Source organism: Mycobacterium sp. UNC410CL29Cvi84, from assembly GCF_000686745.1.
GTDB classification, from domain to species: Bacteria; Actinomycetota; Actinomycetes; order Mycobacteriales; family Mycobacteriaceae; genus Mycobacterium; species Mycobacterium mucogenicum_B.
The window spans coordinates 57,672-115,179 of the sequence record NZ_JMLM01000002.1; the positions used below are offsets into that span (position 1 = coordinate 57,672).

Annotated in this window: 57 protein-coding genes (2 of these 57 only partly in view); 33 read left to right on the forward strand and 24 right to left on the reverse strand. The window is 62.9% G+C overall.

The annotated features are described in order from the left end of the window. From BR47_RS0103885 to BR47_RS0103905, 5 genes are all read right to left on the reverse strand, one after another. Positions 1-128, reverse strand: the 5' end (the start) of a protein-coding gene (locus tag BR47_RS0103885) for a long-chain-fatty-acid--CoA ligase (RefSeq protein ID WP_029118642.1). The gene continues 1,369 nt to the left of window position 1, outside the view; only the first 128 of its 1,497 coding nucleotides appear in the window; its start codon is at positions 126-128; its stop codon lies off the left edge, out of view. A 23-nt stretch (positions 129-151) separates the two neighbouring features. After that, positions 152-574, reverse strand: a complete 423-nt coding sequence (locus BR47_RS0103890) for a MaoC/PaaZ C-terminal domain-containing protein (RefSeq protein WP_029118643.1) — start codon at positions 572-574, stop codon at positions 152-154. Then, positions 571-1,017 carry a hypothetical protein gene (locus BR47_RS0103895; RefSeq protein ID WP_029118644.1) on the reverse strand — a complete coding sequence of 149 codons (447 nt, stop codon included), beginning with the start codon at positions 1,015-1,017 and terminating at the stop codon, positions 571-573. Before BR47_RS0103895 ends, BR47_RS0103890 begins: the two co-directional genes overlap by 4 nt. An 8-nt stretch (positions 1,018-1,025) precedes the next feature. Next, complete coding sequence (locus tag BR47_RS0103900; RefSeq protein ID WP_029118645.1) at positions 1,026-2,183, reverse strand: acyl-CoA dehydrogenase family protein; 1,158 nt, start codon at positions 2,181-2,183, stop codon at positions 1,026-1,028. Between the two features lie 120 nt (positions 2,184-2,303). Continuing rightward, positions 2,304-3,446, reverse strand: a complete 1,143-nt coding sequence (locus BR47_RS0103905; protein ID WP_029118646.1) for an acyl-CoA dehydrogenase family protein — start codon at positions 3,444-3,446, stop codon at positions 2,304-2,306. A gap of 404 nt (positions 3,447-3,850) precedes the next feature. Between BR47_RS0103905 and BR47_RS0103910 the strand changes: the two genes are divergently transcribed. The 4 genes from BR47_RS0103910 to BR47_RS0103925 all read left to right on the forward strand — a co-directional run bounded on the left by BR47_RS0103910 (position 3,851) and on the right by BR47_RS0103925 (position 7,874). Beyond that, positions 3,851-4,321, forward strand: a complete 471-nt coding sequence (locus BR47_RS0103910) for a DUF4334 domain-containing protein (protein ID WP_029118647.1) — start codon at positions 3,851-3,853, stop codon at positions 4,319-4,321. Between the two features lie 148 nt (positions 4,322-4,469). After that, entirely contained in the window at positions 4,470-5,582 is a 1,113-nt protein-coding gene (locus BR47_RS0103915; protein ID WP_029118648.1) for an NDMA-dependent alcohol dehydrogenase, read from the forward strand. 117 nt (positions 5,583-5,699) lie between these two features. Then, complete coding sequence (locus BR47_RS0103920; protein WP_029118649.1) at positions 5,700-7,082, forward strand: WS/DGAT/MGAT family O-acyltransferase; 1,383 nt, start codon at positions 5,700-5,702, stop codon at positions 7,080-7,082. Positions 7,083-7,208: 126 nt separating this feature from the next. After that, positions 7,209-7,874, forward strand: coding sequence for a TetR/AcrR family transcriptional regulator (locus BR47_RS0103925; RefSeq protein WP_029118650.1), 666 nt, complete (start codon positions 7,209-7,211; stop codon positions 7,872-7,874). Positions 7,875-7,955: 81 nt separating this feature from the next. On the opposite strand, the gene BR47_RS0103930 is transcribed toward BR47_RS0103925, so the two are convergent. Then, positions 7,956-9,377: a wax ester/triacylglycerol synthase family O-acyltransferase gene (locus BR47_RS0103930; protein ID WP_177127338.1), complete on the reverse strand. Its 1,422-nt coding sequence runs from the start codon at positions 9,375-9,377 to the stop codon at positions 7,956-7,958. Positions 9,378-9,796: 419 nt separating this feature from the next. Here BR47_RS0103930 and BR47_RS29625 point away from each other — a divergent pair, with 419 nt between their 5' ends. The 14 genes from BR47_RS29625 to BR47_RS0104000 all read left to right on the forward strand — a co-directional run bounded on the left by BR47_RS29625 (position 9,797) and on the right by BR47_RS0104000 (position 24,772). Next, positions 9,797-11,584, forward strand: a complete 1,788-nt coding sequence (locus BR47_RS29625) for an AMP-dependent synthetase/ligase (protein WP_051634592.1) — start codon at positions 9,797-9,799, stop codon at positions 11,582-11,584. Beyond that, complete coding sequence (locus BR47_RS29630; RefSeq protein ID WP_051634593.1) at positions 11,581-12,864, forward strand: PucR family transcriptional regulator; 1,284 nt, start codon at positions 11,581-11,583, stop codon at positions 12,862-12,864. The genes BR47_RS29625 and BR47_RS29630 overlap by 4 nt, the downstream gene beginning before the upstream one ends. A gap of 438 nt (positions 12,865-13,302) precedes the next feature. Next, positions 13,303-14,055 (forward strand): MlaE family ABC transporter permease, encoded by a 753-nt coding sequence (locus tag BR47_RS0103945; RefSeq protein ID WP_036426750.1) that lies wholly within the window; start codon positions 13,303-13,305, stop codon positions 14,053-14,055. A 9-nt stretch (positions 14,056-14,064) separates the two neighbouring features. Beyond that, on the forward strand, positions 14,065-14,919 hold the full coding sequence (locus BR47_RS0103950) for an ABC transporter permease (protein WP_029118653.1): 855 nt from the start codon (positions 14,065-14,067) through the stop codon (positions 14,917-14,919). Positions 14,920-14,923: 4 nt separating this feature from the next. Beyond that, positions 14,924-16,360, forward strand: a complete 1,437-nt coding sequence (locus BR47_RS0103955; protein ID WP_029118654.1) for an MCE family protein — start codon at positions 14,924-14,926, stop codon at positions 16,358-16,360. Between the two features lie 30 nt (positions 16,361-16,390). After that, entirely contained in the window at positions 16,391-17,416 is a 1,026-nt protein-coding gene (locus BR47_RS0103960) for a virulence factor Mce family protein (protein WP_029118655.1), read from the forward strand. Continuing rightward, entirely contained in the window at positions 17,413-18,750 is a 1,338-nt protein-coding gene (locus BR47_RS0103965; RefSeq protein WP_036426689.1) for an MCE family protein, read from the forward strand. The genes BR47_RS0103960 and BR47_RS0103965 overlap by 4 nt, the downstream gene beginning before the upstream one ends. Then, entirely contained in the window at positions 18,747-20,054 is a 1,308-nt protein-coding gene (locus BR47_RS0103970) for an MCE family protein (protein WP_051634594.1), read from the forward strand. The genes BR47_RS0103965 and BR47_RS0103970 overlap by 4 nt, the downstream gene beginning before the upstream one ends. Then, on the forward strand, positions 20,051-21,211 hold the full coding sequence (locus BR47_RS0103975) for an MCE family protein (protein WP_036426690.1): 1,161 nt from the start codon (positions 20,051-20,053) through the stop codon (positions 21,209-21,211). Before BR47_RS0103970 ends, BR47_RS0103975 begins: the two co-directional genes overlap by 4 nt. After that, positions 21,212-22,654: an MCE family protein gene (locus BR47_RS0103980; protein WP_029118659.1), complete on the forward strand. Its 1,443-nt coding sequence runs from the start codon at positions 21,212-21,214 to the stop codon at positions 22,652-22,654. Further along, on the forward strand, positions 22,621-23,283 hold the full coding sequence (locus BR47_RS0103985; protein WP_029118927.1) for an Rv1363c family protein: 663 nt from the start codon (positions 22,621-22,623) through the stop codon (positions 23,281-23,283). Before BR47_RS0103980 ends, BR47_RS0103985 begins: the two co-directional genes overlap by 34 nt. Next, a complete protein-coding gene (locus BR47_RS0103990; RefSeq protein ID WP_029118660.1) occupies positions 23,280-23,756 on the forward strand; it encodes an Rv1363c family protein in 477 nt (158 codons plus the stop codon). The genes BR47_RS0103985 and BR47_RS0103990 overlap by 4 nt, the downstream gene beginning before the upstream one ends. 11 nt (positions 23,757-23,767) lie before the next feature. Beyond that, entirely contained in the window at positions 23,768-24,121 is a 354-nt protein-coding gene (locus BR47_RS0103995) for a DUF732 domain-containing protein (protein ID WP_051634636.1), read from the forward strand. Positions 24,122-24,136: 15 nt separating this feature from the next. Further along, complete coding sequence (locus BR47_RS0104000) at positions 24,137-24,772, forward strand: CAP domain-containing protein (RefSeq protein ID WP_029118662.1); 636 nt, start codon at positions 24,137-24,139, stop codon at positions 24,770-24,772. 140 nt (positions 24,773-24,912) lie between these two features. On the opposite strand, the gene BR47_RS31905 is transcribed toward BR47_RS0104000, so the two are convergent. Together BR47_RS31905 and BR47_RS31910 are read right to left on the reverse strand one after the other, a co-directional pair. Next, the gene (locus BR47_RS31905) at positions 24,913-26,325 is read right to left on the reverse strand and encodes an FAD-binding oxidoreductase (protein WP_081831190.1); all 1,413 of its coding nucleotides are present in this window, start codon (positions 26,323-26,325) and stop codon (positions 24,913-24,915) included. 58 nt (positions 26,326-26,383) lie between these two features. Beyond that, the gene (locus BR47_RS31910; protein WP_141772182.1) at positions 26,384-27,376 is read right to left on the reverse strand and encodes an alpha/beta fold hydrolase; all 993 of its coding nucleotides are present in this window, start codon (positions 27,374-27,376) and stop codon (positions 26,384-26,386) included. A gap of 307 nt (positions 27,377-27,683) precedes the next feature. On the opposite strand from BR47_RS31910, the gene BR47_RS29645 reads away from it, so the two are divergent. The 6 genes from BR47_RS29645 (at position 27,684) to BR47_RS29660 (ending at position 33,105) form a co-directional block, all read left to right on the forward strand. Beyond that, positions 27,684-28,733 carry a phosphotransferase family protein gene (locus tag BR47_RS29645; protein WP_051634597.1) on the forward strand — a complete coding sequence of 350 codons (1,050 nt, stop codon included), beginning with the start codon at positions 27,684-27,686 and terminating at the stop codon, positions 28,731-28,733. Continuing rightward, a complete protein-coding gene (locus tag BR47_RS0104020) occupies positions 28,730-29,773 on the forward strand; it encodes a TIGR03857 family LLM class F420-dependent oxidoreductase (RefSeq protein WP_029118663.1) in 1,044 nt (347 codons plus the stop codon). Before BR47_RS29645 ends, BR47_RS0104020 begins: the two co-directional genes overlap by 4 nt. Positions 29,774-29,862: 89 nt before the next feature. Next, positions 29,863-30,810 (forward strand): alpha/beta fold hydrolase, encoded by a 948-nt coding sequence (locus BR47_RS29650; RefSeq protein WP_051634598.1) that lies wholly within the window; start codon positions 29,863-29,865, stop codon positions 30,808-30,810. Between the two features lie 42 nt (positions 30,811-30,852). Continuing rightward, on the forward strand, positions 30,853-31,278 hold the full coding sequence (locus tag BR47_RS0104030) for a DoxX family protein (protein WP_029118664.1): 426 nt from the start codon (positions 30,853-30,855) through the stop codon (positions 31,276-31,278). After that, positions 31,271-32,206 (forward strand): SCO6745 family protein, encoded by a 936-nt coding sequence (locus tag BR47_RS29655; RefSeq protein ID WP_177127337.1) that lies wholly within the window; start codon positions 31,271-31,273, stop codon positions 32,204-32,206. The genes BR47_RS0104030 and BR47_RS29655 overlap by 8 nt, the downstream gene beginning before the upstream one ends. Then, positions 32,185-33,105 (forward strand): SCO6745 family protein, encoded by a 921-nt coding sequence (locus tag BR47_RS29660; RefSeq protein ID WP_051634599.1) that lies wholly within the window; start codon positions 32,185-32,187, stop codon positions 33,103-33,105. The genes BR47_RS29655 and BR47_RS29660 overlap by 22 nt, the downstream gene beginning before the upstream one ends. Before the next feature lie 152 nt (positions 33,106-33,257). On the opposite strand, the gene BR47_RS0104045 is transcribed toward BR47_RS29660, so the two are convergent. The 14 genes from BR47_RS0104045 to BR47_RS0104115 all read right to left on the reverse strand — a co-directional run bounded on the left by BR47_RS0104045 (position 33,258) and on the right by BR47_RS0104115 (position 46,426). Beyond that, positions 33,258-33,764, reverse strand: coding sequence for an Rv2253/PknI dimerization domain-containing protein (locus BR47_RS0104045; RefSeq protein ID WP_155987056.1), 507 nt, complete (start codon positions 33,762-33,764; stop codon positions 33,258-33,260). A 29-nt stretch (positions 33,765-33,793) separates the two neighbouring features. After that, positions 33,794-34,123 (reverse strand): type II toxin-antitoxin system Phd/YefM family antitoxin, encoded by a 330-nt coding sequence (locus tag BR47_RS33670; protein WP_141772180.1) that lies wholly within the window; start codon positions 34,121-34,123, stop codon positions 33,794-33,796. A 117-nt stretch (positions 34,124-34,240) separates the two neighbouring features. Next, positions 34,241-35,506, reverse strand: a complete 1,266-nt coding sequence (locus BR47_RS0104060; protein ID WP_051634600.1) for a hypothetical protein — start codon at positions 35,504-35,506, stop codon at positions 34,241-34,243. Then, entirely contained in the window at positions 35,503-36,168 is a 666-nt protein-coding gene (locus tag BR47_RS0104065) for an Abi-alpha family protein (RefSeq protein WP_029118668.1), read from the reverse strand. The genes BR47_RS0104060 and BR47_RS0104065 overlap by 4 nt, the downstream gene beginning before the upstream one ends. An 11-nt stretch (positions 36,169-36,179) precedes the next feature. Continuing rightward, positions 36,180-36,797: a DUF3298 domain-containing protein gene (locus tag BR47_RS0104070; protein WP_090562493.1), complete on the reverse strand. Its 618-nt coding sequence runs from the start codon at positions 36,795-36,797 to the stop codon at positions 36,180-36,182. A 181-nt stretch (positions 36,798-36,978) separates the two neighbouring features. After that, positions 36,979-37,620: an Rv1363c family protein gene (locus tag BR47_RS0104075; protein ID WP_036426694.1), complete on the reverse strand. Its 642-nt coding sequence runs from the start codon at positions 37,618-37,620 to the stop codon at positions 36,979-36,981. A 29-nt stretch (positions 37,621-37,649) separates the two neighbouring features. Beyond that, positions 37,650-38,918 carry an MlaD family protein gene (locus BR47_RS0104080; protein ID WP_036426696.1) on the reverse strand — a complete coding sequence of 423 codons (1,269 nt, stop codon included), beginning with the start codon at positions 38,916-38,918 and terminating at the stop codon, positions 37,650-37,652. Beyond that, complete coding sequence (locus BR47_RS0104085; RefSeq protein WP_231506643.1) at positions 38,915-39,928, reverse strand: MlaD family protein; 1,014 nt, start codon at positions 39,926-39,928, stop codon at positions 38,915-38,917. The genes BR47_RS0104080 and BR47_RS0104085 overlap by 4 nt, the downstream gene beginning before the upstream one ends. A 92-nt stretch (positions 39,929-40,020) precedes the next feature. Next, positions 40,021-41,124: an MCE family protein gene (locus tag BR47_RS0104090; RefSeq protein ID WP_051634602.1), complete on the reverse strand. Its 1,104-nt coding sequence runs from the start codon at positions 41,122-41,124 to the stop codon at positions 40,021-40,023. Then, on the reverse strand, positions 41,121-42,155 hold the full coding sequence (locus BR47_RS0104095) for an MCE family protein (protein ID WP_029118674.1): 1,035 nt from the start codon (positions 42,153-42,155) through the stop codon (positions 41,121-41,123). The genes BR47_RS0104090 and BR47_RS0104095 overlap by 4 nt, the downstream gene beginning before the upstream one ends. A gap of 9 nt (positions 42,156-42,164) precedes the next feature. After that, complete coding sequence (locus BR47_RS0104100) at positions 42,165-43,205, reverse strand: MCE family protein (protein WP_029118675.1); 1,041 nt, start codon at positions 43,203-43,205, stop codon at positions 42,165-42,167. Next, a complete protein-coding gene (locus BR47_RS0104105) occupies positions 43,202-44,713 on the reverse strand; it encodes an MCE family protein (RefSeq protein ID WP_029118676.1) in 1,512 nt (503 codons plus the stop codon). The genes BR47_RS0104100 and BR47_RS0104105 overlap by 4 nt, the downstream gene beginning before the upstream one ends. Before the next feature lie 4 nt (positions 44,714-44,717). Then, positions 44,718-45,575, reverse strand: coding sequence for an ABC transporter permease (locus tag BR47_RS0104110; RefSeq protein ID WP_029118677.1), 858 nt, complete (start codon positions 45,573-45,575; stop codon positions 44,718-44,720). After that, entirely contained in the window at positions 45,572-46,426 is an 855-nt protein-coding gene (locus tag BR47_RS0104115; RefSeq protein ID WP_029118678.1) for an MlaE family ABC transporter permease, read from the reverse strand. Before BR47_RS0104115 ends, BR47_RS0104110 begins: the two co-directional genes overlap by 4 nt. Before the next feature lie 334 nt (positions 46,427-46,760). Between BR47_RS0104115 and BR47_RS0104120 the strand changes: the two genes are divergently transcribed. After that, positions 46,761-47,441 (forward strand): TetR/AcrR family transcriptional regulator, encoded by a 681-nt coding sequence (locus BR47_RS0104120; protein ID WP_029118679.1) that lies wholly within the window; start codon positions 46,761-46,763, stop codon positions 47,439-47,441. Between the two features lie 39 nt (positions 47,442-47,480). Here BR47_RS0104120 and BR47_RS0104125 read toward each other — a convergent pair whose 3' ends face one another. Continuing rightward, complete coding sequence (locus tag BR47_RS0104125; protein WP_029118680.1) at positions 47,481-49,313, reverse strand: acyl-CoA dehydrogenase; 1,833 nt, start codon at positions 49,311-49,313, stop codon at positions 47,481-47,483. Next, on the reverse strand, positions 49,310-50,431 hold the full coding sequence (locus tag BR47_RS29665; RefSeq protein WP_231506645.1) for an NAD(P)-dependent alcohol dehydrogenase: 1,122 nt from the start codon (positions 50,429-50,431) through the stop codon (positions 49,310-49,312). The genes BR47_RS0104125 and BR47_RS29665 overlap by 4 nt, the downstream gene beginning before the upstream one ends. A 142-nt stretch (positions 50,432-50,573) precedes the next feature. On the opposite strand from BR47_RS29665, the gene BR47_RS0104135 reads away from it, so the two are divergent. The 8 genes from BR47_RS0104135 to BR47_RS0104170 form a co-directional block, all read left to right on the forward strand. After that, positions 50,574-50,768 (forward strand): ferredoxin, encoded by a 195-nt coding sequence (locus BR47_RS0104135; protein WP_029118681.1) that lies wholly within the window; start codon positions 50,574-50,576, stop codon positions 50,766-50,768. Next, on the forward strand, positions 50,768-52,225 hold the full coding sequence (locus BR47_RS0104140) for an aldehyde dehydrogenase (RefSeq protein ID WP_029118682.1): 1,458 nt from the start codon (positions 50,768-50,770) through the stop codon (positions 52,223-52,225). The genes BR47_RS0104135 and BR47_RS0104140 overlap by 1 nt, the downstream gene beginning before the upstream one ends. Positions 52,226-52,304: 79 nt before the next feature. Beyond that, positions 52,305-53,204 carry an alpha/beta hydrolase gene (locus BR47_RS29670; protein WP_197035042.1) on the forward strand — a complete coding sequence of 300 codons (900 nt, stop codon included), beginning with the start codon at positions 52,305-52,307 and terminating at the stop codon, positions 53,202-53,204. 126 nt (positions 53,205-53,330) lie between these two features. After that, positions 53,331-54,974 carry an AMP-dependent synthetase/ligase gene (locus BR47_RS0104150; protein WP_029118683.1) on the forward strand — a complete coding sequence of 548 codons (1,644 nt, stop codon included), beginning with the start codon at positions 53,331-53,333 and terminating at the stop codon, positions 54,972-54,974. Continuing rightward, positions 54,971-55,765 carry a crotonase/enoyl-CoA hydratase family protein gene (locus BR47_RS0104155; RefSeq protein WP_029118684.1) on the forward strand — a complete coding sequence of 265 codons (795 nt, stop codon included), beginning with the start codon at positions 54,971-54,973 and terminating at the stop codon, positions 55,763-55,765. The genes BR47_RS0104150 and BR47_RS0104155 overlap by 4 nt, the downstream gene beginning before the upstream one ends. Beyond that, positions 55,762-56,925, forward strand: a complete 1,164-nt coding sequence (locus BR47_RS0104160; RefSeq protein WP_029118685.1) for a thiolase family protein — start codon at positions 55,762-55,764, stop codon at positions 56,923-56,925. The genes BR47_RS0104155 and BR47_RS0104160 overlap by 4 nt, the downstream gene beginning before the upstream one ends. Beyond that, positions 56,925-57,326, forward strand: coding sequence for a Zn-ribbon domain-containing OB-fold protein (locus tag BR47_RS29675; protein ID WP_036426698.1), 402 nt, complete (start codon positions 56,925-56,927; stop codon positions 57,324-57,326). The genes BR47_RS0104160 and BR47_RS29675 overlap by 1 nt, the downstream gene beginning before the upstream one ends. Then, a protein-coding gene (locus BR47_RS0104170) for a cytochrome P450 (protein ID WP_029118686.1) crosses the window boundary here: on the forward strand, positions 57,323-57,508 show its 5' portion. Its footprint extends 1,047 nt past the window's final position; the window shows 186 of its 1,233 coding nt (coding positions 1-186); the start codon lies at positions 57,323-57,325; its stop codon lies off the right edge, out of view. Before BR47_RS29675 ends, BR47_RS0104170 begins: the two co-directional genes overlap by 4 nt.

Genomic DNA, 57,508 nt, shown 5'->3' on the forward strand with positions numbered 1-57,508 from the left:
TGGCTGGACCGACGATCCAGCTCGAGGTAGGTCAGCGCAGCTTCGCCGCAGCGAAGTGCTATCTGATCCGGTCGTGTCTGAGCAAGACTGCGCACGGACGCAACGGGGTGAAAGTCGTTGGCCGGCATTGCTGATGGGATACTCGGCATGATCAATGCGCCGGTAGCACCACGGTCGCCGAGCCGACAATCGCTCGCTTCCCGTTTGTCTCTGCCCAGAGGGCGCAATTGACCAGGCGCCCGTTCTCGTCGCTGGTCACCGATGTCACCTCACCGCCGACAAGCACATCGTCTCCGGCGAACACGTTTGCACGGAACGCGCATGAGATCTCGCGCAGGGCTTGCCGCGAGCCGGCCCACTCGGTGAGTAGGTCGAGCACGTAGGCCATCGTCGCGCCTCCCTGATTGACCTCCCGGGAGCCGAGACCGGCTCTGCTGACGGCCTCGAGGTCGAAATGAATCGGATTCGAGTCCCGCAGGATCAGCGCCACCATCTTGATGTGGTCAGCGCTCACTTCGGTGATCCGGCGTTCGGGTAGTTGGGTCCCGACCACGATCTCACTGGCTTGCGTCATGCCGTACCGCCTCGCTTGAAGAGGTAGGTGCTCGTCACCGTCCCTGACACATCGCCTTCGTCGGTGACGATGTCCATCCGGATATCCAGATGATCCAGCCGGGCGTTGTCACGTGTTGTGCGTGAACCAGCGCCGGAAACGACGGGTTTGGCGTGGTAGCGGCCCCCGACGGTCAATGGCGATCTTTGGGTGATCGCGCAGTTGCCGAAGAGCAGAGTGTCGCTGTCGGTTTTGCCTGCCATGTCGCAGAGTTGATCGACACTAATCCCTAAGCAGCGCAACGAGATCACCACGAACCACAGCGGATGCGCGTCCGCTGCATGGGTTTGCGGCGACCGAACAGCGTGCTCCAGTATCGCGTTCTCGTAGGCTTCGATGACGAGATCGCCGCCTGGCAGCGGTGTTCCCTCAAGCTGTCGAAGCTCATCGACGGAGATGGACATCCTGGCCCCTAATACGACCTGGGCAGACCCAGCGTGTGCTGAGCAATGTGGTTGAGCACCATCTGCGTCGACACCGGTGCGATCTGCTGGAGTCGCACGATGCCCCACAGGTCAGCGAGGCCGTACTCATGAGCCATCCCGTTGCCGCCGTGCACCTGGATCGCCGTGTCGAGTGCCTTGAACCCGGCGCGTGATGCGAGGAACTTGGCCATGTTCGACGTCTCTCCAGCCGGTAGGCCGGCATCGATCTCGGCAGCGGCCCGCCAGGTCATGGCATTGGCGGCGGCAAGCTCGATCGCTGCTTCGGCAAGGGGATGCTGCACGCCTTGGTAGGTCCCGACCGGCACACCCCAAACGTTCCGTTCTTTGACGTAACGGACCGCTTTGTCCAAGGCATACCGTCCGACGCCAAGGCAGATCACCGCGCTGAGAACCCGCTCGGGATTCAAGCCGTCGAACAGCGGAGTCAGCCCCTTGCCGACTTCGCCGACGACAGAGTCGGCGGGCAGTCGCACGTCGTCGAAGAAGAGCGTGAACTGCCGTTCGGGTGCTTGCAGCGCGGTGGGGATGAGCTGGCGGCTCAACCCGGGGACGTTCGGATCATCGACGATGAAGAGGGTGAGCAGACCCCGCCCGGTGCGTTCGTCGGTTCCGGTGCGGGCGACCAGCAGGAAGTGATCGCAGTGGTCGATGCCTGAAATATAGTACTTGGTGCCTCGAACGACCCAGTCGTCGCCGTCGCGGGTAGCCCAGGTCGAGACGTTGTGGGAGTTCGATCCGGCGTCCGGCTCAGTGAGGGCAAAGACGAATTTCTCTTTGCCGCTGGCGATTCCGGGAAGGTAGCGGCGCTTCTGCTCCTCGGTGCCGTGCAGCGGGAGCGCGCTGCCGACGATTCCCTGCGACAGCACCATCGCCAGCTCGGGACATCCTCCTGCCGACAGTTCGTCAAGCACGATCGCGAGCTCGGTGAGCCCGCAGCCGCCTCCGCCGTATTCCTCGGGGATATTGATCCCGAGGAATCCGCCGTGACCAAGCTGCTCCCACAGCTCGGTCATCGGCTCGCCGGTAGCCGCGCACGACTGGTAATACTCATGGCCGAACTTGCCGACGATTCCGGCGACGGTGGACCGTAGTTCTTTGTGTTCATCGCTCTGCTGGAGCGGCATCGACAATGCGGGGGCGTTCATGATTGCGTCAGTTCCTTCCTCGTTCCGAGAGGCTCTTGGCTTCCAAAGCTCCAGGGCTGGAAGCGATTTGTGAGATTGAAAGCGTGCAACATTGGGTGGTCACAGACCGTACGTCTTGGCGATGATGTCGCGCTGGACTTCGGCGACCCCACCTCCGATCGATAGAGCCAGCGCGCTGCGAAACTGGCCTTCCATGCCGTACTCGACGGCGTAACCGGCGCCGCCCATCAGCTGAATTGCTTCCAAGGTCGTGCGCTTGGCGACTTCGGCGCCCTGCAGTTTGGCCATCGACGCCTCACGGGGGAAGGTTTTGCCGGGGTTGTCGTCGACGAGTCTGGCGATGCCGTAGACGAAGTGGCGGGTGCACTCGATCATCGTGGCGAGATCGGCAATCTGATGGCGGACCGACTGGAAACTGCCTATCGTGCGGCCGAACTGTTTGCGCTGCTTGATGTACCCGACGACGTCGTCCAACGCCCGTTGCGCGCGGCCGATGCCCTGGGCGGCGACGAGCAGGCGTTCGTGGTTCAGGCCCGCCATGAGTTGACGCCAGCCGTTGTTCTCTTCGCCCAGTAGGCGGTCGGCCGGCACCCGGACGTCGCTGAAGAAGACTTCGTTCACCTCACTGCCACCCATGGTGGCGATAGGGCGGATCGTCAAACCTTCGGTTCCCGTGGGCACGCTGATCATGCTGAGTCCCTCATGCTTGCTGCCGGACGGATCGGTACGGCACACCACCAGGAGGTGATCGGCGACGTGGGCGGCGGTGGTCCACATCTTCTGGCCGTTGATCACGTAGTCGTCGCCGGTGCGTACGGCGCGGGTGGTCAGGCTGGCAACATCGGAACCAGCGTCGGGTTCGGACATGGCGATGGCTTCGACGTGGCCCGCGCAGATTCCGCCGAGAATCTCGCGCTTCTGCTCTTCTGTGCCGAAACGCCCGTAGGGTCCGGCCACGATGAGGCTGACCCCGAGGCCGGCAATGGGGAGTAAGCCCCGTTCGATCCCTTCAATGAGAAGACAGAGTTCTACAGCGCCCCCGCCCCCGCCCCCGTAGGCCTCGGGGATGCTGACACCGACGTACCCGAGTTCCGCCAACTTCTGGTGGACATCCTGGTTGTGCCCGCGGTGACGTTCGTTGCGCAGCGCGACCAGTCGCTCACGATCGCCGGCCTCCCGATCGCAGAATTCTTGCAACGCGGTTGCGAACAGGCGCTGGTCTTCTGACAAGTGCACGGACAAGCGATACCTCCTGTATGAGCGTGGATTCAGACTACTGGCACCGTGTCAGTACGGCAAATATCGATGTCAATGGCATTTTTGGATGGTTTTCGGCACAGCCTATGCTCGTGCGGGCTTAGGCAGTTCGTGGGCGGCGGGGGCCCGATTGGCGACGTCTTTCCGCCGCTGCCAGCCCATTCGGGGCGAGGTCCAGGAGATTGGGTGCTTGTGATCCGGCTCGTGTTGTGCCTAGCATTACTGGCACCGAATCAGTTACTGATGTGCAGCCGCACCCACCCTGTCATTCATCGCGGGCTGCGCGAGCCGCCAATCGGACCCGATTGCGCTACCGCCAGGAGCGCACGCGCACCGCCGCCTACATACACACGAGTTACGTTTTGAAATAACATGATTGGAGAAAACCAATGACAATTGCCGACACTGCCGCCGCGCGGTTCCACCAGTTGCGCGCACAGGACGGCGACGTCTCACCGGCCGCACTCGACGACCTGTGGGCGCAACTGCCAGCGGTCAGGGCCGAGGACATCCTGGGCGCCTGGAAAGGCGGCGAGTTCCGCACCGGACATCCGTTGAACGGCATGCTGGCCACGTTCAAATGGTTTGGCAAGACAATGAACTCGTTGTCGGACGTGCAACCGAACATGTGTTATGACGAAAACGGCGAGCTGTACTCCAACGTTGAGATCGGCAACGGGGAGGCCAGCCTGTGGAATGTCGAGTTCCGCGGCGAGGTCACCGCGACCATGGTCTACGACGGGCGCCCGGTGTTCGACCACTTCAAACGCGTCGATGACAACACCTTGATGGGGATCATGAACGCGAAAGACATCAACGCGATTGGCGGGTACTTCTATTTTCTGCTGGAGCGTGCCTGATCCGGGTCGTTGCCGCGGCTACACGCGAGCCCACTGAACGATCGCATAGCCGAATCCCAAGCAATTGGGCGGACGTGAATAGTCCGAATTCGCACGATCGAGCTGCGAGTTGGGTAGTCCTTCCCACAAGACGATTAGGAAACCGTGAATGACAAAATCCAAGGCGGCAGTCGTCTTCGATGTTCCCGGCAAGTGGCAGGTCGTGGACGTCGATGTCGATGAGCCGCGGGCCAACGAAGTGCTGGTTCGATATGTCACCGCAGGCCTGTGCCACACCGACGATCACGTCACCAAGGGTGACTTGCCGTTTGGACATTTTCCTAGTTGCGGAGGTCACGAGGGCGCGGGAGTCGTCGAGGCGGTTGGGCCCGGTGTTCGTGGGCTCGAAGTCGGCGATCATATTGTCGCAGCGTGGATTCCCGGATGCGGTCGTTGCAAGTGGTGTGCGGCGGGAATGCAGAACCTCTGCGACAACGGCGCCCTGATGATGGCCGGGACCCAAATGGACGGCACGTACCGTATGCATCACCACGGCCAGGACGTCGCCCAGATGTCCATGGTGTCTACATTCTCGCAGTACAGCGTCATCCCAGAGGCAGCTGCGGTGAAGATCGACCGCGACATTCCACTGGAGGTTGCTGCCGTTGTCGGTTGCGGCGTGGCAACAGGCTGGGGCTCGGCAGTCAACGCTGCCCAGGTGCGGCCAGGTGATGTCACGATCGTGATGGGTGTCGGCGGGATCGGTATCAACGCGGTACAGGGCGCCAGACACGCCGGCGCGGCACGCGTCATCGCTGTTGACCCAGTGCCGTTCAAACGACAGAAAGCTCACGAGTTCGGTGCCACCGACGCTGTCAGCGACATGGCCGAGGCGGCTGAACTTGCCCGTGAATCGACCAACGGTCAAGGCGCAGATTCGGCAATCATCTGCGTGGGCCTGGTGACACCTCGGGATGTCGGAACAGCCCTTTCTGCTATTCGTAAGGCGGGCACGGTGGTAGTCACCAGCATGGCCAGATTCGACGCGAACCACATCTCAGCGAATCTCATGGAGCTGACGTTCTTTCAGAAGCGAATTCAAGGAGCTTTGTTCGGGACGATGTCCCCATCCAGTGCGACGCCATTCCTACTGGGCCTGTACCAGCGCGGTCAGCTGAAGCTCGACGAATTGGTGACACGTCGCTACACCCTGGACGAAATAAATCTGGGATACGAGGAGATGCATGCCGGGCTGAACGTACGGGGCGTCATTGACTTCTAGGATGTGCTGTCACGCTGAGGGCCGGGCATGCGGGCTCAGATCCCGTCGACGCCCGGATTCGAAGGCCGTCCCACCTATCTCGGAGTTGATGACCGGTCAGCAGAAGGAGATCGGCGCTTGAAGCGGCTCGGCGGATTCGAAGCGATGCTGCTCTACAGCGAGACTCGCAACCTGATGCAGCACACGATGAAGATCGGCGTACTCGATGCAAGCGAGTGCGATGTCGCATTCACGCCAGACCTGTTCCGAGACAGATTGGCCCGGCGGCTGCACCTGCTGGATCCGTTCCGCTACCAGCTCGTCGACATCCCGTTCAGGATCCACCGCCCAATGTGGGTCGAGAATGTCGACGTCGATCTCGACTACCACGTGCGTCGGTACTCGATCAATCCGCCCGGCGGCCCACGTGAACTCGACGCCGCGATCGCCGACATCGCCAGTACGCCACTTGACCGGCAACGGCCGCTGTGGGAGTTCCACCTGGTGGAGGGCCTGGCCGACAACAAAGTCGCCATCGTCGGCAAGATTCACCACGTACTTGCCGACGGGGTCGCATCAGCCAATCTCCTTGCGCTGGCTCTCGATGAGCAGGCGATGATTGAAGGTGAGGCCAACCTCGTACCGGTGAATCCGCCACCATCCGGGCCGGAGCTGGTCAAAGCGGCCGTTCGCGACCATGCTCGACAGCTGGTCGGCGTGCCAGATCTGTTGCGCTACACCGCCGATGGCATCAGAAGCGTGCGCCGCAACAGGCGCATCGTTCCCGGTTTGGCCCGCACCTTCGGTGCCCCCGTCACATTCCTCAACCACACAGTGGCACCCACCCGCAGCTTCGCCAGTGCCACACTGCCGTTGGCTGATGTGAAGTTGACCAGCAAGGTACTCGGCGGCACCATCAACGACCTGGTCCTGGCGATCGCCACGGGCGCCCTGCGCGCGCTACTCATCAAATACGACGGCAGCGCAACCGAGCCGCTGCTGGCTCTGGTACCGCGCAGCCTGAACAATTCACCGGAGCGAATATTCGGCAACGATTTCGCCACGATGATCGTGTCACTGCCGGTCCACGTCGGCGACCCCGTAGAGCGAATGCGACTGGCGCGCGCCGGAGCCGCAATCGCCAAGTCCAATCACGAGGCGCTCGGCCCCGACATCGTCAACCGGTGGGCCGACTATATTCCGGCCTTCCTGGCCAGGCCGGTGCTACAGCGTCTATCGACGCGCGAGTCGCATAACCGAATGGCGAACGTGTCGATCTCCAATGTTCCGGGCCCACGGGAGCGTGGGACGGTGATCGGCGCCCCGTTGGAGCAGATCTATTCGGTGGGGCCGCTGACCCCGGGTAGCGGCATCAACATCACCGTTTGGAGCTACGTCGACCAGCTGAGTATCTCGGTGATCGAGGACGGCGTCACAGTCGAGGATCCCCACGTGATCACCGATGCGATGCTGCACGAGTTTCGGGTGCTTCGCCGCGCCGCCGGGCTAGAGGACAGTTGATGGCATCGCGTCGGCCCGATGGGGCTCCATACGCCGATGATCTTGCCCAATTCAATGCGCCCCCGTCTCGCGAAACACGCGGCGCTAGACTAGGCCGTGCGTACGGTCTAGAAGCGGGAGGCATGAGTGCCAAGAGCCGTCGGAAGGCGGGACGACATCCTGGCAGTATTCATCCGGAATGTCTCCGAACGTGGTTACGAGCGAACGAATCTCGGCGACATAGCCGAAGAGCTCGGCATGTCGAAAGGCACGATCGTCCACCACTTCGGGACGAAGGCTCAGATGCTGCGCGAACTCGAAGAGTGTTATATGCGCCGTCAGCTTGACGCGGTTCACTCGATCTGGGATCACTTGGACAAGCCCCAGGAACGTATCGCTGCGGTGATCTACGCATCAGCCCTGTTGCACGTTGTGGCGCGCGACGCCACGGTCGCCAGCCAGCGAGAAGTTGTGCAGCTCGCCGATGACCCGGCCATGCAGGAAGTCCGCAAGTTGCGCGGCGAGCTGCAACAGTTGACTCTCGGTGAAGTCATCCGCGGCATCGAACTCGGCGTGTTCCGTGCAGTCGATGCCGAGATCGCGAACCTCCAGATGTGGGGATCGATGCAGTGGCTGTGGGTGTGGTTCGACCCCGACGGCTCGTGGTCGGCACAACGGGTCGGCGCCGGATTCGTTGATGTCTGCGTGGGCGGGCTACTCACCGACCGTCTATGTTTGGCGGCACTCGCGGATCCGAATGGCGAGATTGCGAAACTCGTCGAGGATTGCCTTACCAATGTCGGCGATCGATAGCAGCTTCGGCGCTGGCGGGTTACCCGATGTCGCTGTAGGGACAAACTGCCGAACTTGATTGGCGCGGACCGCAATAGCGCGTCAGATGCCCAACGACTCCTCGGCTTCGTCAAGTGCGTCCATGAGATAGACCGACAGTCGCTGGGGGTGCGGGATGGTGTCCGGGCAGGCTGTGAAGGTGAAGCACAGCTGATCGACCCAGCTGGTCACGGCGACGATCAGCGCCTGGCCGTTGCTGATGACCGTAGTCGCGTGCAGCGCTTCGGCCAGCGCGCCGTTCCAATACACCGGCACGTTGATACCGGGGACGTTGGACAGGGCGACGTTGAACATCGGCAGCAAGTTGCCGGTTCCCGTCACGGTGGTCAGCAACGAGGGTGTGAGCATCAGGATGCTGTAGTTCATCGCGTCCGATTTCAGGCCCAGCAGGTGGTCTTTGCCGGCGCGGGTGGACGCGACGACCCGCCGCGCACGTTCACCGATGTCGTCGACATCGGTAGCGAGGTCGGAAAAGATGAAGCTGATGACGTTACCGGCGGTGTCCGCCTTCGTCGGGTCCACGGTGGCGCGCAACGATGCGAGCACGCCCGCGACGAGCGACCGGTCCGGCAGGGCATCCAGTTCGGTGAGGTAACGCTTGAGCGCTCCGCTGAAAACCGTTGCGATGGCATCGTTTAGCGTGCCGTCGATGCGCTTGGCGATCGCCTTCATGCGCGCCAGTTCGACACGTTGAGTGGAGATGCGCCGGCGCTGGGTGATCTTGCCATTCAAGATCGTCCGAGGGGGATTGTAGGGCGCGACGAGCCCATCGCCGGTACCGGTTGCGGCGGCGATTGTGGTGCGCGTGGCGCGGCCGATCGCCATGGCCGATTCGGCGGCGCGGCCGATTGCCCCCGGAAAATTCGACGGAGTGAGCCCGGATTTGCCGAGCGTGGTGGGCGTGGAATTCGACTCGTCAGCGCCGTTCGCGGCCGCGGATGGCCGCGGCTTCTCTTCGGCCTCCATCGCCCACATTGGTGGTGTGCCGGCCTCGGTGGGATCGTCTGACAGCCAGTTTCGAATCATCTTTACCGCGCTCATTCCGTCGATGAGCGAATGGTGCATCTTCATGAACATCGCGAAGCGACCGTGCTCCAGCCCCTCGATGAGGTGGACTTCCCACGGCGGGCGATCGAATTCGGTCGGGTGGGTCGCCAGCCGGGAGACGACAAGCGCGAGTTCCAGCTCACCGCCCGGCTGCGGTAACGCCGAATGTCGGAAGTGGTAGTCGAGCTCGATGTCCTCGGGTGGCAGCACTTCCCACGCCGGGGCGACCTTGTCTACCAGCGACTTTGACAGTCGCCAGTTGAAAGGGTCCGCGGTGACGGGGAAGCTGCGTAGGTGCGTGGCGAGGCGCTGCATGTAGTCGGGCGGCGATCCGTCGGGGATGCGGAAGATGACCAGGGCCGTGCCATGTTGCGGCGACTCATGCCGCTCCATCCAGATGAAGCCCGAGTCGAGCAAGGTCATCCGCTTCTTCATGGACATCTCCTCAAATCGTCATTCAAGCGAGGCGCCGTTGTGAGGGCACGTTGCGGCGCAGCTGACCGACCAGATCGCACAGCCCGCTGTCAAAAGCCGATCCGCTGGTGGCGCAGCAAACTTCGGGACTCGCTGGGTGGGAAGCATGCAGAAAGGCCGCTCCCCGCCTGCGGCCCTCTGCTCGCTCGGTCCTGAGGCCAGTGCGTTGCGAAGTTGCAAGTCAACGCTGTGACTTGGTCGTCCTCTTGCGCTTGATGTGGTGATCATCGCACAATGGGCAGTGTGACTGTACGTGCGGTCGGTGTCAATGTGCAGGTCTCGCAAATCAACCGGCCTCCCATCGCAGGGCGGAACCGTATGGCCTCGAGTGGTGACGCCCGAATCTCCCGAGAAGGGAACTCATGACAGTCGACGGTTCCGTCGCTCCTGCCAAAGTGATTGATCAGCTTGAAGTTTCGAGCTTGTGCGAGGCATTCCAGCGGTCTGCCGGCGCCGATCCCGACGCGGTTGCCCTACGCACAGCGGGTGGGGAGGTCGAGATCACCTGGCGGGAATACGCGGCGCGGGTTGAGAGCCTGGCGCGCGGACTGGCCGCGTTGGGTGTGGGGCGCGGCGACACCGTCGCCTTGCTCATGACCAACCGCCCGGAATTTCATATCGTGGATGTCGCAGCAATGCATCTGGGTGCGACCGTATTTTCGATCTACAACACGCTGACCGCAGACCAGATCAGGCACCTGTATACGAATGCTGGCAATCGCGTCGTCATTTGCGAAGCGCAATACGTCGACGTAGTTCGTGCAGCCGCCGACGGAACCGGGGTGGAGCACGTCATCTGCATCGATGGCGCACCGGAAGGCGCGGCGTCGATCGAGGACATCGAGGCGACCGGCGATGCCGACCTCGACTTCGAGGCCAGCTGGCGGTCAGTGGAACCCGGCGATGTGTTGACGTTGATCTACACGTCAGGAACCACCGGTCCGCCCAAGGGCGTCGAACTCACCCACGGCAACATCCTCGCCTGCATGCGGTCGGCGCGGGCGATGGGGGTCACGCCGGGCGCACGGCTGATCTCTTACCTCCCGTCCGCCCACGCGGCGGACCGCTTTTACGGGCATTACCTCGGCCTCGTGTACGGATCGCAAATCACGTCGGTTGCCGACGCGCGCACGGTTGCGGCCGCGCTGGCCGAGACCCATCCCACCGCGTGGGTGGCGGTGCCGCGAATCTGGGAAAAGCTGGAAGTGGCGTTGCGAGCCAAGATCGCCGCCGAGTCCGATCCAGCGCACAAGCAGGCCATGGACTGGGCGCTCGATGTCGGTATGAAGAAGGTCCGGGCCGAACAGATTTCGTTCCGCGGCGAGGGCCCGGGCCCCGACGACACATTGCTGGCCGAGTACGCCAAGGCGAAGGAATCGGTGCTCACACCGCTGCGGGCGGCCATGGGTCTCGATCAGGTGAGTTGGTGTATGTCTGGTGCAGCGCCCATCGCGCCGGAGTCGCTGGAATTCTTCCTGGCGATCGGCGTCCCGATCTGCGAATTTTGGGGGATGTCCGAAATGCTCGGCGGCACGCTGAACCCGCCGGGCCGACCCAGACTGGGCACCATTGGACCACCAATGCCCGGTGTGGAGCTGAAGCTTGCTGAGGACGGAGAGATCCTCATCCGCAGTGACATGGTCATGAAGGGGTACCGCGGGGAGCCGGAGAAGACCGCCGCGACCTACGACGCCCACGGTTGGCTACTCACCGGTGATATCGGCGCGATCGACGATGACGGTTACGTCCGCATCATCGACCGCAAAAAGGATCTCATCATCAATGCGGGTGGCAAGAACATGTCGCCGGCCAACATTGAGAACGCGATCAAGGGCTCGTGCCGCTTGATCGACCAAGCCGTTGCCATTGGTGACCGGCGCCCGTACAACATCGCGCTGCTGACACTGGCCGCGGATGCGTTGGGAGGCCGTCCGGTTGATGATCCGGACGTGGTCGCGGACGTACGGGCCGGCATTGACCGGGCGAACGACAGGCTCGCGAGGGTAGAGCAGATCAAGCGTTTCCGAATCTTGCCAGGCGAATGGGAACCGGGTGGCGATGAGTTGACGCTCACCGCGAAGCTCAAGCGCAAACCGATCGCCGAGAAGTATGCCGATCTCATCGAGGAGATCTATGAGGAGGCGCGATGAGAGTCGTCGGGCCTTCAGCGGCCAATAGCGAGGCCGGCGCCGTTCCCGGCGGGATCGGCGCGTTCGCGAAGGCGTATCGGTCGTCAACGCCCGCGGAGCGGGCAGGCCGGGATGGCACCGAAGGCGTGGCGAGGGGCGTGTGCGTTGTGACGGGCTCGCGCGAGGCGGCGATCGAGCAGTTGTTCGCCGACGAGGTGGCTCTGGCTGAGCGAATCGCGGGCTTGGTGCTGTCGCACATCGATGGGTATCGACCCCTCGATGTGAACGTCGTCATGGCGGCGGGGGCACTGGTATTACACAGCATACTTTCGGCGCTGCGGGATCAGCGGCGTCTGAGTGCGCGCGAGCGGGCAATTCTGCGCGCCCACGGTGAGTCCCGAGCTCGGCAAGGTGTGACGCTCGACGATATACATAGCGCGTCGCGGCTGACCACCCGTGAATTGGTGGATCAGGTGGTCGCGGCGTGCGACGACGACGGACTCGCTATCGGGCTCGTCCAGGAGATGCTGGATCTGGTCGATGAAGCCACTCTGGCTTACAGTTGCGGACATCGGGACGCGGAACGCGCCGGCGCCCGCGGGGACGATCAACGGCGCGGGGCCTACGTCCGTGGCCTGCTCTCTGGTGGCCTGGATCCCGGCGATATTCGACTGGGTGCCGAACGTTACGGACTTGACGTAGAGGCACGGTATGTCGCATTCCGTGCGGACGCTGCCGGCGGGGCCGCTGTCGATCAGCTGGAAAGTGCGCTGCGCCGTGACTCCCGGGTGCACCGTGTGTTGGTGACTGAGCTCGACGGAGATCTGGTCGGTGTGCTGTCCCGCGCGCCGCGTGTTCAGGTTGAATTTGCGATCGGATTCGGCCCGCTGGAGCGGCTGTCCGACCTTGAGCGGTCCTACCGGCTGGCCACCCGGGTGATGACAACGGCGAGGTGCTTGCAGTTGACGGGCGGGCATGACCTCGACACGCTTGGATTGTCGGTTGCGGTCACCGCCGACCCCGACATCGGCGAGCACTTCCGTCACCGATTCGTCGATCCGCTAGGTCAAGGCGAGTCTGCGCGGGTGATTGTCGATACGGTGTGGCGGTATATCGAAGTTGGGATGCGCATTGACGTCACCGCTGAAGCCCTTGTGGTGCACCCGAATACCGTCCGATACCGGATCGCCCGGTTCGAGGAGTTGACGGGCGTTGATCTTCGCAAGCCGCACTGCGCGTTCCAGGTCTGGTGGGCGATCCAATACGCGCACATTCTGGCATCGCCTGCGGCGGTGGTGTAGAGGATTCTTGCGGCTTGCCAAGCGTTCGGCGCGCCGCTGTTGAGTAGTTCCTTTCCCGGACAGGTGATTCCGGGTTCGCCCAAGTGGCGCATCTGCGTTCGCCCGCGGGCGGCTACACCATCGAAAATGACGTTAGGAACCAACGGTTTTCGGGCACTCGGTGTCTGGCTCGGTGCATCTTCACAGGTCAGTCGCTCGGCGCCAACGACTTTGGATTCATACCCAACATGGTTGCCGATTTCTTGTCTCTGGCCACATTGTTCCCCTGCGGCCGGGGCATCACACTTGGCCGGATACTTGCCGGAAGTGCGTCAGGCGTGAGTGCTGTGCAAGGACGGAGGACGTTGCGTCAGTGGTGTTTTGGTCGAGAACGACTGTGCGGTTGATCAGCCGACGTTGGCAAGAAAGAGAAGGAACGCGGTGGCAACCCCAAGTGTGATGACCAAACCGCTCGGCGCGGTCGGCGAGTTCTTTGCCATGTCCTTGGACACGTTGGTGGCGATGTTCCAGCCGCCGTTCGCTTGGCGGGAATACGTCCTTCAGACGTGGTTTGTGGCACGGGTTTCCGTACTGCCCGCGCTGCTACTGACGATGCCGTACTCGGTATTGCTGACATTCACCTTCAACATCTTGCTGAACGAAGTCGGTGCCGCGGATTTCTCGGGTACGGGCGCCGCGATCGGGACGGTGAACCAGATCGGCCCGATCGTCACGGTGCTGGTGGTCTCCGGCGCCGGCGCCACCGCGATGTGCGCCGACCTCGGCGCCCGCACCATCCGCGACGAACTGGACGCACTACGCGTCATGGGAGTCAATCCCATTCAGGCGCTTGTTGTTCCGCGCGTCCTGGCCGCTACGACCGTCGCCTTGGCGCTGTCGGCGACCGTCACCATCGTCGGCCTGACCGGTGCGTTCCTCTTTTGCGTCCAGGTACAACATGTCTCGCCAGGTGCATTCGTCGCCGGTCTGCCACTGCTGACCGGGATGGCGGACATTGTCGTTTCGCTGGCGAAGGCGACGTTGTTCGGTCTGGCCGCTGGCCTGATCGCCTGCTACAAGGGAATCTCAGTGGGTGGTGGTCCGGCCGGTGTGGGAAACGCTGTCAACGAGACGGTGGTGTTCACGTTCATGGTGCTGTTCGCGATCAACATCGTCGTGACGGCCGTCGGTATCCAATACACGGTCTCGTGAGGTGGCGTGATGACCGTTAACACTCCCAGCCGGCAATTCGAGCGGCTGCGTAGATCGGGCGAGAATATCGTCCGCGGGTGGAACCGCGTCGGTGAAGAGGGCGAGTTCTACTACAAGGCCGTCATGGCAATCCCGGAAGCGGTGATTCGCTACCGCGCCGAGTTACTGCGACTCATCGCCGCAATGGGATTGGGCACCGGCGCTCTCGCGATCGTCGGCGGAACCCTCGTGATTGTCGGCTTCCTCACCATGACCACCGGTGCTTTGGTCGCGGTCCAGGGGTACAACCAGTTCGCTTCGGTCGGCTTCGAGGCACTCACGGGGTTCGCCTCGGCGTTTTTCAATGTCCGGCTCATCGTGCCCGGCACCACTGCGGTCGCATTGTCGGCAACTATCGGAGCCGGTGCCACTGCTCAGATCGGCGCGATGCGGATCAACGAGGAGATCGACGCGCTCGAAGTGCTCGGCATTCGCAGCATCACCTACCTGGCATCGACCCGGGTACTCGCTGCCATGGTCGTGGTGATCCCGCTGTACTGCGTGGCGATCATGATGGCGTTCCTGGCATCTCGACTAGGCACGACGGTGATCTACGGTCAGGGATCCGGTGTATACGACCACTACTTCAATACTTTCCTCAACCCCACCGACCTCATCTGGTCCTTCGTCCAGTGCGTGGCGATCACCGTGGTGATCATGTTGGTACACACCTACTTCGGTTACACCGCGTCGGGCGGCCCGGCCGGTGTGGGCGAGGCCGTGGGCCGGGCGGTTCGGTTGTCCATGGTCATCGCCGCGACAGAAATCGCGTTCATTTCGCTGGCCATCTACGGCCAGTCCGGCAACTTCAATTTGGCAGGTTGACGCGATGCAGCGAATGCCGGGAGATCGAAGCCTTCCCCATTGGGTCTGGGCCACGCTCATGTTGTCGGTGGCCGTTGTGTTCGTGTGCACGACGTCGGCCATCTTCGCAGGCACCTTCAAATCATCGGTGCCGGTAACTGTGACCGCGGACCGCGCGGGTCTGGTGCTCGAGAACAACGCCAGGGTCAAGCTGCGCGGTGTGGAGGTTGGCAGGGTCAGCTCCATCGACACCGGAAAAGGCGGGGCGCGTTTGCAATTGGAGCTCGAACCCGGCCAGGTCCGCTACATCCCGGCGAACGTAGAGCCGCAGATCAACGTCACCACGGCATTCGGTGCCAAATTCGTCGACCTTGTCATTCCTCGGAATCCGAGCCGTGCCCGGCTGTCTGCCGGCGCCGTCCTGCGGTCGACAAACACGACACCTGAAATCAACACCGTTTTCGAGAATGTCGTCAAGCTGCTCGACATGGTCGACCCGGCGAAGCTGAACTCGGTGCTCACCGCGGTGGCGGATGGTGTCCGGGGTCAGGGCGAACGGATGGGGCAGGCGACCACCGACCTGAACCAGGTCCTCAAGGCGCTCAACGCCCGCAGCGACACCATCCGTGAGGACTGGCGTGCCTTCAAGCGCTTCAACGACACCTATGCCGCAGCGGCTGACGACATCGTCGCCATTCTCAACGCGGCCAGCACCACCAGCAAGACAATCACCGATAACTCGACGGCACTGGACAGCCTGCTGCTCAACGCAGTCGGCTTCGCCGACGCGGGAACCAATCTGCTTGGCACCAGTAAAGACAGCCTGGTGCAGACGGTGAACACACTCGAACCGACGACCAGCCTGCTGCTGAAATACAGCCCCAGCTACACCTGCTGGCTGCAAGGGGCGAAATGGTTCCTTGACAACGGCACATCGGTCTTCGGCGGCGCCGACGGCCGGTCGCTGATTCTCGACGTTGCGCTGCTCGGTGCCAACGACCCGTACGTTTACCCCGACAACTTGCCCATCGTCGCTGCCAAGGGCGGGCCAGGCGGCAAGCCAGGCTGCGGCTCGCTGCCGGATGCGACCAAGAATTTCCCAGTGCGACAACTGATCTCAAACACCGGCTGGGGAACCGGGCTGGACATTCGGCCCAACCCTGGTCTGGCACACCCGTGTTGGGCGGACTACTTCCCGCAGACGCGGGCGGTGCCGGAACGGCCTACCATCCGCCAATGCCTGCCGGGACCTGCCATCGGCCCGATCCCATACCCGGGGGCACCACCGTACGGAGCGCCGCTCTACGGGCCCGGGGGAGTACCGCTCTGGCCGGGAGTGCCGCCCGCTCCGCCCAATCCGGCAGATGCGCTGAAGGCGCCGGCACCTGCCGACGCCGGATCTCCGCCGCCCGCCGAACCCGGCCCACTGCTGCCTGCCGAGGCCGGGGCACCGACACCATGACCGTCGCACGAAAGGGCCGGAGGGCACAGCGTGGGTAACGTCAAGGGTGCCGCGGTACGACTGGCCGTATTTCTTGCCGTATGTCTGCTGGGCGCATTCGCGCTGGTGACCGTCTTCGGTGATTTCCGATTCGCGGACGGCAGAACCTATTTCGCGCAATTCACCAACGTGTCGAATATGCGCAGCAACAGCACGGTGCGAATCGCGGGCGTCGAGGTCGGCAAGGTCAAGAGCATCACCGTCAACCGGAATGCCATCGTGACGGTCGAATTCACCGCCGACAGTTCGGTTGTCCTCACCGAAGGCAGCCGAGCGGTGATCCGCTATGACAACCTGGTCGGTGACCGGTTCCTCGCGCTCGAGGAGGGCCCCGGCGGCGTCAAGAAGCTTGATGACGGTGCAACGATTCCGATCGATCGCACCCAACCGGCATTGGACCTGGACGCCGTGATCGGCGGGTTCAAACCGCTGTTCCGTGCGCTGAGTCCCAAGCAGGTCAACGACCTCAGCGGGCAGTTGATTCAGGCATTCCAGGGTCAGGGGCCCACTATCGGGTCGTTTCTGACGCAGGCCGCTGCGGTGACGAACACCCTTGCCGACCGCGACCAGTTGATCGGTGAGGTGGTGAACAACCTCAATACGGTGCTCGCCACGTTCGGGGGTAAATCCGACCAGTTGGACAAAGCCGTGACATCGCTGTCCGAGCTGACGAGCCGACTTGCTGAACGCAAGAAGGACATCTCCGACGCCGTCGCGTACACCAACGCAGCCTCGGGTACGTTCGCCGACCTGCTTGCCCAGACGCGGCAACCGATCCAGAAGGTCGTGCACGAGACCGACCGGGCAGCCGCGATCGTGGTGGCCGATCACGACTACTTCGACAACCTTCTGAACACCCTGCCCGACAAGTACAAAGCCCTAGGGCGGCAAGGGATTTACGGCGACTACTTCAGCTTCTACCTCTGTGACGCGGTGTTGAAACTCAACGGCAAAGGGGGCCAGCCGGTGTACGTCAAGGTCGCCGGGCAGAGCACGGGACGGTGTACACCACGATGAAGACGTTCGCAGAACGCAACCCGGTCACCATCGGAGCTATCGGTGTCACGAGCGTTGTCCTGATCGCGGCAGGTGCGCTGGGTTTCCAGAAGCTGCCGGCCTTGACCAGTTCCAAGACCTATGCGGCCCACTTTGCCGAAGTCGGTGGCCTGCGTACCGGTGCCGGCGTGGATGTCTCCGGCTATCCCGTGGGCAAGGTCTCGACCATCGAACTGGACGAGAAGGGCGTGCTCATCACGTTCACCGTTGACCGGAGCATCCATTTGGGCGACCGCACCGAGGCCGCGATCAAGACCAAGGCATTGCTGGGCAGCAAGATAATGGACATCACCCCACGCGGTGACGGCGAACTCACCGGCACCATCCCGCTGGAGCGGACCGTGTCGCCCTACCAACTGTCGGACGCACTCGGAGACGTGACCGCCGCGGTAAGCGATCTGGACACAAACCAGCTGTCGGACTCGTTGTCCACCCTGGCGCAGACGTTCTCGGGCACCGCACCAGATCTCCGGAAAGCGGTCCAGGGCGCAGCACGATTCTCCGAGACACTCAACAAGCGCGATGGCCAGCTGCGCAGCCTACTCGACAACGCTGCCAAGGCAACGGGCGTGCTGGCCAAACGCAGCGACCAGGTGGTGAGTTTGGTCAAGAGCACAAACACCCTGCTGGCGCAGCTCAGGACGCAGAGTGCGGCTCTGGATCAGTTGTGGGCCAACATCTCTGCGGTATCACAGCAACTGAAAGGCTTCATCGAGGAAAACCGGACCCAGCTCAAACCGGCGCTGGACAAGCTCAACGGGGTGTTGACGATCGTCGACAACCGTCGGGAGCGCGTGCAACAGGCCATCAAGGGGCTCAACGCATATGCGATATCACTCGGCGAATCAGTCAGTTCCGGGCCCTTCTTCAAGGCGTACTTGGCCAACCTGCTGCCCGGTCAGTTCGTCCAGCCATTCGTCGACGCTGCCTTCTCCGACCTCGGGCTCGACCCCGCCACCAAGCTGCCGTCGCAGTTGACCGAACCGCCGGTCGGTCAGCCCGGCACCCCGCCGCTCCCGGTGCCGTTCCCGCGGACCGGCCAAGGCGGCGAACCCCGCTTGACTGTGCCCGACGCGATCACCGGAAACCTCGATCCCAACATGCCGGCGCAGTTCCCTGGCCGGTACCCGTACCGCGAACCATTGCCGGCCCCGGCGCCAGGCGGTCCGCCGCCTGGACCCCCGGCCCCGCCGCCGCCAGGACTGGAGTACCCATCGAAGCCGACTCACGAACCGGTTTACGTACCCGCTCCCGGTGAGGTGCCCGCCTTGCCGAGCACAGGAGGTAACCCGTGACGAAATTGCCGAAAGGCCGCGTGATTCTGGCCGCTGCCGTGGTGTTGGTACTCGCGGTGGGTGCTGTGGTCGCCATCAAGGTGACCGACCAACTATCCCGGAACATGGTGGTTGCCTACTTCGACAACAGCAACCAGGTGTTCCGCGGTGACGATGTGATGATCCGTGGTGTCCCGGTCGGCAAGATTGCCGAGATCGAGCCGCAACCAGATCGGGTCAAGATCACGTTCTGGTTCGACAGGAAGTACAAGGTCCCTGCCGACGTCAAGGCTGTGATCATTTCGCCGCAGCTGGTGACGGGCCGTGCGGTGCAGCTGATACCGCCCTACGGCGGCGGGCCGACTCTGGGCGACGGAGCTGTCATTCCGCAGAGCCGCACCGCTGTGCCGATCGAATGGGATCAGGTCAGGGAGCAGCTGCAGCGCCTGGCCGAACTGCTCAAGCCGGCCAGCCCGGGCGGCGTCAGTACCCTTGGGCAATTCGTCAGCACCGCTGCTGACAATCTGCGCGGGCAGGGCGCAACCATCCGTGACGCAGTGATCAAGCTGTCGCAGGCCGTGGCCACCCTCGGTGACCACAGCGGCGATCTGTTCTCCACCATCAAGAACTTGTCGATCGTGGTGTCCGCCCTGAAGGGCAGTGCCGGTTTGCTCGAATCGCTCAACACCAATCTGGCTGAGGTGTCGGCATTGCTGGTCGACGATCCGAACAAGGTCGGGCAGGCGGCACGTGACCTCAACTCGGTGGTCGGTGACGTGAAGACCTTCGTGGCTGACAACCGCGAATCGATCGGCGTCGCTTCGGACAAGCTCAGCTCGATCTCCAACGCGGTAGTTGCCAGTCTCGACGATCTCAAGCAGACATTGCACATCGCGCCGACAACCGTCGCCAACTTCAACGCAATCTACGAACCGGCGAACGGATCCCTTACCGGCGCAATGGCTGCCAGCAACTTCGCCGATCCCATCGGATTCCTGTGCGGCTCGATCCAGGCCGCATCGCGCCTGAATGCAGAGCAGGCGGCGAAGCTCTGCGTTCAGTATTTGGCGCCGATCGTCAAGAACCGTCAGTACAACTATCTGCCTCTCGGACAGAACCTGTTGGTCGGCGCACAGGCCCGGCCGAACGAGGTGACCTACAGCGAGGACTGGATGCGACCGGACTACGTCCCCCCGGCCGTCTCGCCCGCTGCGCCCGTGGCGGTCCAGTCAGCGACGGTTCCGGGCTCGGCCGAACCGGTGACCTCGGATCCTGCAGCCGGCCTGCAGGGCCTGATGGTGCCCCAGCCAGGAGGTGGCTCATGAAGTCCCGATGGCTACGGCACGCCGGTTCGGCGGCAATCTTGATCGCCGTCGTGGCGGGTACAGGCGGCTGCACGGAATGGCGCGGTCTGAACTCGCTGCCGCTGCCGGGCACCGAAGGCGGTGGTCCCGGTTCGTTCGAGGTGCAGGCACAGCTGCCCGATGTCAACAACCTGCAGCCGAATGCCCGGGTGCGGGTCGCCGACGTCACGGTAGGCAGCGTGACGAAGATCGAGCGCCAGGGCTGGCATGCGCTCGTCACCATGCGCATGAGCGGCGACGTGGATGTCCCCGCCAACTCGACCATCAAGCTGGGCCTGACCAGCCTGCTGGGCACCGTGCACCTAGAACTCGGGCCGCCCTCCGACGGTAGACCGATGGGCAAGCTGCATGCTGGTTCGCTCATCCCGCTGGCGAGCGCGGGCAGCTTCCCGACGGTCGAGCAGACCCTTGCGGCACTGTCGATGGTGCTCAACGGTGGTGGTGTCGGGCAGATCCAGGACATCACCGAAGCCTTGAGTACCGCATTTCGTGGCCGGGAGCAGGACCTGCGCAGCCTGATCGGGCAGCTCGATGAATTCACCGGCCATGTCAACGAACAGACACCGGAGATCATTGCGGCGAACGAGAGCCTCAATCAGGTGGTCGGGCGGATCGCCGCCGACCAGAAGACCCTGGACCGAGCGATCGACACCATCCCGAAAGCACTGGCGGTGCTCAATAGCGAGCGCAACACCATTGTCGACGCGGCGAACGCGATGGCCAAATTCAGCGCGCTTGCGACCGACACCATCAATCAGTCCAAGGAAAACCTGGTCAAGGAGCTGAAAGAGCTCGGGCCGACGCTCGAGTCGCTGGCCAATGCCGGGCCGGCTCTGACCCGCTCCCTCAGCCTGATCCTGACGTTGCCGTTTCCGAACGAGACCATCGAGAAGTGGCAGCGCGGCGACTACGCCAACCTGACGGCGATCTTCGATCTGACGCTGAGTCGCATCGACGCAGGGTTCTTCACGGGCACGCGCTGGGAGTGCGACCTGACCGAGCTGGAGCTGCAGTGGGGCCGCACCATCGGTCAGTTCCCGAGCCCGTGTACCGCAGGCGGGCCGAACAACCCGGGCAATCCGCTGACCATTCCGTATCGCTGGGATCAGGGGCCGTAAATGCATTTGGACAAACGCGTGAAGATTCAGCTGATCGTCTTTGCGGTGATCGCGCTGACCGCAGTGTCAATCATGGCCCTGCACTTCATGAACCTTCCTGCCAAGCTGTTCGGCATCGGCCGTTACACGGTCACGCTGCAGCTGCCGGAGGCCGCCGGCCTGTACGCAACCGGAAACGTCACCTACCGCGGGACCGAGGTGGGCCGAGTGCAGGATGTGCACCTGACCGACGACGGTGTAGACGCGGTGCTGTCGCTGAAATCAGACATTCCGATACCGTCCGATCTCATCGCCGAGGTGCACAGTCAAACTGCCATCGGCGAACAGTTCGTCGCATTGACGCCGCGCAACGGAAAATCGGCGCCGCTCAAGAATGGCGACGTCATCAAACGCGATGCCGCCTCTGTGCCGCCGAACATCAACGGTGTTCTCGAGGCCGTCAACACGGGGCTGGAGGCCATTCCACGGGAGAACCTCAAGACCGTCGTCGACGAGTCCTACACTGCCGTAGGCGGTTTGGGCCCGGATCTCGCCCGCCTCATCAGGGGCGGCTCCGATCTGGCGATCGACGCACGCAAGAACCTCGACCCGTTGCTCACCTTGATCGACCAGTCCCAACCGGTGCTCAATTCGCAGACCGACACCTCCGGGGCGATCGCCGCATGGGCAGCCCATGTCGCGACACTCACGGGGGAGTTGCAGACACATGACGCCGATGTCGCCGGCGTCATCAAGAACGCAGGCCCTGCTCTGGCCGAGGGGCGCCAATTGTTCGAACGCCTGCAGCCGACACTGCCGGTGCTGCTGGCCAACCTCGTCAGCGTCAACAAAGTCGCGTTGGCATACCAGCCGAACATAGAACAATTGCTCGTCCTGCTGCCCCGGATGATCGAAGCGGGACAGGCCTCGATACTGGCCAACCTGAACACCAAGCAGGACTACAAGGGTGCTTACCTGAGCTTCAACCTGAACCTCAACCTGCCGCCACCATGCAACACCGGATTCCTGCCGGCCCGGCAGATGCTGAACCCCACCGTCGAGGACTACCCGAACCGACCGTCCGGCGACCTGTACTGCCGCACACCACAGGACTCGATGTTCAACGTCCGTGGTGCCAAGAACATCCCGTGTGCGACGGTGCCGGGCAAACGCGCGCCGACGGTCAAGATGTGCGAGAGCGACGAGCAGTATGTGCCGCTCAACGACGGCTACAACTGGAAGGGCGATCCCAACGCGACATGGACGGGCCAAGACATTCCACAGCTGCCGCCTGGACCTCGTCCGGCCGGCGCGGCACCGCCGCCGATCGCGGTCGCCCAGTATGACCCGGCCACCGGCACGTACATCGGCCCGGACGGAAAGTCCTACACCCAGGCTGATTTGGCAAACACACGGAAGGAGACCCCGACATGGCAGTCGATGCTGACGCCGCCGGGGAGTTGATGTCGAGTACCGAAACAGCAGTCGCGGATCCGCCGGAAACGGAACCGGCAGTTGGGGACTCGTCGGAAACTGACACTGCCGACGCAGATACTGCGGAATCCCAGGACGCCTTCGAAAATGAGACGTCCTCGCCCACAGGCGATCCCGGTGCCGGACTGAAGGTGCCACTGATGTTCGGTGTGGTGATCGTCGTTGCGCTCGCCGTGCTGGTTGGTTGGCTGGGTGTGCAGGCCCACCGATCGCAACAGGAGCAGCAGGCGCGTGCTGAACTGCTACAGGCCGCCAGGCAGGGTGCGGTGAACCTGACGACGATCGACTGGCAGCGCGCCGACGCTGATGTGAAGCGCATACTCGATGGGGCGACCGGACAGTTCTATGACGACTTCGCCAAACGCTCGAAACCATTTGTCGACGTGGTGAAGCAGACCAAGTCCGTGTCGGTCGGCACCATCACCGAAGCCGGGCTGGAGTCGGTGACCGCTGACGGTGCCCAGGTCCTGGTCGCGGTTGCCGTGAAGACGTCGAATGCCGGTACCCCGGATCAACAACCGCGAGCCTGGAGGATGCGGGTGTACGTCCAGAAGGTCGGCGCCGGCGCGAAGGTGTCGAATGTGGAGTTCGTGCCATGAGGCGGGCAATCGTCTATGTAGTGCTGCCTGTGGTGGCACTGTTGCTCGCACTGGGCGCTGGTTTCCTGAAATGGCAGGATGGCTCGGCTCGCACCGCGCAGGCCGCCGGAATCGAAGCCGTTCGGGCCGCCACCGAGGGCACAGTCGCACTGCTGTCCTACAAACCCGAGACGGTAGTGCAGGATCTGGAATCCGCGAAAAGTCGTATGACCGGCACGTTCCTGGACTCGTACGCGAAGCTCACCCACGATGTGGTGATCCCAGGCGCCAAAGAGAAGCAGATCTCCGCGGTGGCTACCGTTCCGGCTGCGGCCGCCACGATGGCGACCGACCGCCACGCTGTCGTGCTGCTGTTCGTTGACCAGACGGTCACCATCGGCAACGGGGCTCCGACCAACACCGCCTCAAGCGTGCGGGTCATCGTCGACAAGGTCAACGGCCGGTGGCTCATCTCCCAATTTGATCCGGTGTGAAGGTCATGACCATGCGAAAAGCCTTGGTAGGAACGGCAATCATCGCGGCCGCCGCGGCTGTGGTGACCCCGCAGGCACACGCCGACGCGGTCGCATACCTGTTCAACGTGCAGGTGCGACCGGGATACAACTTCCCCAACGCCGACGCGGCGCTGAACTACGGCAACGGCATCTGCGACAAGGTGATGTCCGGTCGACTGTTCGCGCAGGTAATGGGTGACGTGCGAACCGATTTCGACACCACTGACGACTATCAGGCGTCGTATCTGATCTCCCAGGCGGTCAACGAGCTGTGTCCGGCGCAGATCTGGCAGTTGCGCACCTCGGCCGCCCACTACACCTCACCGCCCGGCGTCACCCCCTGACTGGTTGGAGTAGATATGCCGAAACATTCACTGGCACTGCCTGTTTTGACCGTTGCCGCGGCGAGCGCGGTATTGGGCACCCCGACCGCACACGCCGACAACAAGCGCCTCAACGACGGTGTGGTGTCCAACGTGTACACCGTCCAGCATCAAGCGGGGTGTACCAACGATGTGCATATCAACCCGCAACTGCAGCAGGCGGCTGAATGGCATGCAAAAGATGTGCTGAACAATCGCAGCCTTGACGGAGATACCGGATCCGACGGGTCCACGGCGGCCTCCCGAGCCAAGGCTGCCGGCTTCGGTGGCCCGGTTGCCGAGACGGTCGCCATCAACCCTGCCCTGGCGATCAGCGGTATCGAACTGATCAATCAGTGGTACTACAACCCGGACTACCACTCGATCATGGCCAATTGCGCCAACAACCAGATAGGAGTCTGGTCGGAGAACAGCCTGGATCGTACGGTGGTCGTCGCTGTATACGGACAGGCACCCGAACCGCCGCCGCTACCCGTGACTGAAGGTGGTCAGACCGGCGGCTTTGACCCCAATCCTGATTACGACGGCAGCGATGAACTCGAGCATGGTCTCAATTGGCTGCCATGGATCCTGCGCGGCGTATACCCGCCGCCGGCCTATCCGCCGAACTGACGAACCGCTTGGTTGACGGTGGCCAGGCCGCAGTCGGCCCCAGTGATGTCATGCACTGGGCCCCGATGGCTGGACGCCGGACCTTTGCCCAACCTACCTACTGCGGCGACGATCGATTCCAGTATTCATCGCGCCTATCGCTACGTTAGGCGGCCATATTCGCGCAGTTCTTTGATCACCTTATCTGGCAATTGCATGCGTTCCGCTTCGTCTTCGGTGAGCGAAGGAGGGATGCTGGCCGGGAACTGAAATGTATTGTCAGGGTCGTATCGGTGTTTGATCGCGACCAATCGCGCAAAGCTATCCAAATACCGGGGGTACAGGGCATCGTCAATATTGAAATCATTATAGTTCAGGTAGGTTCCGCTCCTGTACAGGGCCAATTCCTGATCAATTGCAGAGAGCCAGTCGAAATAGACGTGATCCAAATCTGGGTCCGACCAGTCGATCCGGATGTCGAAACTCATCAGGGCATCCAGGTGCGGAAAAGAGACCGGATCGTTCTCCGCCATCTTTGTGAATACTTGTGAGCCGGCCCCACAGACTATTGTGATGGTATTTCCGGTTGCCTCGGCGTGCATCCTGCGGAGAGCTTCGATGCCCGCCGCATCGAGCGGTTGCCTGAAGTACGGTTGCAGAGCCCCAAATCGTGTCCGCGTATAGACTTGCGGCTCGATTAGTCCATCTTCGTTCCCTACCCGCTCAATGTAAGGGATCACTGCATATTTTGTTTCGCGCGGAGCTGGAACTACATCCAATAGGGACTGCAGCAGAGGCTCAAGCTCTTCTGTCGTGGTTGTTGTGCAAAGAACGGAAAGTGCAATCTTGCCGTAGTGCTGTGCGGGCAGAAAGAGCAACGTGTTCAATCGCGAATCCGATGTCGGCAACCAACGTTGGTAGGCGTCGAATACTTCCGCGAAATGGTCCCACGACCACACGAGCCTACAGGTGGCAACATCGGAAATGGGTACGGTCTTCAGTGTGACTGCGGTCATGATCCCGAATATCCCGCCGCCACCACCGCGGCATGCCCAAAACAGATCTGCGTGCTCGTCCTTGCTAGCCGTGAGAATCCGGCCATCAGCGGCGACGATCTCGAAAGATAGCGCACGTTGTGCCAACATTCCGTACGTGCGGCTGAGGTATCCATAGCCACCGCCGAGCACCAGGCCGCCTACGGCTACGCGTGGACAGGTGCCCCCTGGGACAGTAACTCCATTCGCGAACAAGTCTGAGTAGACATCTCCGAGGCGCGCCCCGGGGCCGAGGGTTACTTCGGTGGTGTCGTCGTTGAGCACCAGCGAATTCATGCCCGACAGGTCGATCACGGCACCATCATTCAACGCCGAGTAGCCTTCAAGCGAGTGCCCGCCGGAACGCACTCGGAAAGGTAGCTGTTGCTCCGTGCAGCGCTTCAGGGCCGAAGCGACTTCATCGGCATTGCAGCAGAATATGATTTCGGTCGGGTGAGACTGGTAGACGTCATTCCACCCTTTGCGGGCTTCGTCATACTCGGGGTCGGATGGCGATATGGTGCGACCGGTCTGACTCATGCGGAGAACCTTCCTTTTACGGACTGGACATTCCGTGCCGGTCTCATACCTGGAGGTATTACCCGGCAGCTTCGTCGTGTGCCCTGCTCCGTCGACCGCCGGTTCCGCTGGCCTCGTCAGTCGCGCCACGCGCTGGGATCAGTTGGCCGGAATTCAGCCGCCTGTCCAACCTGCCAACCGCGGCGACAAGCGATTCCGCATACCGCTCGGGATGTGTGATGGGAAGGTCGTGGTCGGCGTCGAGTGTGGTGACGTGGGCACCGAGCAGCTCCGCGAGCTCCCGCTGCAGCTGGGGGTGGCAGACGTGGTCGCGCGCGAGCACAAGGAATTCACAAGGGCGCTCCACCCCATGTGCAAGACGGGGTCGCAAATCGAAGGCCGGCATGTGCTCGCTGACTGACAGCACATCGGAAAGCGTTGTGCGCGAGTACTCCCGGAACAACCACCGCGCGCGTTGTGCTCCCAGGGCGCTTGTTCCGCGAGCCAGCATGGCCATCAGCAGCCCCGGCGGTGGATTGATTCCGATTGCTACCAATGGACGAAGAGCGTTGAGGCCCGCAAAGATCATCCGGTCCCGCAAGCGCGTCGTATAGCATGCCGCGGTCCCGGCAATCACAGTGCCGGCCACGCGATCTGGGTATCGCTCAACCACATCGGCGGCGATGCCGCCCCCCATGGAGAACCCGCAGAGGATTGCGCGGTCGATATCGAGCGTGTCGAGCAACGCAATGACGTCGTCGGCGGCGTCGGTCAGCGTGAATCCACCTCCGCGTGGGCCTCGTCCGTGCATCCTGACGTCCGGTGCAACGACCCTGTGTGCCGCTGATAGCGGCGCATAAACGTCAATGTAATTGAGGTCGGCGGTCATGGCCCAGCCGTGTAGTAGCACTACGGGAATTGAGTCGGGTGGGCCTGGAACTTCGCGCACGAACGTTTCGCCGCGTTCACCGAGTCGGACGATTCCGCCGTTCGGAAGGAGCGGTTTTGCCGATGGGCTGCCGAAGCTCAGACACGTGCTGATCAACCGTACTAGATGTGCCTGGCTAGGCATGATGATCACCTCGTCGTGGTCACTGGCGCGATCCGGTCAGCATAACTGACTGTACGCACAGTCGATGTTTGGCGATGCAGATCGGCCGATGTGGTTAAGTACGTCTGGTTTGCCGGGTGATCGGGGTCCGCGCGGTTGCTGGATGCTCGATATCGAGTTCGTCGGTGTCGGTTCGAATGTCCCGGCGCGCCGCGATGTTCCCTGTTCGGCCAGCTGTCCTGGACTGAACCTGCGGGGGCCTGCGTTGCGCGACGCGAGATTTGGCCTAGCTTGGCTGTACGGACGGTCGCTATGTCACCCTAGGGTCGTGCTGAAGAATCTTGATCCGACGGCCTGTCTGACCGCAAGCCTGCTCAATGAGGCGCTCGCGGGCGTTCGCGGCGATGCAGAGGTCGTTGGACTGTCGAGCATGGCAGTCGGTACCGGTCAAGTGGCTGTGAGTGCGCGACTCGCCATCGAATACGACCGGCCAACGGCGGCACCTCGGCGCCTGATCGCGAAGTTCGCCGATCCAGATCCGGAACGCCGGCGACAGGTTCGGCGGGAGGGTGCATACGAACGAGAGGTGCGCTTCTACCGTGAGCTCGCACCGCGGGTTACGGTCTGCACACCGACCGTGTACGCGGCCGAGTTCTCTTCCGAGACAGGTGATTTCCTGTTGTTGCTCGAAGATCTGGCACCCGCGTTGCAGGGTGACCAGCTGGCAGGCTGCACGGTCGATGTGGCTGCCACGGCGATGGACCAGATCGCCGGTCTGCACGCTCCGTGCTGGGGCGAGGATCGATGGCGAGAGCTGCAGTGGCTACGCCGGGATCGCCCCGGTATCGCCGCGGTGACCCCGCGACTGTGGGCGAGCTTTCAAGACCGGTACTCGGGGCTGATCAGTGATGAGATCCGCTGTGCCGGGGAACTTTTCGTCAAGAACCTCGATGCCTGGTTGTCTCGGGAGACCCGCCACCGAACCGTGGTGCATCGTGACTTCAGATTGGACAACGTCCTGATCGGAGAGCAGGGCTCGATGGCGGTCGTCGACTGGCAGACGTGCGCCATCGGGTCCGGTCCCGAAGACGTGGCCTACTTTCTCGGTAGCGGTCTGCGCGCCGAGCTGCGGCACAAGCTCGAGGAAGGCCTGGTCAGGCGCTACCACGACTGCATTGTCGAGCTCGGTGTCCACGGCTACTCCTGGTCCGAGTGCTGGCTGGACTACCGCCGTGGTGCGTGGCACGGAATGTTGATGTCGATCAATGCCGCCATGCTCGCCCGGCGCACGGATCGTGGAGATCAGATGTTTCTCACCATGGCGCAGCGGTACGCGCGCCAAGTGCTTGAGCTGAACTCGGCGGGGGCGCTGTCGTGAATCGCGAACTGGGCTGCTACCTGCTCGCCGGCCCGAGCGACGATCCGCGCAAGATCATCGACGAAGTCCGGGCCGCGGAGGAGCTGAACCTCGGCACGGCCTTCCTGTCCGAACGGTTCGATGTCAAGGAAGCCGCTACGTTGTCGGGGGCCGCCGGTGCCGCATCCGAGCGCATCCGGATCGCCACGGCCGCAACCAATCACAACACGCGCCATCCGATGGTGACGGCCGCATATGCGACCACGATGCACCGACTGACCCGAGGACGCTTCATGCTCGGACTCGGGCGCGGCGGCGCACAGGCATTCGCCGCATGGAACCTGCCCGCGGTCACGACCGCGCAACTGGAGGATTTCGCCGGACTCATGCGGAGACTGTGGCGCGGCGAGACCATCCGCGATCATGACGGCCCGGCAGGTCGCTACACCCGCCTGCGGCTCGATCCGCGCTTCGACGAGACGATTCCTCTCGGCTTGGTGGCCTTGGGTCCGCAAACTCTCGCGCTCGGCGGCCGGGCGTTCGACGAGGTCGTGCTGCACACGTACTTCACCGACGAGACGTTGGCGCGTTCAGTGCGCATTGTGAAGGAGGCTGCCGAACGTACGGGCCGAGATCCGGCGTCGGTGCGGGTGTGGTCCTGCTACGCAACCATCGGTGACCACATTCCGGAGCCCCGTCGTCTGCGTGCGACCGCCGGTAGGTTGGCGACCTACCTCCAGATCTACGGTGACCTGCTGGTCTCCACTAATCGCTGGGATCCCGCTGTCCTTGCCAGATTTCGGGCCGACCCGGTGGTTGCCAATGTCCGTGGGGCTATCGATGCAGTCGCAACTGACGACCAAGTCGAGCACATCTCGGGCTTGCTACCGGCAGAATGGCTGAGCGCCGCGGCGCAGGGGAGTGCGCAGCAGTGTGCAGCGAGCGTTCGAGCGCAGTTGCGGGTGGGCGCGGACGCTGTGATCATGCACGGCGCCACGCCAACGGAACTGGCACCCGTGGTCTCCGCCTACCGGGAGTCCATGCCTTCTCCCCAATATTGACCGTACGTACAGTTGCCCATAATGTCGTCACGTGACCGCGCTCACGTCAAGCGCGGCAAGTCTGATGGCTCTGTACAAGGGAGTGCGGCATGCCGATTTTCAAGAAGACCTCCCCGGATGCCGGGCTGACCGGAATGTTGGCGCATCCGGAACCGCGGGCGACTCGGACGGTGCATTCTGTGGACGGAACTGCTCTGCATGTTCGCGAGTACGGAGACCCGACGCTGGATCCGATTGTGTTGGTCCACGGGTGGTCCGTTGCCCTCGAATTCTGGAATCCGCAGATCAATGCGCTCGTACGCGGAAACCGGGTGATCGCCTACGATCAGCGCGGCCACGGTCGCAGCGATGCAGGTGTACGTCCGTTCAGTGACCGCGTGCTCGCGGAGGATTTTTCGGCCGTGTTGGCGGCGACGATTTCGCCCGCAGCCCCTGCCACAGTGGTGGGTCACAGCATGGGTGGCGTGACGGTGCTCTCGTGGGCGAAGTATTTCCCTGACGACGTTGCGCGTTACGTCCACTCCGCCCTTCTTGCGAACACCGCGACAGGGCTGTCGGATGGCCCCGAGAGTATGCACAGGCACCAGGATTGGTTGTCGCGGTGGCTGACCGCCATGGCGATGGCGCCGTTGCCTTCGCCACCGCGCCGGTTGACCAGGTCCATGTTCCGCAAGCTTTCGCTGACCCCGGAAGCGCCGATGTACATGGCCGACTTTGTTCAGCGGTTGGGCGCGACCTGCCCTCCGCGAGTCCGATCACAGTGGGCCAAGGTGGTGCAACGCATCGATGCTTCGGCCGGGGTGGAGGCGCTGCGGGTGCCGACGACTGTGCTGTACGGCGCCCGCGACGGACTGCTACCGCCGGGTGAATCGGCTCGCACCGCCGAAATGTTCCGGGCCGCTAGGCATCTGGAACGTGAAATCGTGCTCGCCGACAGCGGGCACGCCAGCAATGTTCAGTACGCTGAAGAGTTCAACGCCGAGATCGTCCGCCTGCGAGGATTGTCGTCGCAGCCGATAGGCCTCACTTGTTCCTGACCGCCATTGACCAGCACCGAGCCTCCTGATCCGGAAGGGCCCATGCTCTCACTCGTCAGTCCATCGTTCGAGCGCACCTCCCAGCGTTTCACCCGTCTCGCACTCGGCGGCATCATGACGTTCGCCGGCGCCTCGCATCTGACCTTCGCGCGCAGCGATTTCCAAGCGCAGGTGCCTCGCTGGTTCCCCGTGGACGCCGACCTCACCGTGCTCGCTTCCGGCGTCGCCGAGGTTGGTTTGGGTCTCGCATTGTTGGGCCTGCCGCGTAAGCGGCGGATCATCGGGCTCACCCTCGCCGCATTCTTCGTCGCGATTTTCCCGGGCAACATCGCCCAATACGTTGAGGGCACCAGTGCGTTCGGCCTCGACACGGACACCAAACGCCTGCTCCGTTTGTTTGGTCAGCCGGTGCTGATCGCCGCGGCACTGTGGGCGGCCGGGCTGCCCGAGCGCAACCAGAATGACTGACGAGTCGAGTCGTCGAGCGCGGGCGCTGCGTGACGCGATCGAGCCGTTCGCCGGGCAGGTGTACTTCGCACCGGAGTGCCACACCGCCTACGAACGTCTCGGTTTCGCGCCGGGTGGAGCCCTGGGCAATGTCCGAACGCCTGACGCGGCAGCGTATTTCACGAGTCGCGGCGCGGCGATGGGGCAAGTCGCCGGCTCCGTCGTGGCCGCGGCCTTCGCCGTATTCGAGCCGGGTGTCGTCATGGCCGGTGTCGAGCACGGTTGGGGACTCACCGATGCGGCAACGATATCCGAGGCACGCACAGCCGGCGCAACTGAGCAACTCGAACGCGTGCTGGGACCGTGTCCTGCCGGGATCGAGCGCGTCACCGCCCTGCTGACGCGTGCGGTGGAATCGCTGCGGCCCGAGGGACGTCCGCTCTTCGCCGGCATGCGTTCGCTCGGCCTGCCCGACAGCCCGCTCGGGCGGGCCTGGCGGCTGGCCGATTGCATCCGGGAGTATCGCGGCGACTCACATACAGCGGCCTGGAACGCGGCCGGATACGATGCCGCCGAGATCGGTCTGGTCGGTGAGCTGATGCGCGGGCTGCCCCCGCGCACCTATGTCCGATCCCGCGGATGGACGTCAGAGCAGCTCGACGCGGCACACGAGCGACTGGTGGCCCGCGGCTACGTCGACGATGCGGGACTCACCGAGACGGGCGCGCGGGCTCGTGTAGCTGTCGAGGTCGCCACGGACCGGCAAATGCGTTGCGCGACAGAGGCACTGGGCGACGACCTCGACGAGCTCGTCGGTCTGCTCGGAACCTGGAGCGCGGCCTTGATCGTCAGCAGCTATCCCGATCTCAGCAGTGCGGACCGGCTCGAGTCGGCCCGGATCGTCAGTTACGGGACGGGGGCGAGCCGATGCTCAGCGATGCCGAAGTGAGTGCCCGTGCACGAGCCTTGTGGGCCGCGATCGAGCCGTTCGCCGGACACGTGTATTTCTCTCCCGAAGCGAATGCCGAGTACACGGCGCTCGGATTCGGTACGGGCCGCGGGTCGCTTCCGAGCGGGGTACAGACCTCGAATCGCGATGCCTACAACACCAGTCGCGGCTCGGCACTCGGACATGCGTCCGGCGAGGTCGTCGCAGCCGCGTTCGCAGTGTTCGAACCAGAGATGGTCGCGGCAGCGGTCGAGCGCGGTTGGGCGCTCGCCGATCCCGACACGATTGCCGCCGCTCGTCGGCGCGGTGCTACGAACTCGTTGCGTCGGATGATCGGCGAGAAGCCCGACGGCCTCGGGCGCGTGATCGAATTGCTCAATCGTGCAAGCGAACCCTTGCAGATGGCGGGCCGGCCGCTATTTGCGGGACTGTGTGCGCGGGACCTCCCAGCGGACCCGCTCGGCCGCGCTTGGGCCCTGGCCGACCGGCTTCGGGAGTACCGGGGTGACTCGCACACCGCAGCCTGGATCGCGGCGGGGTTCGACGCCGTCGAGATCGGACTGCTCAGTGAGCAGTGGTGGGACTTGCCGCCCCGTACCTACGTGTACACCAGGGCTTGGACTGACACACAGCTCGATGCCGCGACGCGTCGCCTGCAGGAGCGCGGCATGCTCGACGGCGAGCGGTTGTCTCCGGCCGGACGGCTGGCGCGCGAGCAGATCGAATTGGCAACCGACTACCAGATGCGACCAGCTGTCGAGGCGCTGAATGGGGACATCGACGAGCTGCTCGGTGCGGTTGGTCGCTGGAGCGCAGCGATTCAGGCCGCAGGCGGCTATCCCGATCTTTACGGCGCGCAGCTTGCGGCACGCGTGGCGGCCCAGCGTCAGCAGCCGTAGTGGCCTTACGGCAGTGCTCGCCGCGTACAGCAGTGGCTGGCCGTCCACGCCGACGAGGCGCTCGAGATGGTGCAATGCGGAGTCCCTTGCGCGGATCATCCAACAGAGCTGGATACACTTGCCCGGCACGATATTGCTGGGATCTGGTGTTACTAGATGATGGGCGTTGCCAGCATCGGCTCGACGATGTAGCCGGTTGCGTCGCCGACACACGTGGTGGACGGCATCAGTGATCGAGCACCGGGGAGTACGTCGCTGCCGCGTTGGGGAGTCAGGGACCACGTCATCTCCTGACTTCTCGTGCCGGCGCCGCCAGGGCATGGCGTCTCCATCGATTCGGACAGCCTCCAGGCCAGCCCGGCCCAATACAGCGTCACCGTGGGCCGGTCGAAGATGCCGTGATCGGTTGATGAGAGCTGCATTCCCGTTGCGACACATTGGCCGTCGCTGCAGTTCGTGGTGAACCGGTAGGTTGCGGAGGTGGCAACCGTCGGAGCGGGCGCGGTGGTGTATGCCTGGGCGGCGCCATGGAAGTCGATGCGATAGGTGCCGTCGAGGTATTCGTCGGCGGCATGAGCGGGTGCCATCGACGAACCGATCATGGCCAGGGCCGCTGCTGCGGTTGCCGCCATGGTCCTCGTGGGTTTGCGGTGTGGCATGTAGCGCACCATCCTTCTGTTCTCGGTTGTCACGCGCGGACGCTGTCGACCGCCGGCACGATGCTGGCCACTGGTGTGCCGCGCCACACCACCTGAATCGATTCGCCGCCTTGCACCCTGTCGAACAAACGTCCTGCGCACGTGCGAATTTCGTCAAGGTTGCACATCCCCACCCCAACCTTGGGCTGGATGGCATGCAGCTTCGAACCGCCCGGTATCGGCACGATCCGACCGACCACCGAGCCACGACGGACAATCTCGATTGTTTCTCCACGCGCAACTTGCTCGACAAATCTGCATGTGTCGCTGCGAAGTTGGCCTAAGCCGATGGGACTTCTCGCGTTCGTGGTTCGGGTCATCGGAATGGCACCACCGCAACTACCGCTGCCGCGAGACGGGCGCTAGCGCGGCCAACGGGACGTGGGCAATCACCGCGCCGCCGTCCATCGACCAAATCGACACGATCCTGGCCGCCGTCATCGCGCCAGCAGTTCCATGATTTGGACTTGGATTTCACCGACGAGGCCGCCGAGAACGGCGCCCACCGTAATCACAAGGGGTTCATCATCTTTGAACACCGGCCGGAGAATGGACTCGTATTCCTCGGCGGTGAGCAGACCCATCTTGTCGACTACGGTGCCCTCGAGGTCGATGACGCTCACGGCGTAGTCCTGCGCGTCATGCAGGGTGGTGGGCATCCGCTCGACGACGAGGCTGATCACTCGTTCCTTGAGCGCTCGGTAGCGGGTAGTGCCGACGGCAAACACGGCGATGGGTTTGGCGAAGCCGGTTTGAGCGTCGATCGCGCCGTCGACTTCTTTCGAAACGAGTGCGAACAGTTTGTCTGCACCTGGGCCGTTGAGGACGCCGTCGAGGAGGATTTCGGGTGAGAATAGGTCTTCGGCCAGGATTTTGGCATAGCCACGGGTGATCTTGTCGCGTTGGGCGTGCAGCAGCCCCTGGAATGGGATGAAGCCGAGGTACTTCTTCGGGTAGATGGGTCTGAAAAGCATGTTGAGTGCGACGTAGTCACTGATGAAACCGACCGCGAACCCGAACATCGGCATGATCCAGGGGTTGTGGAACACGCCCCAGGCGACCATCTGTATCAGACCGATACCGAGACCGAAGATCACGCCGGCTCGGCGCATGAACTTCATCGCATCGTCGGCCACCGAGCGCATCAACTTCACCAGTTTGGCTTTGTTGCGGACCAACGTGGTGACGGCCAGGAACTGGATGTCGACGTAGCGGCCCATGTCCGCCCTCATCTCGGCGAGCATCTTCTCCACGATGGCGGGTGACTGGGCGGTGACCCGGGCTTGGATCGCGTTTCGCCCCGCTTCCGGCAGCGAATCCCATAGACCTGGCCGTATTTCCTCGGCCAGGTCGCGGGCGATTTCGTCGACCGCCCGCGTCAGCGGTTCGCGTAATGCATCCACCGCCTGACGCGCGTCGACCCGGTCGAGCAATTCTTCAGGCTTGAGCAGGTTGGCGGTGAGCAGTTGGATGGTCTTGGACCCGACCTTGCCGGCCCGTCGCGGAATGATGCCCTGCCACCCGATCGGCCCGATGCCCTTGAACTCCAATGGCTTGTACATCATTTCCATTGCCAGGATCTTCGTGCTCCACCCGACAAAGGCGGCCACGAGTGGCATCGACAGATAGATCAGCCAGTTGAGGCTGACGTCGTGCCTGATTTCATCCCAGCTACGCAGCGCCAGTACGGCGGAGGCGCTCACCGCCGGTCACCCTGGGTCGTGGCTGCCCAGAACGACTGCCCCAGGCTGGACAACTTCAGGGTCAGCTTCTCCACTCGCGCAGCCAGTGGTCCGCGCGAGCCGTGCTTGATGGCATCGAGCACCATCGTTTCAGCCATCAGCACCTCATAGTCGGATTTCATCGCAGGATCCTCTGGGCCGATTTCCACCAGGCCGAGGGCCAGCAGGTGACTGACGTATTGCGGGCATGTCTGCGGCAGTGCGATATTGGCGGTCCGTCCGATGAGCGAGGCGTTTGTCAACATGCTGTGGTCCGAACCGTGTGTCTTGGTCCATGTGTTCACATTCACCAGTGGGGAGGCCGAGCCGTCCGACAGGGCGCCGATGATGCGCGCTTCGTCGGCCACCAGCTGATCGAGAAGACGGTGATAGAGCTCCAACTCGCTGGCGCGTGTGCCCTGCTCGAGCGCCCGGTCCTGCAACAGTCGCATTTTTGCGTTCAACGACACGGGGACAGGATCGGCCCCCGAATCGTATGGCTGTGGACGCGGCTCCAACGCTGCGAGCTTGTCGCGCAGCACCGTCAGCGCCTGGCGTTCACACCATGCGACGAGACGAAAGCCCGTCCGCGCCGCGCCAAGTGTCCGGCCTGCCACGCCGAACGGATCGAGGAGATCTGTCATCGTTTCTCGATTCAGATCGCACGCATGACCGGCGCGAGGGCTGCGAGAGGAACATGGACGGTGACCGCGCCGCCGTCCATCGACCAGACGAATCGATCACGGGGGAAAGGGGTCTCGTGTGTCATCGGAGCATCGGGCAGATACAGGATCAGTTCGTCGGCGGTCAGGGCGAACGCTCGGTAGTTGGCTGCGTAGCCTGAGCCGTCGGGTTGCGGTTCGAACCTGTCAGCGGTGAATGGGTAGGTGCCTGGATCATGTGGTGGCGCAGCCTGATCCAAAGCGGGGACGAGATAGGGCCGTACGAGTGGTGGCAACGCGGTCAGCGGATCGATCCCCGCCTTGAAGAGGTCGGCGAGCTTGAGTTGGCGCCCTTGCGCGAGGTCGAAGGTGAACGTCCGGTACGCGTCATTGGGCGGGCTGCCGAAGGTCTGCCAGAACTCATGAAACACCACCGAGGTCAAGGCATTGTGAGTGAACAGTTCGGCGTCGACATGGTAGTCGCTGTCGCGGACCATCGTCGCACCGGTTCTGCGCCAGCCGTCGACCAACGGGCGCAGATAACCGGTGATGGCCTGTCCCGCAGAGGGATTGGCCATGACGTTACCCGGAAGTTGTACCGCGATGGTCATGGTGGCCAGTCGGGGCGACGCTACGGTCGCGACGCACGTGCCGGCTTGGTCGGCCCAGTCGCCACCGAGGACTCCGGCGCATCCAGAACTCGGTGTCGCGATACCGGTCGCGGCCGACGCGAACGCAGAAGCCGTAACTATCAACAGGGCGGCCGCGCGCCTCATCAGTGGGCCCATGTTCTTACTTGATGTCGACTTTGGCTGCCAGCCAACGCCCATCAATGCGTTGCATGGTCATCGAGATACGGCTGCGATCGATTCGCGGCTGCGGAACGATGCTGTTGGTGATCGATTGGTCGACGAAGACCAGTACATCCACCGTGTCCTTGGTGGCGGACTTGATCGCCGTGTCGACCACGGAGCCATGACTGACCGCCTTGTTGTCGATAAGCAGCTGACGGAGCTGCGCGGACGACTGGCTGTACATGTTTTTGAACTCACCGGTGGCGCCATCGAGCACCTGGCCGAAATTTTGGTCGATCTTCTGATAGTCGACGGTGGTCAACGTCGTTGCATACGCGGTCGCCGCAGCGGATGCGGCCTTTCCGGCTGCCGCAATATTGTTCTGCTGGATGACTTCCCATCCGAGCGCGCCGGCGGCCGTGGCGGCGGCGAGGAACAACAAGGCCGCGAGACCCGCACCAATTCGTGTCAACCAGCGCTTGCGCCGCGGCGTCGCCGATTCGATTGAATCTGGCGCTGGATCATCCCCGGATTCGCCGAGATCGTTCAGATCATCGTTGGATGTGTCAGCGCTGCCGGCCTCGTCGATCTCTCGAACGATTTGGACGAACACGTCTTCTCTGGTCGATTGCTTCAACATGGCTTCTCCTGCAGACGATTCCGATGGGATTAGTTCGGTGGTGCATAGGGCAATGGGGGCCCGCCGTATGGCAACGGGATGGTGAGCGGGCCGGACGGTGTCGGGTCAGTGGTGGCCAACGGGTTGTAGCCGGGCGGTGGGCCGGCGGTATCGTCGCCGGGCGGTCGGGGTGCGTTGCGGGCGCCGCGGATCAAGACGGACGGATCGGGGTTACCGCAGTACGTGTAGAGGTACGGTTCGGGATAGTCGGCCTGCGACGGTGAGTGTCGGGGCAGGTTGTAGTCGCACGAATACCGGGGATACGGGTCGCCGATTGCCCATGCGCCACCGTCATGTATTGCGGTGCTGAGATTGGCGAGCATGGAGTCTCGGGTGGTCGGGAACAGCGCCTGCAGCGCGGGGACTCGTAGGTAAGACAGTTGGGCGACGGTGGTCAGATTGCCGAGCAGCGCGACCATGGTGTCGGAGTTATCGGAGATGAGTCCGTCAAGTTGGCTAAGGGGCTTGGTTCCGGTGTCGACGAATCGGCGGAATCCATTGTCCATCCGGTTGACACCGCCAAGAATCTGTTTGAGGTCCTCTGCGGTGTCGCGCAGTCCGGCGCGAGTATCGGCGACGGTGGTCAGCACCGCTCGGGTGTTCTTGATGAGACTGACGGTCTGGGGCAGAACGGAATCCAGCGTGGTGATGAGGAAGGTGCCCCCGTCCACGATGGCGGTCAGCTTCCTCGGCCCATCGGGCCCAACGCGCAGTTCCTTCATGATGGCTGAAACTTTTTCGGGCTCAACCTGATTGAGCGCACCTTCGGCATGGTCGAGCAGCTGTGCGAATGATACGGGGACGGCGGTTCTCTCCCTGCCGATCGTCGCACCGTCGGCAAGGTAGGGGCCGTGGTCGCTAGTCGGACGAAAGTCGAGGTACTGCTCACCGGCGGCGGTCAGAGCCGACACCCGCGCGGTGGTGTCTTGTGGGATCTTGACGTCGGCGTTGATCTTGGCCAGCGCGGTCACGTCTTTGCCGGTGATTGCTACTGATTCCACCCGGCCGATCGGCACGCCTCGCAGGGTGACGTCCTGATTGGCCAGCAAGCCACCAGATTGTGGTAGAACCACTCGGACGGTGATGTGCTCTTGCGCTGGATTTACACGAAGTCCGACGATGATGACGTAGGCGAGTCCGATTACCAGGGTCAGGATCAGGCCACAGAAAGCGACGAGATTGCGGCGTTGGGAAAGCGCCCGGACTGTGTTGATGACGGTTCTCGCCGGCCATTCGACAATGCTGCTTGCGGGAGTCATGGGCGCGGCCCATAGATCTTGCCCAGCAACAGGTTCCATTCGTAGCGCAGGCTGCCCACCATGGCGTGCCAATCCGTTCCGTCGGGGCCGTGGAACATCGGGTCGCCCGGGTAGTTCTTGTCGGGCAGGGCACCGAGTGCGAGCTTCACAACCTCTGCGGTACCCCGTATCGCAGTTGAGCCGAACGACTTTAGGATGATGGGTAGCAGTTGGTTCAGGGGCATCAGCGACAGGTTCGGGTCGGTGGCGATGTCGTTGAACGCGGCGGACAGCTTGTTGAGATCGGCGATGAGGCTACGGGTGTCGGTACCTTGAAGCGACGGGAACCTCGACAGTTGGCCAGTGATCCTGCCGACTGTGTCAGTGATGTCGGCGATCTGTGAAATGTTCTCGGCGACAACGCTTGTCGCGGGAGCAGCGGCGGCGAGCGCGGTGTTGATCGTGGTCTGACGGGCCGAGAGTGCGTCGGCCAGGTCTGCGGTCTTCTGCATGGCGGTTCTGATCCCGGCCGACCGGGTGGCCAGGCGCGAAATCAGGACGTTGGACTGGTCGAGCAGGCTGCGGACGTTGGTGCCGCGCCCACCGACGGCGGCGCCCGCACCGTTCAACAGCGTGGTCATGTTCTTGATGACGCCGCCGTTGACCAGCAGCGCTGCCGAGCTGAGGACTTCCTCGACGGTAGCGCCACCGTCGGTGGACCCGACGGGTATCACGTCGCCGTCCTTCAGCAGGGGAGTGCCGGGGGTTTGTTTGGGGTCTGGTTTCACGGCGACGAAGAGGTCACCCAAGGGGGTGGCAGAACGCAACTCGATGGTGATGGTCCGCGGTAGCCGCACATCCGAGCGAATCGACATGGTGACGTCGGCGCTGAAGTCGTGGGCGCTGATGGTGTCGACCTGGCCGATGTCGGCTCCGTTCAGCCGGACTTTTGCCTTGGCGGGCAGATTGAGTGCATTGGCAAAGATCGCCTTGACTGTGTAGCTGTCCGTGGCGGCGCCCGGTCCGGTCAATGGGAGTGACTCCAGGCTGAGACCGCAGCCTGCGGATGTCGATGTGACCAATCCGATTGCGGTGCAGGCGATCATGCGTCGAGGAGCGAATATCATGGGCGTTCGCCTGCCATGAGCTTGAACATGCCGTCGAGGCCGAAGTCAGGCCCATAGTCGGCGGCGGTGCCGGTGGCGCAGCCGAGTTGCTTCTTGTTGATCAAGTTGCATATTTCCTTGCCGAGTTGGCTGTCGAACAGCGCCTTATCGGCGAGTGCATGCGCCCGCACTGCACCTGCGACGGGGTCGATGGCGTTGTAGGCGTTGTCGATAGCCAACGGAGCCACGTCGAAGAATTCGCTGAGTTCGCGTCGGTAGTCCACCATCGCCTTGGTGATCGCGGTGAAGTCGGTCGTTGTCGCTTGCAATCCGCCACGGTTCTTCTCCAGAAGCGAGGCGGCCTGTTCGAGAATTTGGTTGACCTTGGCACCTGTGTTGCCGGTTCCGAGATTCTGGGCCGCGATGACATCGCTGAGTTGGTGGAGATTGGAGCCGAATTCTCTGATCGAAGTGTCATTGTCGGCTGCTGACTGAGTCAGTTCAGACAAGCTGGTGATTATCGCCTGGATGTCTTTTTTGCTTTGGGCACCGTTGTCGGAACCCAGCCGCAGTGCTTGAGACAACTGATCGAGGGTGGTCTTCAATTCGGGGCCGCTGCGAGTGGCCAATTGGTCACCGAGCTTGAGCAGGTCGGCGACTGGGCCGTTGCCTTTGCCGTCTCCTTCGAGAGCGCTGGACAGCTTGTCGACCATCGCTAGGGTGCGGTCGAATTCGACCGGCGTCCGGGTACGGCCCAGCCCGACCACATCACCGTTCTTCAGCTTCGGACCGGACCGATAGGCAGGGGTGAGTTCGATGTGTCGGTCTGTGAGGATCGAGGTCGACACCGTTACTGCTTGTACATCCGCCGGCACATCGACGCCGTGGTTGATGTCGAGCTTGACCTCGACGTAAGTGCCTTTCGGCACAATGCTGGTCACCCTGCCCACGGACATTCCCAGGATCGACACAGCATTGCCTTCGTAGAGGCCGACGCTGTCCTCGAACTGTGCGGTGACGGTGATCGGGCGATCGGTTACCTGCGGCGAGACGAGAATGGCTGCGCCGACCAAGCAGGCCGCGAGGACCGCGGCGGTGGCGAGCATGGCTTTTCGGCTCATTGGCAGTCCTTGAAGTACTCGACAAGGTGGAACTGTGTTGCGCGGCCACTGATGGCGCACATCCACGAGTCGACCATGATCCCGGCAGGCAGCGTGACGTCGCCGGCGGTGCCACTGCCGAAGGCGTTCGCGATGTTTCGGAAGGGTAGGGGCAGGGCCTGCAGGAGATTGCGTAGCTGCGCGTCATGGCTGGCGATCATGTGGGAGAAGTCCTTCAGGCTATTCAGCAGACCGTTCAGGCCCGGCTGATCGCCCAACACCCGATTCAACGTCGCCACCAGTTTGGTGGCGCTGGTAAACAGTCGCTCGACCGCGGTGCGTCGGGAAGCCAGGTCCCCCAATAGGTTTCGCCCCTGCACAATCAGCGAGCCGAGATTGGATTTCTGGTCTCGAATCAGCGCGGTAACGCGGTCGGTGGCCGTGAGCAGTGACTTGAGTTGGTCGCGTCGGTCCGCAATGACAGCGGACAGTGAGCGCAGGTTGTTCAGTGCCTCTGGCAGCGCATCGGGAACACCGTCCAGACTCCGCGACATGGTGGTCAGTGACGATGCGACACGATCCGCGTCGATCGCGTCGAAGGTGGTGGTGGAATCGGCGAGGGCATCCTGCAGGTTGTACGGTGCCGCTGTGTTGGGCAGCTTGATGGTGCTGCGGTCGAGTGAGCCCGTACCAGCCGGCGACAATTCCATATAGCGGCTGCCGAGCAGGGTGGTCAGTTTTATCGCGGCGTGCGTATCGCGGCCGAGGTGAACGTCATTGCGTAGCTTGAATGTCACGAGGACGCGGTCTCCAGCCAGCGACAGGCCCTCCACGTTTCCGACTGAAACTCCCGCGACTGTCACCAAGTCGCCGGAGCGCAGATCCGCGGCCTGAGCGAACTCTGCGTGGTAGCGGGTGCGCCCCAGATCGAGCTTGCCGATGAGCAGTGCCACGCCGGTGATCGTGATAACGAGGCCCAAAGCAATTGACCCGAGCCAGATCTTGTTGTAGCTGGTGACCGGGCGCTGTAGCAGAGCGTGTAGTCGTTTCATCCTTGCCTTCTACCTGCAGACCGCTGAGTGTTTGATCGTGTTTCCGGGTGTTGCGCCGCTGACATATGCCGGAATCAGCGTCGTGAGGAACTTGAACATGCTGGATGTCACGTCGCAGGCGTAGATGTCGGCGTAGGAGCCTTCCTGGGTGAATCTGGCCAACGCCTTCAGGCCCGCGGGGAGGTTGGCTCCCAGGAACCCAATGCGGTTGCGTGCATCACCGGTGAGCTGAGTGGTGAATCCGGGTTCGCGGGTGACGAGGCTGTGCAGATCGGGGTAGACGTTGTCGGCGATCGTTGCCAGACGGCCGACTGTCTTCGTGATGGATCCCACCGATGCCCGCAGTTCGTCGCGACGGTTACCGAGCCCTACCATGATGTCGCGGGTATGGGTGATCACCATCTGCAGATTGGCATTCTGGGATGCCAAGTTCGTCACCACGGTGTTGAGGTTGACGATGAGGTCGCCGAGGACCTGGTCGGGGCCGCCGAAGGTCTGGGCCAGGGCCGATGTTTGGGTGATGAGGGAGAGCACAGAGCCGTTGTTGCCCTGCAGGGCTTGGATGATGCCCTCGGTGAGATTGTCCACCTGTTTGGGGTCGAGCAGGGTGAACAGTGGTTCGAATCCGCGGAGCAGGTAGGTGATGTCGAACGATGGCTCGGTGTGCTCCAACGGGATTCGTCCGCCGGCGGCCAACGGGCGGCTCTCGCTACCCGTGCCAGATGACAGGCCGAGGTAGCGCTGGCCGATGATGTTCTGGTAAGTCACCGACGCGATCGTGTTGCTGTACAGCCGTTGATCCTTCTGTACTTGGAAGGTGACTTTCGCGTGTGTACCGTCGAGTTCGACGTCGTCGACGCGGCCGACGCGTACGCCGGCCACCCGTACATCGTCGCCTGCGTGTAGTCCAGAAACATCGGTGAAGGTGGCGGAATATGAGTTCGTCGTTCCCGATATGCCGCGGTCAAGGGTGCGATACACCATCCATGTGACCACGATGGCGAAGGCCAGGAACAGCGACAGGCCGATCAACGGTTTGCGGTAGCTCATCGGACCTCTCCGTCGGGTTGGGTCAGCTCGACATCGGCGCCGCGGACCACTGGACCCAACAACAGCTGGGTGGCCGGGTTCGCGTCTTTACCCATGATCTGGCTCAACTGATGGTGTTCTTGAAGGCTTCCTACCGGACCGACATTGCCGCCAATGACGAGCGATTGTGGTTGTGCGGCACCGGCTTCCGCCGGTAGCGGTGCGGCAGCGGGTGGTGTCGCTGGCGTCGAGACATCTGGTGCGGGGTCCGGTGGTGCGTCCGGCGGGGGTCCGGGCAGCGGACCTTGGCCGGGATCCTCGCCGGCGTGGGCAACGGAACCGCGTGGTGGAGCGTAGTTGGGGCGGTTCTCAGTGACTCCAGCGGGCGGTGGGAAACCCCTGGACTCAAGGGCCGGGTACAGGCTGGGGGCAGTCGGGACTTCCGGTGCAGTGTGGCAGCTTGGGCCTTCCAGCGCGCCGTAGCGTGGGCAGTCGGCGCGCACATATGTCCGAGTGGGGTTGATGCTGACAATGGCCTTGATCGTGAACTGCGTGGTGTCGGGGTCGTAGATGCTCAGTACGCGCTGAGCCACGTCCTGCAGACGGGTGGAGATCGGGTGAAATTGTTTGTCGTTGTCTGCGAGGACCCCCACCACTGGGGTCAGCTGGGTGGTGATGTTGATCAGGCGGTCAGTCTGGTGGTCGAACGAGTCGGCCACCGTACCAAAGGTTTTCAGCCCCGCTGACAGGAAGCTGGTCAGTCCGGTCTGCTTCTCGGCAAGCGTCCGCATAGGTTTGACAGCGCTGTCGAGTGCGTCGAACAGGTCTGGTGCAACGTTGTGGAGGGCATCGCTGGCATCCGCCAGTGCGGATAGCGTGGATGGGCCGGTGCCGTCGCTGACCACGTTGTTGAGTTCGGTCACAATCTTATTGAGATCGCCGCCCGCTCGCCGTAGTGAATCGCCGCGGCCGTGGGTGGCTTCGCTGATGGTCTCCAGTACACCGACACCCCGATCGGTGGACGGCCTGCTCAGTGCGGCGAATACCTTGCGGAACTTGTTGAGTGTGGTTTGGAACAACACGGTGGGCAGGCTTTGATCCTCACGGATCACCGTGCCGGCCCGCAGCCCGGTGGAACCGGGATTTCCGTTGTCGACCAGCTGCACCGACGACACCGCGAACACGTTGGAGGGCACGACGCGAGCAGTGACTGCGGCCGGAATGCTGCCGGCGTATTCCGGACTGAGGTTGATGTGCACCGTATTCGGCTGTCCCGCAGCGACGGCGGCTGTTACGTCGGCGACTTGACCGACCAGTACGCCTTGGTACTTGACGTCAGATTTCTCCGGCAATCCGTCACCGACGTTAACCAGTGCCGCTTCGACCTTCACCACACTGTCCAAATCACCTTTGGACTTGGCGACGGCCAGGCTGACACTGACCGCGGCGACTGCCACGAAACAGGTTCCGATGACGAACAGTCGCCGGTTGGACGGGCTGTGGCCGTTGGTATCAAAGGAATTGGGCATGCACTCAGCCTCCGAACCGTGCGCCGGATTGCACGCCCCAGAGCGCCATGGTGAGCAGCATGTTGAGGACGATCACAACCGTGATCGCAGATCGCATGGCCCGCCCTGCTGCGACGCCCACGCCGGCCGGTCCGCCCGCGGCAAAATACCCGTAGTAGCACTGCAGGGTTGCGGCAGTGAACACAAAGACCACTGCTTTGATCGTCGCGAAAATGACGTCGCGCCCGCTGACGAACAATGAGAAGTAGTGCAGGTAAGTACCACCCGACTGACCCGCCGAAATCCCGACGACGATCTGACTGGCGATGTAGGCGACAGTCAGGCACGCCAGGAACAATGGCACAACCGCGGTGATCGCGGCGGCGACCCGGGTGGTTACCAGGTACGACACGGAGTTGATGCCGAGGGTGTCCAGTGCGTCGATTTCGTCGTTGATGCGCATGGCGCCGAGTTGTGCGGTGAATCGGCAACCCGCCTGAGTGGTGAAGGCGAGTCCTACCATGATGGGTGCCAGCTCGCGGGTTCCCGCAAACGATGCGATCAATCCGGTTGCTGGGCCGAGTCCGAGCAGATTCAGGGCGTTGTATCCCTCAACGCCGATCAGGGTGCCGGCGGTCGCACCAAGGACGAGCGCGACGCCGATGGTTCCGCCGCCGACCACTATCGATCCGTTGCCCCAAGTGATATCGGCAAGGATGCGCATGAATTCGTGACGATATCGGCGCACTGTGGTGGGCATGGAAGTCAGAATCTGGCCGAAGAAGTTGACCATGTGGCCGACCTTGGCCACCGACATTGCGGCCTTCTCGGACCCGTCGATCAGGGGCTTGATGCCCGGTGGACGGTACGGTGCGGCCGTCACAGCGTTGTCCGCGGAAAGAGGAGGACATACAGCTGGGTCATAATGACATTGACTGTCATCAAGAGTAGAACCGCCTCTACTACTGCGGCGTTGACCGAGTTGGCCACGCCGGCCGGCCCTCCGCGAGTAGATAAACCCTTGTGGCACGCCACTATTGCCACGATGGCTCCAAAGACGATCGACTTGACCAACGCCAGAACCAGGTCATCGACGGTGGCGAAGGACGCGAACGTCGACACGAACGATCCAGGCGTGCCGTTCTGGAGATAGATGTTGAACGCATATCCCGCAAGGAATCCGATAAAACACGTGATTCCCGTCAAGAGTATGCCGACCACGAGGCAGGCCACGAAACGGGGCACTACCAGCCGCTGAATCGGCGATACGCCCATTACTTCCATGGCGTCGATCTCCTCGCGCATGGTGCGAGCGCCCAGATCGGCGCAGACCGCTGAACCGACGGCAGCGGCGAGCAAGACTGCCGCGACCAGGGGAGCGCCCTGACGAATAACGGCGAGGCCGGTCGCGGCGCCGGCAAGCGAGGTCGCGCCAACTTGGCCGGCCAGCAGGCTGAACTGAATCGACAACGACACACCCACTGGGATCGTCACGAAAATTGTTGGCACAAAGGCGGTTCCGGCCATGAAGGCAGCTTGATGGATGAACTCCCCGAATTGAAAGCTGCGCTTGGTGATGTCTTCGAACAGGTAGCGCATTGTTTGAAACGCCAATATGACCTGTCCACCGACGGTCTGAATCGACTCCAGCGGGTGCCGGCGAACGTAACCGCGGGCCCAGTTGACGATCTCGTTCACCGCAGACGGCGTGCGTGCGGTGCCAACTAGGGCCATGCGATTCTCCTGATTCACCAATATGCGACATGGGCGACCGACATGGCCGATTGCGGCAACCTGTCTGGCGTGTTGCTTGCAGGCCTGGTTGCCTGGTGCGCCTGTGTCTCCGTGCGGCGGACGCGCCAACCAGCAAACTGACCGCACACTCAGTCAAGTTACAACGGCACTAGCCTAAGTGCAATGCCCCAAGAATTTGCCAAAATCGAGGAAACGGGTGGGTGGCCACGGCACAGCCGAGCCGCGGTGGGCTCGCACGCCCAGTACGCCGTCGAATACGAGTTGATGGGCTAATCTCGACTGAACACACAGTCAAACGGGCCTGGGAGGTGCGGTGCGACGACCCTCGGGCAGGCGCCAAGAAATCCTTGACACGTTCATCCGGCACGTGGCTGAACGGGGATATCACGCGACAAACTTCGGCGACATCGCCTCAGAGCTGGGCATGTCACAGGGCACCATCGTCTATCACTTCGGCTCCAAGGCTCAGCTGCTGCGAGAGCTTGAAGAGAGTTGTACTGCACGGCATATCGCGCATTTCGAGGAAATGCGTGCGCGGCTGACTCGGGCTGAGGAACGCGTCGCGGCGGTGGTTTACTTTGCTGCGCTCCTGTTCACCACGGACCGGGATTTGACGGTCGCGAGCCAGCGCGAAGTGGCCCAGCTGGCATTCGATCCCGGATTCGACAAGGTGCGCGAAGGTCGCCGTGAGCTCGTGCGAATGACGGAGGATTTCATTCGTCAGGGAATCTCGGACGGTACTTTTCGGCAGGTCAACGTCGAACTGGCGGCCGTGCAGTTGTGGAGTGCCCTCCAACTGATGTGGGTTTGGTTCAACCCGGACGGTTTGCTGACGGCCCAACAGGTGGGTGCGGCATTCGTGGACACCTTCCTGGGAGGGCTCCTGGTGGATCGATACAATCTGGCGCAACTTGCTGATCCCGCGGGGCATGTCGCGGAGGTAACCGGTGAGGTTCTTGCCGGCCTCCACATTGACGCCCACGCCGCGAGCTGACCGTCGGGGGCTAGGGCCCCAACCGGATAGCGACGACCGTTAGAAGGCATCGACGGGCAGCGCCATCTCGTCGAGCCTTTGATTCTGGATCGCGACTGCCACAGCCGACAGCCGGGGCAGAATGTTCAGTGCGAAAAACGTTGCTGCCGTGACCTTTCCTTCGTAGAAGGCGTGGTCGTGGTCGGCGCGTCCGCGCTCGATCGCGCTGAGTGCGACTTCGGCCTGCCATAACAACAGCCAACCGATGACGAGGTCACCGACGGCGAGCAGGTATGGCACCGTCTGCAGTCCGATGCGGTAAGCGTCTTGCGGGCAGGTCTGCGACTGTTCGTGATAGCCGACAAGCGCCGACGTCATCGTCCGCACCGCCGTCAGAGCTCCACCGAGTTGTTGTACCGCTGGGTCAAGGTGCTCGTGGTGCGATCGATCGATGAAACGCTGCACCTGGTCGAGAACGTGATCGAGCGCGACGCACCCGTCGCGGATGATCTTGCGGAACACGAAATCTTGAGCCTGTATCGCCGTGGTTCCCTCGTAGAGGGAGTCGATCTTGGCATCGCGGAGATATTGTTCGATCGGGTAGTCCCGTAGATAACCCGATCCACCCATGGTCTGTAGTGATTCCGTGAGGCATTGGTAGGCACGCTCGGAGCCGACGCCCTTCACGATCGGTAGTAACAGGCTGCTGACCCGGCCCGCCAACTCGCTGTCTGCATCCGAGACCCATTGCGCCACCACTGCGTCCTGGTGCGCTGCGGTGTAGAAATACAGCGCGCGTAATCCTTCGCTGTACGACTTCTGAGTCAACAGTGAACGCCGCACGTCGGGATGGGCGATGATGGGCACCCGTGGGGCCGACGGGTCACCTGATCGAGCAAGATCTGTTCCCTGGATGCGAGTTTTCGCGTACTCGAGGGCGTTCAGATAGCCGGTGGACAAGGTTGCAATTGCTTTGATGCCCACCATCATCCGCGCGAATTCCATGATGTGGAACATCTGCGCGATGCCGTTGTGCTCATCGCCGACCAGCCAGCCGACCGCGGGCTCGTCCGCCAATCCGAAACTCAGCTCGCATGTCGCCGACGCGGTGAGACCCAACTTGTATTCCAGTCCGGTCACGAGCACACCGTTGCGGTCACCCGGTACCCCGGTCTCCGGGTCTGGCAGGTACTTCGGCACGAAGAACAGACTGAGGCCCTTGGTCCCTGGGCGCGCATCGACCGGTCTTGCCAGCACCAGATGTGCGATGTTCTCGAACAAGTCGTCGGAATCACCCGACGTGATGAACCGCTTGACCCCCTCGATGTGCCATGTTCCATCGCTCTGCGGAGTCGCCTTGGTACGTGCGGCACCCACGTCGGAACCGGCGTCGGCTTCGGTGAGCACCATGGTTGCTCCCCAGTCGCGCTCCACGCCCAATCGCGCCCAATGACGTTGCTGGGTATTGCCGACCCGGTAGAGCACGTCGAGCATCGGCGGGCCCACCAGATAGAAGAACGCGGCCGGCAGACCACCCACGAGGTGCTCGTTGACTGCCGTCGTCACTGCCGCGGGCGCGCGCACACCGCCGATGTCCTCGTGGATGCCGATCCTCGACCAGCCTGCGTCCATCCACGCGCGCACCGACGCCTTGAATGTCTCCGGCAACGTCACCGTGTGTGTGGCGATATCAAGTTCCGGTGCGTCCCGGTCCGACTCGGCAAATGATGCGGCGAGCGGTCCTTCGGCAAGACGCGCTGCTTCGACGATCATCGTTCGGACGGTCTCGCCGTCCAGTTCGCCGAATTCTCCTGCGGCCAAAATGCCTTCGAGATCTAGCATTTCGAAGAGATTGAACAACTGGTCCTGAACATTGGACCGGTAATGGGTCATGATTCTCCTGAAGATGCACCGTCGCGGTCAGTGCCCGTGACCAACACGGGTTTGACGACTGATCCGTCGATCGACGCCGCTTCGGCCGCGTTGATGTCAGCAAGATCGAAGGTCGTGATCAGGCGGTCGAACGGCAGTCGCCCGGCGAGTCGCAGCGCGACCAGCTTCGGTATGAACTCCTGCGGAGTTGCGTCGCCTTCGAACAGAAACGCTATCCGTTTGGTCGCCATGGCGCCGGTTGCAAAAGTCAATTTGGCAGAGGTACTGCCGACAATCCCCAACGTGCCCCGACTACGCAGTGTCGCCAGCGCAGTGTTCATCACCGCCGGTACACCCGTGGTATCCAGGGCATAGTCGCACCCGCCGGTGGCCGCAACGACCCGCTTGGCCAGATCGGGATCGGCGCCGTCAAATGCCTGCGTAGCTCCCAACTCGAGTGCCAGATCCCGGCGACTCTGATGCAGATCGACCGCGATCACCTGGCTCGCGCCGCAGGCACGTGCGGCCATCACTGCCGAAAGGCCAACGGCCCCAGCGCCAAATACCACCAGCGATTCGCCCAGCCGAAGGCCCAGCGTGTGCACGACAGCGCCGACTCCGGTCTGCACCCCACAGCCCAGCGGGGCCAACTCGCTGAAGGGGAGTTCGTCCCCGACCTTGACAACGCAGCGCTGCGCAACCACGGCGTGGGTGGCGAACGACGACTGTCCGAACCAGCGACCACCGATCTCCTCGCCGGCGCGGCGCAGTGGCGACGAGCCGCCGATGCCGCGGCCAGTCAGGTTGCGGCCGAAGAACTCTGAGCAATATCCGGGCTGGCCGGTGTGGCAATTGCCGCAGTTGCCGCACGAATCGTACGTCAACACGACACGATCACCTGGGCGGACTGCCGTAACCCCCGCGCCGACGGCCTCGACTGTTCCGGCACCTTCGTGGCCCAGTACGACCGGAAATGGCAGCGGTATCGGCGAATGCCTGGCTGTGATGTCGGTATGGCACATGCCGACCGCGCGGATGGAGACAAGGACCTCGCCAGGACCGGGCTCGCGTATCTCAACGTCGTGAATGACGAACTCGGTATCCGGACCGTCCAAGATTGCGGCCTGAGCCAGCATCATTGCCTCCTACATCGGAGATTCGACGCTATCTGCCCGTTGAGCACTGGGGCATTGCACCGAATGGCCATATCTACCGACCAAACGGCTAGGGACCAGCGATAGCACTGGTCCCGGGACCTCACCTTTGGTTCTACTGGCAGTCATGAAGATCACTGTCGATCGACAACGCTGTGCGAGCATCGGGCTCTGCGAATCCGTGGCGCCCGACCTTTTCCAGGTCGATGACGATGGCGTGCTGAGGCTCGTTCGCGAGGATGTCTCGGCCGACGAGCTGGCCCAAGTCCGCATCGCTGTCGACGATTGCCCCACCTGCGCCCTCAGCCTGCAGGAGTCGTGATGACCGATCGAGAGAAGCGCTACGACAAGCTGTTCATCGGTGGCGAGTGGGTCGTGCCATCGAGTGGCGCACGCATCATGGTGTCGTCGGCCAGTACCGAAGAGCCTCTGGGCGAAGTTGCTTCGGCCGAAGTTGCCGACGTGGATTGGGCCGTGGCAGCAGCACGTGAGGCGTTCGACGACCCCAAGGGCTGGGCGCATTGGGAGCCGGGGCAGCGCGCTGAGGTCCTCGAGCGGTTCGCCGACGAGTTGACCGCTCGCGCCGACGCCATTGCGTCGACCGTAAGCAGCCAGAATGGCATGCCGATTCGGATCTCGCGCCAAACCGAGGCCAAGGTGCCGGCGACGCTGCTGCGCTACTACGCCAACCTGGCGCGCTCCACCGATGCCGAGGAACGGCGGAAGTCACTGGTGGCGGGCAGCACCCTGGTACGCGGCGAACCGATCGGTGTGGTCGGTGCAGTGGTGCCCTGGAATTTCCCGCAGACACTGACCTTTTTCAAACTGGCGCCGGCGCTTGCCGCTGGTTGCACCGTGGTGCTGAAGCCGTCGTCGGAAACGGTGCTCGACGCCATGCTGATCGCAGAGGCCGCCGCGGCCGCCGATCTTCCACCAGGTGTGCTCAACATCGTCCCCGGCTCGGGACGTGGGGCCGGCGCCCACCTGGTCGCCCATCCCGGAGTGGACAAGGTGGCGTTCACCGGCTCCACCGGAGCCGGTCGCACCATCGCCGAGGCCTGCGCACGATTGCTGCGGCCAGTCACACTGGAGCTGGGAGGCAAGTCTGCCGGCATCATCCTCGATGATGTCGATCTGGGCGTCGCGATGAAGGGCATGTTCGCCAGCACCCTGTTGAATCAGGGGCAGAGCTGCTACATCAGCACGCGAATCCTCGCCCCTCGCAACCGCTATCGCGAGATTGTCGAGGCCTTCACCGCTTTGGCATCGTCTCTGTCGATCGGTGACGCACTCGACCCGGGAACTGCCATCGGGCCGTTGGCGACCGCTCGCCAACGTGAGGTGGTGGAGAGCTACATCGCCAAGGGCATAGCAGAGGGCGGCACCGTCACCACCGGCGGAAAGCGGCCGGCAGAGTTCGACAAGGGCTGGTTCGTCGAGCCGACCATCTTCGCAGACCTGGACAATGACGCGACCATTGCCCGTGAGGAGATCTTCGGACCAGTTCTGGTTGTCATTCCGTACGAAAACACCGACGACGCGGTCCGTATCGCCAACGACTCGGAATTCGGTTTGGGCGGAACGGTGTGGACCAGTGACCTCGACCGGGGGCTGGGAGTCGCCCGGCGGGTGCACACCGGGAGCATTGGTATCAACGGCTTCACGATGGACCATGGCTCACCGTTCGGGGGAGTGAAATCCAGTGGTATCGGCCGCGAGCTGGGGCCTGAGGGCTTGCGGGCCTACCAGCACAGCAAATCCATCTACCTACCCGGATGAGTGGCGCAGACGCACAATGGTGTGCCTGATGGGTGTCCCGCACAGCAGAATTCGACTGCGTAGCTTGTTGAGTCGGACATTGCGGTTGCTGCAGGACAATTCGTCGGTGCCAACCGGTTACCGGCTGACCGTTTTGCGGTGCTTCGCCGATGTTGTCGGACTCCTCGACAATCGGTTCCAGACTTCGGCCGAACTGGACGTGGTCGACGGAGTCCTGCGTGGCCGGTGGGTTATCGGCGCAGGCGCGTCGATCCAGCAAGGCGTGGTGTTGTACCTGCATGGCGGCGGATTCGTGTTCGGTTCGTCACGGTCGCATCTCGCTCTGGCGCAACGGCTTTCGGAAGCCAGCGGTTTGGCGGTGTTCCTGTTGGACTATCGGTTGGCGCCGGAGCACCCCTTTCCCGCGGCGGCCGACGATGCGATCGCCGCATACCGCTGTCTGCTTGACCGCGGATTTGAACCGTCACGAGTCGCGCTGGCGGCAGATTCTGCCGGTGGACATCTGCTCTGCTCGGTGCTCAACGACGCAACGCGGGACAACCTGCCGATGCCGGCCGCCGCGGTGCTGTTCTCGCCGTGCCTGGACCTCACTGGCTCGGGCGCCGCGCAACGCGATGCGGTTCGGCGTGACCCGGTGATTTCCCCGGTCCTCGGCGCCAAAATGATTCGTTCCTACGTGCACGGCGCGACTATGGAGCACTCACGCCTCGCCGTGCTGAGCGCCGACATGCGGAGGTGGCCGCCGGTGCTGATCCAAGTTGGAGATACCGAGTGCTTGCTGACCGATTCGGAGCGACTAGCCGAGTCGCTGGCGCGGGCAGCAGTGCCCAGCCTGCTGCAGGTATGGCCGGATCAAGTTCATGTGTTCCAGGCACTAGCGCGGGTTTCGCTGGATGCGCGAGACGCGCTCCGCGAAGCGGGTTGGTTTCTCGCGTCGAATATCGGCCGCCAAAACACCGTAGAGCGGGTCGGGACGTGAGGCGTGGACCCGAACCGTACGACTACACCGAACGGAAATTCCCTCCGCTGATCTATCCGGTGAGTTCGAGGCGAAGCCTTACAGCCGTCTCTTGACTACGACACCGAATTGACGAAGGACCACGAAATGCCACAACCTCAGACCTGGCCGGAAGCCTTTCAACAGACCGTCGCCGCACGTGGCGATGCCGTCGCGCTACGCACGGCAGACGGGGCACTGACCTTCACCTGGCGTCAGTACGCCGATGAGGTGCGACGGATCGCGGGCGGGCTGGCGGCCCTCGGCCTGCAGCGTGGTGACACATTCGCGGCATTACTCACCAACCGGCCGGAATTCAACCTCACTGAAACCGCAGCTTGCCACCTCGGGGTGGCCACTTACTCGATCTACAACACCTGCTCCGTCGAGCAGATCGAATACCTGCTCGGCGACGCGGAAACCCGCGTGGTCGTGACCGAGCGCCAATACGTCGAGAAACTGAGGTCGGCTCGGACACCTATCGAGCACATCCTCGTTATCGAGGATGGCGACGTGGATCGACTGCAGCCCGCGCACGATTTTGATTTCGACACCGCCTGGCAGTCAGTGCAACGCGACGATGTGTTGTGCCTGATCTATACCTCGGGTACCACCGGTCCGCCGAAGGGGGTCGAACATACCCACCGGAGTGCTTTGTCGATGGCCGCGGCCGTGAATGCGTTCTATCCGTACGCATCCGCCGACACATTCATCTCGTACCTTCCCGCCGCGCATGCCGCTGACCGGTTCTTCACGCACTATTTCGGCGTATTGGCCGGGATCGAGGTGGTCACGCTGGCCGATGCCAAGCTGCTGTCCACCGTCTTGCCGCAGGTACGCCCGTCGCTGTTCATCGCGGTCCCCCGCGTATGGGAAAAGCTCAAATCCGGTGTTCAGCTGCAGCTTCAGTCTGACGACCGCCTCAGCGCCGCGTTTGATGCCGGCGCTCCCCAAGTGATCGACGCGATCAGGGCGAAGCTCGGGCTGGACCGGGTCAAATGGGCATTGTCGGGCGCCGCGGCGATCGCACCGGATGACTTCGCCTTCATACAGAAATTGGGTATCCCGGTCAGCGAGATGTGGGGCATGTCCGAGTGCGGTCTCGGCACGGGCGCCCCGCCTTCGATGGCTAGACAGGGCACAGTCGGGATGGCTCCGCCGGGAGCTGAGCTGCGGATCGCCGAGGACGGCGAACTGCTGTTGCGCGCGCCGTCGTTGATGAAGGGTTACCGCAACGATCCCGCGAAGACCGCGGAGGCGATCGACGCCGACGGATGGCTGCATTCGGGAGACATCGCTGAGATCGACGATGAGGGCTATGTGCGGATCGTCGACCGCAAGAAGGAACTCATCATCAACGCGGCCGGTAAGAACATGTCGCCGGCCAATATCGAAGGTGCCATCGCGTCGTCGTCGCCACTGCTGGGCCCGGTGGTCGCCATTGGGGACGGCCGACCGTACAACGTGGCTCTCATTACCCTCGACGCGGATGCGGCCGCGGCGTTCGCCGCGGAGCGGGACATCAGCCCGGATCCTGCAGTGCTTGCCGAGGACCCGGTGATCCGTGCCGCAGTCGAGAAGGCGGTCGAAGCCGGAAACATGAAGCTTGCGCGCGTCGAGCAGATCAAGCGGTTCACCATCCTGCCGACCTACTTTGTCCCCGGCAGCGATGAGCTGACGCCGACATCGAAGCTCAAGCGCAAACCGATTGCTGTGAAGTACGCCGTCCAGATCGAGGAGCTCTACACATGACCGCTGACGCGCCTCCCGCCCTGTTGAACAGGGTTGGCCACGTGGCCGTCATCACGCTGAACCGTCCGCACGCCATGAACGCGATCACCGCGGAGATGTCGCTGGCCGTTCAAGACGCGATTGATGAACTGCTGACCGACCCGGACCTGCGCGTTGGCATCCTGACCGGCGCCGGTGATCGTGCTTTCAGTGCTGGGGCAGACCTCAAGGAGGTGGCTGCCGGCCGGCCACTTGTCGACCGATCGCAACGGGAGCGCGGTTTCGGCGGATTCCTCAAGTCGGGCCTCGGCAAACCATTGATCGCAGCGGTTAATGGCTATGCGCTCGGCGGGGGCACCGAGCTCCTCCTTGCCTGCGACTTGGCGGTGATGAGCGAAACTGCAACTCTGGGTTTGCCGGAAGTCACGCGGGGCATCATCGCCGCCGGCGGCGGCTTATTGCGGCTGTCCAAACGGATCCCGCTGTCGATCGCGTTGGAGATGTCCCTGACCGGAGCGCCGATGTCCGCATCCGAGGCCCTGCGCTGGGGCTTGGTCAATCGCGTTGTCCCACAAGAGCAGGTTCTTGATGCGGCATTGGAACTAGCAGGCGTCATTGCCGCGAATGCTCCGCTGGCCGTCCAGGCGAGCAAGCGGGTGACCTACGCTTCGCGCGACGCCGGATCGGATTTCGAAGCGGATGCCTGGGCGCTGTCCGATGCGGAGGCCAAGACAGTGATGCGCACCGCTGACGCCAAGGAAGGGCCACGAGCTTTCGTCGAAAAGCGCGCACCGGTCTGGAGCGGGTCGTGACCGCCGCCATTGCCGGACTCGGACTGACCGAAGTCGGTAAAGTGTACGGGCGCAGCGCCACTGACCTGGCGGCCGAAGCGGTCCGGCTGGCCGTGGCCGACTCCGGGTTGGATTTGTCCGATGTGGATGGCCTGCTGGTCACTCCAGGTACGCAGGGCGCACCGAAACTGTCCTTGCAGAAGGTCCTCGGGCTCCGTGACCTGACCTTGCTCGCCGAAATTTCGGTGCTCGGTGCGAGCCCCGCGGTGATGATCGCCTATGCCGCAGCCGCGGTCGCGGCCGGAGAGGCGTCGACGGTGGCGTGCGTCTTCGCTGATGCGCCACTCAAGCCGAAAGGCTCTGGCCGGGATGCGTTCGGGTCGGCGCGTTCGGGAAACTTCAAGGGCCCCAGCGGTTTCGCCGGATACCATGCGGGCATCGGCATGGTGACCCCGAACCTGTTCTATGCACTGGCTGCCCAACGCCATTTTTCCGCTTTCGGCACCACGAGCGAGCAACTCGGCTCCATCGCGGTTGCGCAACGCTCCTGGGCCGCATTGAATCCGAACGCCCAACATCGCGACCTGATATCGCTTGGGCAACATCAGGATTCGCCAATGATTGCCGAGCCACTGCATCTACTGGATATCTGCCTGGTATCCAACGGGGCCGCGGCCGTCATCGTGACCAGTGCAGAGCGTGCCCGTGACCTCGCACAGCCTGCCGTCGACATTCTCGGGTGGAGTCAAGCACACCCCGGTCGAATCATGGAGCGCAACAGCGATTTTGGGATACGCACCGGCGCTGCTGTAGCCGGGCCGGCTGCCCTGCGCATGGCGGGGCTCACCACCAAGGATGTCGATATGTTGCAGTTGTACGACTGCTATACCTTCACAGTCCTGGTGACGCTGGAGGATTACGGGTTCTGCGGAAAGGGCGAGGGAGGCGCATTCGTGGCCGATGGAGCACTTGGGCCTGCTGGCACGTTGCCGTGTAACACCGGTGGCGGCCAGCTGTCAGCCTTCTATCTCTCGGGATTCACACCAGTGGTCGAAGCGGTGGCACAGGGCCGCGGAACCGCCGGCGCTCGTCAAGTGAGCAAACGTGACGTCATCATGGTCAGTGGTAACGGTGGGGTACTGGAACATCATGCGACGCTGATTCTGGGCGGGGCACAGTGATGACTGATTGGCCGTCCATTGTGGGTGACGCGAAGAGCGGCGAGTTCTTCGCTGCCGCCTCCGACGACCGTCTACTGCTGAAGACCTGTGTGGCCTGCGCGCACGCGCTCGCCCCTGAGGCCCAGTTGTGCACGGCATGCGGTGGCACAGAACTGTCGTGGGCTCCCGCCTCCGGAACAGGTGTTCTGGTGTCGTGGACCGTCGTGCACCGGGCGCCCAGTCGGGCCTACTCTGACGTGGTGCCCTACACCGCAGGCATCGTCGAACTGGACGAGGGCCCTTGGTTGTACGCCCGAATCGTCACCAACGCACCCCGCACAGGCATGAAACTGCATACGGAGTTCGTTCACCCGGAGGACGGCGAAAGCTATCCCGTGTTTGTCGAGGCGGTAACACAATGAGTGAATTGGATCTAGGGAATCCCGCCACGTACGAGCACGGCTATCCACACGAGCTCTTCAGCCGGTTGCGGCGAGAGGATCCCGTGGCGTGGTCGGCAGAACCGGCCGACGGCGCCTTCCCCGGCGGGCCTGGCTTCTGGGTGGTTACCCGTCACGCGGATGTCGTTACGGCGGGTAAACGG

Bases quoted from the DNA above. Each gene is read 5' to 3' on its own strand.
- BR47_RS0103890 (WP_029118643.1), bottom strand. From the start codon at position 574: ATGACGCAAGCCAGTGAGATCGTGGTCGGGACCCAACTACCCGAACGC.
- BR47_RS0103895 (WP_029118644.1), bottom strand. From the start codon at position 1,017: ATGTCCATCTCCGTCGATGAGCTTCGACAGCTTGAGGGAACACCGCTG.
- BR47_RS0103900 (WP_029118645.1), bottom strand. From the start codon at position 2,183: ATGCCGCTCCAGCAGAGCGATGAACACAAAGAACTACGGTCCACCGTC.
- BR47_RS0103910 (WP_029118647.1), top strand. From the start codon at position 3,851: ATGACAATTGCCGACACTGCCGCCGCGCGGTTCCACCAGTTGCGCGCA.
- BR47_RS0103915 (WP_029118648.1), top strand. From the start codon at position 4,470: ATGACAAAATCCAAGGCGGCAGTCGTCTTCGATGTTCCCGGCAAGTGG.
- BR47_RS29625 (WP_051634592.1), top strand. From the start codon at position 9,797: ATGACAGTCGACGGTTCCGTCGCTCCTGCCAAAGTGATTGATCAGCTT.
- BR47_RS29630 (WP_051634593.1), top strand. From the start codon at position 11,581: ATGAGAGTCGTCGGGCCTTCAGCGGCCAATAGCGAGGCCGGCGCCGTT.
- BR47_RS0103945 (WP_036426750.1), top strand. From the start codon at position 13,303: ATGACCAAACCGCTCGGCGCGGTCGGCGAGTTCTTTGCCATGTCCTTG.
- BR47_RS0103950 (WP_029118653.1), top strand. From the start codon at position 14,065: ATGACCGTTAACACTCCCAGCCGGCAATTCGAGCGGCTGCGTAGATCG.
- BR47_RS0103955 (WP_029118654.1), top strand. From the start codon at position 14,924: ATGCAGCGAATGCCGGGAGATCGAAGCCTTCCCCATTGGGTCTGGGCC.
- BR47_RS0103965 (WP_036426689.1), top strand. From the start codon at position 17,413: ATGAAGACGTTCGCAGAACGCAACCCGGTCACCATCGGAGCTATCGGT.
- BR47_RS0103975 (WP_036426690.1), top strand. From the start codon at position 20,051: ATGAAGTCCCGATGGCTACGGCACGCCGGTTCGGCGGCAATCTTGATC.
- BR47_RS0103980 (WP_029118659.1), top strand. From the start codon at position 21,212: ATGCATTTGGACAAACGCGTGAAGATTCAGCTGATCGTCTTTGCGGTG.
- BR47_RS0103985 (WP_029118927.1), top strand. From the start codon at position 22,621: ATGGCAGTCGATGCTGACGCCGCCGGGGAGTTGATGTCGAGTACCGAA.
- BR47_RS0103990 (WP_029118660.1), top strand. From the start codon at position 23,280: ATGAGGCGGGCAATCGTCTATGTAGTGCTGCCTGTGGTGGCACTGTTG.
- BR47_RS0103995 (WP_051634636.1), top strand. From the start codon at position 23,768: ATGCGAAAAGCCTTGGTAGGAACGGCAATCATCGCGGCCGCCGCGGCT.
- BR47_RS0104000 (WP_029118662.1), top strand. From the start codon at position 24,137: ATGCCGAAACATTCACTGGCACTGCCTGTTTTGACCGTTGCCGCGGCG.
- BR47_RS31905 (WP_081831190.1), bottom strand. From the start codon at position 26,325: ATGAGTCAGACCGGTCGCACCATATCGCCATCCGACCCCGAGTATGAC.
- BR47_RS31910 (WP_141772182.1), bottom strand. From the start codon at position 27,376: ATGCCTAGCCAGGCACATCTAGTACGGTTGATCAGCACGTGTCTGAGC.
- BR47_RS29650 (WP_051634598.1), top strand. From the start codon at position 29,863: ATGCCGATTTTCAAGAAGACCTCCCCGGATGCCGGGCTGACCGGAATG.
- BR47_RS0104030 (WP_029118664.1), top strand. From the start codon at position 30,853: ATGCTCTCACTCGTCAGTCCATCGTTCGAGCGCACCTCCCAGCGTTTC.
- BR47_RS29655 (WP_177127337.1), top strand. From the start codon at position 31,271: ATGACTGACGAGTCGAGTCGTCGAGCGCGGGCGCTGCGTGACGCGATC.
- BR47_RS29660 (WP_051634599.1), top strand. From the start codon at position 32,185: ATGCTCAGCGATGCCGAAGTGAGTGCCCGTGCACGAGCCTTGTGGGCC.
- BR47_RS0104045 (WP_155987056.1), bottom strand. From the start codon at position 33,764: ATGCCACACCGCAAACCCACGAGGACCATGGCGGCAACCGCAGCAGCG.
- BR47_RS33670 (WP_141772180.1), bottom strand. From the start codon at position 34,123: ATGACCCGAACCACGAACGCGAGAAGTCCCATCGGCTTAGGCCAACTT.
- BR47_RS0104065 (WP_029118668.1), bottom strand. From the start codon at position 36,168: ATGACAGATCTCCTCGATCCGTTCGGCGTGGCAGGCCGGACACTTGGC.
- BR47_RS0104070 (WP_090562493.1), bottom strand. From the start codon at position 36,797: ATGACCATCGCGGTACAACTTCCGGGTAACGTCATGGCCAATCCCTCT.
- BR47_RS0104075 (WP_036426694.1), bottom strand. From the start codon at position 37,620: ATGTTGAAGCAATCGACCAGAGAAGACGTGTTCGTCCAAATCGTTCGA.
- BR47_RS0104080 (WP_036426696.1), bottom strand. From the start codon at position 38,918: ATGACTCCCGCAAGCAGCATTGTCGAATGGCCGGCGAGAACCGTCATC.
- BR47_RS0104090 (WP_051634602.1), bottom strand. From the start codon at position 41,124: ATGAGCCGAAAAGCCATGCTCGCCACCGCCGCGGTCCTCGCGGCCTGC.
- BR47_RS0104095 (WP_029118674.1), bottom strand. From the start codon at position 42,155: ATGAAACGACTACACGCTCTGCTACAGCGCCCGGTCACCAGCTACAAC.
- BR47_RS0104100 (WP_029118675.1), bottom strand. From the start codon at position 43,205: ATGAGCTACCGCAAACCGTTGATCGGCCTGTCGCTGTTCCTGGCCTTC.
- BR47_RS0104105 (WP_029118676.1), bottom strand. From the start codon at position 44,713: ATGCCCAATTCCTTTGATACCAACGGCCACAGCCCGTCCAACCGGCGA.
- BR47_RS0104115 (WP_029118678.1), bottom strand. From the start codon at position 46,426: ATGGCCCTAGTTGGCACCGCACGCACGCCGTCTGCGGTGAACGAGATC.
- BR47_RS0104125 (WP_029118680.1), bottom strand. From the start codon at position 49,313: ATGACCCATTACCGGTCCAATGTTCAGGACCAGTTGTTCAATCTCTTC.
- BR47_RS29665 (WP_231506645.1), bottom strand. From the start codon at position 50,431: ATGATGCTGGCTCAGGCCGCAATCTTGGACGGTCCGGATACCGAGTTC.
- BR47_RS0104135 (WP_029118681.1), top strand. From the start codon at position 50,574: ATGAAGATCACTGTCGATCGACAACGCTGTGCGAGCATCGGGCTCTGC.
- BR47_RS0104140 (WP_029118682.1), top strand. From the start codon at position 50,768: ATGACCGATCGAGAGAAGCGCTACGACAAGCTGTTCATCGGTGGCGAG.
- BR47_RS0104150 (WP_029118683.1), top strand. From the start codon at position 53,331: ATGCCACAACCTCAGACCTGGCCGGAAGCCTTTCAACAGACCGTCGCC.
- BR47_RS0104155 (WP_029118684.1), top strand. From the start codon at position 54,971: ATGACCGCTGACGCGCCTCCCGCCCTGTTGAACAGGGTTGGCCACGTG.
- BR47_RS29675 (WP_036426698.1), top strand. From the start codon at position 56,925: ATGACTGATTGGCCGTCCATTGTGGGTGACGCGAAGAGCGGCGAGTTC.